This is a genomic window from Providencia sp. PROV024 (assembly GCF_032709665.1).
Taxonomy (GTDB): domain Bacteria; phylum Pseudomonadota; class Gammaproteobacteria; order Enterobacterales; family Enterobacteriaceae; genus Providencia; species Providencia huashanensis.
Window position 1 is genome coordinate 1,557,130 of record NZ_CP120545.1, and the last position, 57,671, is coordinate 1,614,800.

General features: G+C 41.4%; 47 protein-coding genes, 1 tRNA gene and 1 pseudogene (1 of these 49 running past the window's edge). 19 read left to right on the forward strand and 30 right to left on the reverse strand.

What is annotated here, in order from left to right:
- Window positions 1–141: 141 nt before the first annotated feature.
- Window positions 142–1,230, reverse strand: a complete 1,089-nt coding sequence (ompA, locus tag P3L56_RS07125; RefSeq protein ID WP_042846438.1) for a porin OmpA — start codon at window positions 1,228–1,230, stop codon at window positions 142–144.
- Window positions 1,231–1,583: 353 nt separating this feature from the next.
- Window positions 1,584–2,105, reverse strand: coding sequence for an SOS-induced cell division inhibitor SulA (gene sulA, locus P3L56_RS07130; protein WP_042846437.1), 522 nt, complete (start codon window positions 2,103–2,105; stop codon window positions 1,584–1,586).
- 236 nt (window positions 2,106–2,341) lie between these two features.
- Here sulA and P3L56_RS07135 point away from each other — a divergent pair, with 236 nt between their 5' ends.
- Complete coding sequence (locus P3L56_RS07135) at window positions 2,342–2,956, forward strand: TfoX/Sxy family DNA transformation protein (protein ID WP_129466709.1); 615 nt, start codon at window positions 2,342–2,344, stop codon at window positions 2,954–2,956.
- A gap of 126 nt (window positions 2,957–3,082) precedes the next feature.
- Here P3L56_RS07135 and yccS read toward each other — a convergent pair whose 3' ends face one another.
- Window positions 3,083–5,230 (reverse strand): YccS family putative transporter, encoded by a 2,148-nt coding sequence (yccS, locus tag P3L56_RS07140; protein ID WP_210831818.1) that lies wholly within the window; start codon window positions 5,228–5,230, stop codon window positions 3,083–3,085.
- Between the two features lie 123 nt (window positions 5,231–5,353).
- On the opposite strand from yccS, the gene helD reads away from it, so the two are divergent.
- On the forward strand, window positions 5,354–7,405 hold the full coding sequence (gene helD, locus P3L56_RS07145) for a DNA helicase IV (RefSeq protein ID WP_131680706.1): 2,052 nt from the start codon (window positions 5,354–5,356) through the stop codon (window positions 7,403–7,405).
- A 30-nt stretch (window positions 7,406–7,435) separates the two neighbouring features.
- Here the strand turns inward: helD and P3L56_RS07150 are convergent, their stop codons facing one another.
- Complete coding sequence (locus P3L56_RS07150; RefSeq protein ID WP_042846434.1) at window positions 7,436–7,894, reverse strand: methylglyoxal synthase; 459 nt, start codon at window positions 7,892–7,894, stop codon at window positions 7,436–7,438.
- A 113-nt stretch (window positions 7,895–8,007) separates the two neighbouring features.
- On the opposite strand from P3L56_RS07150, the gene P3L56_RS07155 reads away from it, so the two are divergent.
- Window positions 8,008–8,421: a CoA-binding protein gene (locus tag P3L56_RS07155; RefSeq protein ID WP_129466706.1), complete on the forward strand. Its 414-nt coding sequence runs from the start codon at window positions 8,008–8,010 to the stop codon at window positions 8,419–8,421.
- 70 nt (window positions 8,422–8,491) lie between these two features.
- On the opposite strand, the gene hspQ is transcribed toward P3L56_RS07155, so the two are convergent.
- On the reverse strand, window positions 8,492–8,812 hold the full coding sequence (hspQ, locus tag P3L56_RS07160; RefSeq protein WP_173424817.1) for a heat shock protein HspQ: 321 nt from the start codon (window positions 8,810–8,812) through the stop codon (window positions 8,492–8,494).
- Window positions 8,813–9,030: 218 nt separating this feature from the next.
- On the opposite strand from hspQ, the gene P3L56_RS07165 reads away from it, so the two are divergent.
- Window positions 9,031–9,309, forward strand: coding sequence for an acylphosphatase (locus tag P3L56_RS07165; RefSeq protein WP_173424816.1), 279 nt, complete (start codon window positions 9,031–9,033; stop codon window positions 9,307–9,309).
- 7 nt (window positions 9,310–9,316) lie between these two features.
- Here the strand turns inward: P3L56_RS07165 and tusE are convergent, their stop codons facing one another.
- The gene (tusE, locus tag P3L56_RS07170) at window positions 9,317–9,646 is read right to left on the reverse strand and encodes a sulfurtransferase TusE (protein WP_042846636.1); all 330 of its coding nucleotides are present in this window, start codon (window positions 9,644–9,646) and stop codon (window positions 9,317–9,319) included.
- A gap of 183 nt (window positions 9,647–9,829) precedes the next feature.
- Here tusE and P3L56_RS07175 point away from each other — a divergent pair.
- Window positions 9,830–9,917 (forward strand) — tRNA-Ser (locus P3L56_RS07175).
- Between the two features lie 162 nt (window positions 9,918–10,079).
- Window positions 10,080–10,382: pseudogene (locus tag P3L56_RS07180) on the forward strand (Arm DNA-binding domain-containing protein); the annotation flags it as partial.
- Window positions 10,383–10,503: 121 nt separating this feature from the next.
- Here the strand turns inward: P3L56_RS07180 and P3L56_RS07185 are convergent.
- The 24 genes from P3L56_RS07185 to P3L56_RS07300 form a co-directional block, all read right to left on the reverse strand.
- Entirely contained in the window at window positions 10,504–11,847 is a 1,344-nt protein-coding gene (locus P3L56_RS07185; RefSeq protein WP_131680705.1) for a VasL domain-containing protein, read from the reverse strand.
- A gap of 23 nt (window positions 11,848–11,870) precedes the next feature.
- Window positions 11,871–12,299, reverse strand: coding sequence for a type VI secretion system baseplate subunit TssE (gene tssE, locus P3L56_RS07190; protein WP_042846429.1), 429 nt, complete (start codon window positions 12,297–12,299; stop codon window positions 11,871–11,873).
- A gap of 1 nt (window position 12,300) precedes the next feature.
- Window positions 12,301–12,840, reverse strand: a complete 540-nt coding sequence (gene tssJ / locus P3L56_RS07195; protein ID WP_042846428.1) for a type VI secretion system lipoprotein TssJ — start codon at window positions 12,838–12,840, stop codon at window positions 12,301–12,303.
- 15 nt (window positions 12,841–12,855) lie between these two features.
- Window positions 12,856–13,947: a type VI secretion system baseplate subunit TssG gene (tssG, locus tag P3L56_RS07200; RefSeq protein ID WP_048606625.1), complete on the reverse strand. Its 1,092-nt coding sequence runs from the start codon at window positions 13,945–13,947 to the stop codon at window positions 12,856–12,858.
- Entirely contained in the window at window positions 13,923–15,674 is a 1,752-nt protein-coding gene (tssF, locus tag P3L56_RS07205; protein WP_042846426.1) for a type VI secretion system baseplate subunit TssF, read from the reverse strand. The genes tssG and tssF overlap by 25 nt, the downstream gene beginning before the upstream one ends.
- Window positions 15,675–15,697: 23 nt before the next feature.
- Window positions 15,698–17,308: a type VI secretion system protein TssA gene (tssA, locus tag P3L56_RS07210; RefSeq protein WP_198861254.1), complete on the reverse strand. Its 1,611-nt coding sequence runs from the start codon at window positions 17,306–17,308 to the stop codon at window positions 15,698–15,700.
- Window positions 17,309–17,327: 19 nt separating this feature from the next.
- Window positions 17,328–20,705, reverse strand: a complete 3,378-nt coding sequence (locus P3L56_RS07215; RefSeq protein ID WP_272686111.1) for an ImcF-related family protein — start codon at window positions 20,703–20,705, stop codon at window positions 17,328–17,330.
- A 59-nt stretch (window positions 20,706–20,764) separates the two neighbouring features.
- The gene (locus P3L56_RS07220; protein ID WP_198861256.1) at window positions 20,765–21,967 is read right to left on the reverse strand and encodes a hypothetical protein; all 1,203 of its coding nucleotides are present in this window, start codon (window positions 21,965–21,967) and stop codon (window positions 20,765–20,767) included.
- A gap of 4 nt (window positions 21,968–21,971) precedes the next feature.
- The gene (locus P3L56_RS07225; RefSeq protein WP_129466700.1) at window positions 21,972–22,238 is read right to left on the reverse strand and encodes a PAAR domain-containing protein; all 267 of its coding nucleotides are present in this window, start codon (window positions 22,236–22,238) and stop codon (window positions 21,972–21,974) included.
- Window positions 22,239–22,399: 161 nt separating this feature from the next.
- Window positions 22,400–23,350 carry a DUF6708 domain-containing protein gene (locus P3L56_RS07230; RefSeq protein WP_198861257.1) on the reverse strand — a complete coding sequence of 317 codons (951 nt, stop codon included), beginning with the start codon at window positions 23,348–23,350 and terminating at the stop codon, window positions 22,400–22,402.
- Between the two features lie 192 nt (window positions 23,351–23,542).
- Window positions 23,543–24,511 (reverse strand): DUF6708 domain-containing protein, encoded by a 969-nt coding sequence (locus P3L56_RS07235; protein ID WP_233102496.1) that lies wholly within the window; start codon window positions 24,509–24,511, stop codon window positions 23,543–23,545.
- 4 nt (window positions 24,512–24,515) lie between these two features.
- Complete coding sequence (locus P3L56_RS07240; RefSeq protein WP_198861258.1) at window positions 24,516–27,137, reverse strand: T6SS effector BTH_I2691 family protein; 2,622 nt, start codon at window positions 27,135–27,137, stop codon at window positions 24,516–24,518.
- A 55-nt stretch (window positions 27,138–27,192) separates the two neighbouring features.
- Window positions 27,193–28,140: a DUF6708 domain-containing protein gene (locus P3L56_RS07245; RefSeq protein WP_198861259.1), complete on the reverse strand. Its 948-nt coding sequence runs from the start codon at window positions 28,138–28,140 to the stop codon at window positions 27,193–27,195.
- Between the two features lie 4 nt (window positions 28,141–28,144).
- Window positions 28,145–30,763 carry a T6SS effector BTH_I2691 family protein gene (locus P3L56_RS07250; protein WP_198861260.1) on the reverse strand — a complete coding sequence of 873 codons (2,619 nt, stop codon included), beginning with the start codon at window positions 30,761–30,763 and terminating at the stop codon, window positions 28,145–28,147.
- Window positions 30,760–31,629, reverse strand: coding sequence for a DUF4123 domain-containing protein (locus tag P3L56_RS07255; RefSeq protein WP_042848037.1), 870 nt, complete (start codon window positions 31,627–31,629; stop codon window positions 30,760–30,762). Before P3L56_RS07255 ends, P3L56_RS07250 begins: the two co-directional genes overlap by 4 nt.
- 8 nt (window positions 31,630–31,637) lie before the next feature.
- On the reverse strand, window positions 31,638–34,034 hold the full coding sequence (locus P3L56_RS07260) for a type VI secretion system Vgr family protein (RefSeq protein WP_198861261.1): 2,397 nt from the start codon (window positions 34,032–34,034) through the stop codon (window positions 31,638–31,640).
- Window positions 34,031–36,694: a type VI secretion system ATPase TssH gene (gene tssH, locus P3L56_RS07265; protein WP_210831638.1), complete on the reverse strand. Its 2,664-nt coding sequence runs from the start codon at window positions 36,692–36,694 to the stop codon at window positions 34,031–34,033. Before tssH ends, P3L56_RS07260 begins: the two co-directional genes overlap by 4 nt.
- 184 nt (window positions 36,695–36,878) lie before the next feature.
- Window positions 36,879–37,370 (reverse strand): Hcp family type VI secretion system effector, encoded by a 492-nt coding sequence (locus tag P3L56_RS07270; RefSeq protein WP_004912469.1) that lies wholly within the window; start codon window positions 37,368–37,370, stop codon window positions 36,879–36,881.
- Between the two features lie 2 nt (window positions 37,371–37,372).
- Window positions 37,373–39,109 carry an OmpA family protein gene (locus P3L56_RS07275; protein ID WP_198861263.1) on the reverse strand — a complete coding sequence of 579 codons (1,737 nt, stop codon included), beginning with the start codon at window positions 39,107–39,109 and terminating at the stop codon, window positions 37,373–37,375.
- A 2-nt stretch (window positions 39,110–39,111) separates the two neighbouring features.
- Entirely contained in the window at window positions 39,112–39,771 is a 660-nt protein-coding gene (tssL, locus tag P3L56_RS07280) for a type VI secretion system protein TssL, short form (RefSeq protein ID WP_048606636.1), read from the reverse strand.
- On the reverse strand, window positions 39,768–41,105 hold the full coding sequence (gene tssK / locus P3L56_RS07285; RefSeq protein ID WP_048606638.1) for a type VI secretion system baseplate subunit TssK: 1,338 nt from the start codon (window positions 41,103–41,105) through the stop codon (window positions 39,768–39,770). The genes tssL and tssK overlap by 4 nt, the downstream gene beginning before the upstream one ends.
- A 22-nt stretch (window positions 41,106–41,127) precedes the next feature.
- Window positions 41,128–42,672, reverse strand: coding sequence for a type VI secretion system contractile sheath large subunit (tssC, locus tag P3L56_RS07290; protein ID WP_198861264.1), 1,545 nt, complete (start codon window positions 42,670–42,672; stop codon window positions 41,128–41,130).
- Window positions 42,673–42,691: 19 nt separating this feature from the next.
- Complete coding sequence (gene tssB, locus P3L56_RS07295; protein WP_042848028.1) at window positions 42,692–43,189, reverse strand: type VI secretion system contractile sheath small subunit; 498 nt, start codon at window positions 43,187–43,189, stop codon at window positions 42,692–42,694.
- Window positions 43,190–44,123: 934 nt separating this feature from the next.
- A complete protein-coding gene (locus P3L56_RS07300; protein ID WP_166685827.1) occupies window positions 44,124–45,017 on the reverse strand; it encodes a hypothetical protein in 894 nt (297 codons plus the stop codon).
- 673 nt (window positions 45,018–45,690) lie between these two features.
- Here P3L56_RS07300 and P3L56_RS07305 point away from each other — a divergent pair.
- The 13 genes from P3L56_RS07305 to P3L56_RS07365 all read left to right on the forward strand — a co-directional run.
- The gene (locus tag P3L56_RS07305) at window positions 45,691–45,966 is read left to right on the forward strand and encodes a GNAT family N-acetyltransferase (RefSeq protein ID WP_272686110.1); all 276 of its coding nucleotides are present in this window, start codon (window positions 45,691–45,693) and stop codon (window positions 45,964–45,966) included.
- A gap of 27 nt (window positions 45,967–45,993) precedes the next feature.
- Entirely contained in the window at window positions 45,994–46,887 is an 894-nt protein-coding gene (locus P3L56_RS07310; RefSeq protein ID WP_210831985.1) for a pirin family protein, read from the forward strand.
- A 1,618-nt stretch (window positions 46,888–48,505) separates the two neighbouring features.
- Window positions 48,506–48,859: a helix-turn-helix domain-containing protein gene (locus P3L56_RS07315; protein ID WP_198861266.1), complete on the forward strand. Its 354-nt coding sequence runs from the start codon at window positions 48,506–48,508 to the stop codon at window positions 48,857–48,859.
- A 290-nt stretch (window positions 48,860–49,149) separates the two neighbouring features.
- Window positions 49,150–49,701, forward strand: coding sequence for a hypothetical protein (locus tag P3L56_RS07320; RefSeq protein WP_198861267.1), 552 nt, complete (start codon window positions 49,150–49,152; stop codon window positions 49,699–49,701).
- A 66-nt stretch (window positions 49,702–49,767) separates the two neighbouring features.
- The gene (locus P3L56_RS07325; RefSeq protein WP_198861268.1) at window positions 49,768–50,490 is read left to right on the forward strand and encodes a molecular chaperone; all 723 of its coding nucleotides are present in this window, start codon (window positions 49,768–49,770) and stop codon (window positions 50,488–50,490) included.
- Between the two features lie 107 nt (window positions 50,491–50,597).
- Entirely contained in the window at window positions 50,598–51,161 is a 564-nt protein-coding gene (locus tag P3L56_RS07330) for a hypothetical protein (RefSeq protein WP_198861269.1), read from the forward strand.
- Between the two features lie 77 nt (window positions 51,162–51,238).
- The gene (locus P3L56_RS07335; protein ID WP_198861270.1) at window positions 51,239–51,784 is read left to right on the forward strand and encodes a fimbrial protein; all 546 of its coding nucleotides are present in this window, start codon (window positions 51,239–51,241) and stop codon (window positions 51,782–51,784) included.
- 222 nt (window positions 51,785–52,006) lie between these two features.
- Entirely contained in the window at window positions 52,007–52,561 is a 555-nt protein-coding gene (locus tag P3L56_RS07340) for a fimbrial protein (protein WP_198861271.1), read from the forward strand.
- Between the two features lie 107 nt (window positions 52,562–52,668).
- Window positions 52,669–53,223, forward strand: a complete 555-nt coding sequence (locus P3L56_RS07345; protein WP_198861272.1) for a fimbrial protein — start codon at window positions 52,669–52,671, stop codon at window positions 53,221–53,223.
- Window positions 53,224–53,235: 12 nt separating this feature from the next.
- Window positions 53,236–53,820 carry a fimbrial protein gene (locus tag P3L56_RS07350; protein ID WP_198861273.1) on the forward strand — a complete coding sequence of 195 codons (585 nt, stop codon included), beginning with the start codon at window positions 53,236–53,238 and terminating at the stop codon, window positions 53,818–53,820.
- Window positions 53,821–53,827: 7 nt separating this feature from the next.
- Window positions 53,828–54,565 (forward strand): molecular chaperone, encoded by a 738-nt coding sequence (locus P3L56_RS07355; RefSeq protein WP_198861274.1) that lies wholly within the window; start codon window positions 53,828–53,830, stop codon window positions 54,563–54,565.
- Window position 54,566: 1 nt separating this feature from the next.
- Entirely contained in the window at window positions 54,567–55,397 is an 831-nt protein-coding gene (locus tag P3L56_RS07360; protein WP_198861275.1) for a molecular chaperone, read from the forward strand.
- 184 nt (window positions 55,398–55,581) lie between these two features.
- Window positions 55,582–57,671, forward strand: the 5' portion of a protein-coding gene (locus tag P3L56_RS07365) for a fimbria/pilus outer membrane usher protein (protein ID WP_198861276.1). It continues 478 nt past the right edge of the window; the window shows 2,090 of its 2,568 coding nt (coding positions 1–2,090); its start codon is at window positions 55,582–55,584; its stop codon lies beyond the right edge, outside the window.

Genomic DNA, 57,671 nt, shown 5'->3' on the forward strand with positions numbered 1-57,671 from the left:
TGTAATGGGAAGCGAAAAGTAGATTAAACACTAAATAACAAACGGTCTATATTCGTTATATTAGTTTTTATAAGAATAAAAAAAACCCCAATAATAATTGGGGTTTTTTGTTCAGTTCAAAATTCAAACTAGGGCTAAGAATTAAGCGCCCGGTTGAGTTACAACTTCAGTTGTACCTTGAATTTCGATTTCAACGCGACGGTCTGGCGCTAAGCACTCGATCAGAGCTGCACGGCCTTTAACTGCGTCACATTTGTTACCAGTTACTGGATCTTCTTTACCACGACCTTCAGCAGCGATTGCGCTTGCTGGAACGCCTTTAGATACTAAGTAGTCAACTACAGACTGAGCACGTTTTTGTGACAGTGGCAGGTTGTAGTTTTGTGAACCGATACGGTCAGTGAAACCAACTACCAGTACGCGACCTTGAGTTGGATCGATGCTGCTCAGTTCGTTATACAGTTCGTTCAGAGCTTGCTGACCTTCTGGTTTCAGGCTAGCTTTGTTGAAGTTAAACAGAACGTCTGAACGTAGTGTGAAACGTTTGTTTTCAACAACTGGAGCTGGCTCAACAACTGGAGCTGGAGCAACAACTGGAGTATCTTCTTGACCAAAGCGGTATGCAACACCAACGCTCAGCATGCCGTTGTCTGGACGAGTACCGATATTGTCTTTATCACCTAAGTTGCTAACCCATTGGTAGTCTAAACGAGTTGCCCACTCTGGAGTGATTGCATACTCAAGACCCAATGCGTATACAGGTGCAACACCAGTATCAGTTTCTTTGAAACGTTCGCCATTTTGGTGAGCTTTAGCTTCAGTACGGTAAACCATACCACCTAAGCGAGTGTAAACGTCTAAGTCATCCATGATTGGATAGCTTAATTTGGTAGTTAATGAAACACCCATAGATTTCAGGTCACCGCTGTTACCAGCGCCTTTGTATTTCATTTTACCGAACCAGTCATAACCCAGTTCAAAACCCATATATTGGTTGTATTGGTAACCAGCATATGCACCAGCACCAATAGTATCACGGTCAGTTGAATTACCAACTGTACCCCAACCTGCATAGTCTGTACCAGTTTTAGCTGGGTTTAGGCTAGTATCTTCATAGTGAGACCAACCTAATTTAGCACCGGTATACCAAGTGTTATCTTTTGGAGCTGCTTGTGCAACGGTTGCAAAAGCTGCTACTGCCACTGCTACTGCGATAGCTGTTTTTTTCATTTTACGCCTCGTTATCATCCAATATTGGCTTGGCTTCGCTGAGCCTTATTATGTGCCATTGGTTCAATTTACTTGCTAGGTTTCGCTGACATTATCTACAAAAAAATAATAAAAGTAAAAAATAATGCCATAAGCTTAACAAGCTAAAGTCTACAACGAACTTAAAAAGATACAAGTAGAGTGAGCAATAAACGTTAAAAAAAGTATTTTTTTAGTGTATAAATCAGGGAGATATGTATATTTTGTATTATGATTGTTTTTTGTCTATCTAATTGATCTGCAATACTTTTCATTTCACTTTAGAGATAAATATTTCTAAAGGTTAAATTTAGTAAGAAAATTCTTAATCTTGGCTAGTGATAATGATTTGAGTGAATTTTTAGGTGGTTTGACTGTCCTGATTGCATACTTACCATATTATATGTTTTTTGTGGGCGCATAATAAAGCCAATAGAATGACCTTCTTGAGCCGCATATTGTAAACGAACAAAATCTTGTTCGTTCAGTTCAGGCAACCAGCCTAAAACGACACTATAGTTACCACTTTTTAAGGCTTTTTCCATTGCATCTATGGTTGTTATGGTTTCCATGTGACTTAGTTGCATGACCTTATTCGTAGGGATGCCTGCTTGTTCTAACCAGTGTTTACTCAGTTTTTTATTTGGGCTTAGCCAGAGCAACCAACGTGATTGAGCCCCAAACTGGCGGAGCATTGGAAGCAAAATATAGTCCATGATTGGATGTTTTTCATCGTAAACGAGTTCGCTCACCATACCTTGTTGTGTAGAGTTACTCGCAAGCTCAATGGATGGGATGGACTGTGCGTAATTATTAAGAGAATGTTCTGTTGTGTTGTTCCAAGAATAGATGCTCATAATTATTAACCTCGTTACAATGCTGTATGAACATACAGTAACTGTATATTTATCCAATATCAAGCCTATTTTTTCAAAGCGCTTCGCAACTTTGTTGTTTTCCGCTGCATTCTTCTTGGCATTTTTTATTGAAACTCTCAAAATTGGCTAGGTGTAATTGTTTGTAAAGCAAGAAATTATAAAATTGATTCTCTCAAGGATAAAAATGAAACATACCCAAAAAGGAGTTAAGGTATATGTTATTAGAAGAAGAAAAATTTTTTAATTTATCTCGTTTGTTAGGTCAATTCGGAGAGTTAAAGCGTAAAAATCACTTCGGCGGTTTTTGCCTATTAGTTGATAATGCCATTGTAGGGTTAGTGCTGGATGGGAAATATTATTTACGAGGGTGTCTAGTAGCTAGAAGCCATTTTGAGGCTTCAGGGCTTAATCGGCTTGTTTATAGTAAGAAAGGCATACCTTTGGAAATGCGATATTACCAACTTTCTGAACAAATTTGGGGCGATGAAGTCTTGTGTCTCCAATATATTGAACTCGCTTATCGTTCTGCAATTGAAGAATTAAAACAAAAACAGTCCATCACAATGCGTATCAAAGATTTGCCAAATATGAATATGTCAGTTGAGAGGGCATTGGGGAAAATTGGAATTTCTCATGTAGATGATTTACGTACGATGGGCGCAAAAGCGTGTTTTATCAAACTTAAGCAACATGGGCGGCATGACCCGAGTATTAAATTATTAATTGGCCTAGCAGCGGCAATAGAAGGCTGTCATAGTGCTGTATTGCCAAAGAATACTAAGCAAGAATTGATTACTTGGTATAACAGTTTTGAACTCGCATCGAGGTGATTGCCTAATATAAATCAAAGGAAACTTATAGCAGGCTACCTCAAAACCAGACAATACTAATATGAGAAGAATAAGCGGGTAGAAAGGATATTTATATATTTTAATACCCGCTCATCGGTATGTTTATTATGCACTGATTTTTCGGATCATTTGCTTTATTTCAGGTACAAGTTCAAGTAAAAGCTTAGTTTGTTCCATGATGAGTAATGTTTTTTCATCGTCACTTTTTGCAATGTTATCGATTCGCTGTAATAAGTTTTGGCGCAGCCTATCAGATTTTTCATCGATAATTTGAGAGTTTAGTATGTTGGTTTGCAAGGCAGATTCAACATAGCAAATTGCATCATTTAACAGTGCCAAGTTATCCTCATTATGGATTTTTTCACGGTGCGCACCTAACGCGGAAATATAGCTAAGTAGTGTATGGTTTAAACATAAAAGTCTGAAAGCTTGTTCTTGGGTGATCCGGTAAGATTTGGGGTCTGATGCCATATTGGAGACAATAGAAGCAAATTCTGCATCATTATTATGTGCATCACGGCGTGCAACACGGTATTCAAGGCTATTATCTTTACCTTGGTAGTATTGCAGTAAAATGGCATCAAGGTACCTACAATTACTGTCCATTGTTTTTTGAATGACCTGAGGAAGTTGGCGAAATTTCCAATCAGGCCAAATAAAACTTACAGCAAGTAGTGCGATAAAACAGCCGATAAGGGTGTCAATAATCCGAGGTAATGCGACATCAAACCCTTCTCCTAATAAGTTAAAGCAAAAAAGCACTAACAAAGTGATAAAAAGGGTAGCTTGTGCATATTGGCTACTACGGAACATAAAGAACAGTAAGCCAGAGATCACAATAAGGGTAAGCTGGCCTTCAATTGATGGGATTAAATTAAGTAATGGTAACCCGATTAGGATACCAACGATAGTCCCGATGATACGCAGTGCTAAACGGCGTTTAGTGGCGCTGTAGTTAGGTTGGCAGACAAATAAACTAGTGAGTAATATCCAATACCCTCTTTCCATATCAAATAGTTGGATAATCGCGTAACCAGTACAAAGAAGTATTGACATCCTAACTGCATGGCGAAACAACGATGATTTTGGGGTTAAATGATGCTTAACCCGTGTAATAATATCATTAAAGCCTGATAATGATTCGTCAGACAATTGTTCTACTTGTTTATTATTTTGTTGCCATGAGCTTTGCTCAAGGCTTAGCCCTTTAAGTTGAACATCAATTCCCTTTAAATTTTTGAGTAAATTATGCAGTGCTTTTATTGCATGTAATTCAGGGGATTGCTGCTTAAGTAATAATAGTGAGTTTTCAAGGTAGCTGAAAGTTCGTTCAAAGCGTGGATTATGTTGATATTGTTTACGTAGCAATACGGATTGAGCAACTTGCTGGCAGGCTCTTGCTTGCATGGTTAGTAAGCGTTGAAAACGAAATAAGATATCATAATGGCGTAAGGTGCGACTAAGTTGTTGATACTGAATGTGAGACGAGCTAGCACGTTCATGGATATCTTGTGCAACAAAATAGTAATGCAGCGTATTACGAGTCCCTTTTTGGCCTCTATCACCTTTAAGTCGGCTCAATAAAGCAATTTTCGCTTGGTTCATTGTGTTGACTAAATTACTGTTTACTAAAGCTAAATCATAAACTGATTGTTGATAATCATCTTCAAGATCAGGGTCAAATAAGTTAGCTTTTGCGTCTAGGTAGGCGGAAAGTTGCTGGTAGCATTGAGTGATGGCATCTTGTAATGGCCTGACGGGAAACAAAATATGGCCAATTAATGTTAGAATATTATACCAAATGGCCCCTGTAAGTAATAACACAGGTTGTTGATACCAAGTATCAAAAATGGGTACACCTAGCATGGTATAAATGGCTATCAGTAAGGCGCCAAATGCAATGGTGGCATAACGTTGCCCTAAAGCACCAAGTAAGATGAACCCACAAGTCGAAAAAGCGAGGCCAAAAAAGAAAAATAGTGGGTATGGGAAGAGTAACTCAATTGAAACTGAGGCAACAAAAAAACAAAAAAGGGTAATAATTAAATTTTTTATTCTGCCAGTTAGCCTATCATCTAAGTCAGTCAAGGCTGCGGCAACCACGCCTAATGTCAGTGGGATAGTCACTTTAGGGTCTTGCCCTAAAAGCCACGGCACTAATGTTGCGCCTGTCAGGGCTATAAAGATTCGGATATAATATAAAATATGGCTGTTATATAGCACGCGGCGATAACTGGTAAGCAGTGTTAACACAAAGTACCTCAGAGGTAAGACAAGCTCTAGTTTATATAGGATAGCGTGTTTGCAGGGAATAAAAAACCGTTTGGAATCAAGCCAACCGTATTTTGTCATTGATTTTTTTCAGGTGCAGGACGTATGGAACTGAAATCAACACAGATTGGACAGCGTCTGGCTCAGCATCCCTACAATCGGGTTCGCTTACTCAACGCAGGTATCGAAGTCAGTGGTGAAAACCACCAATATCTTATCCCATTCAATGAACTTATTGACCTTCGTTGTAAGAGGGGCATTGTTTGGGGGGAATTAGAATTTGAAATTGTGAACGAACAAGTTGTGCGTTTACACGGTACAGAGTGGAAACAAACTCAACGTTTTTACCATTATTTGTATGAAAAATGGCAACAATGGAGTGCCGAAATGAGCCAAGTCAGTGCGCAAGTATTGACTGAATTGGTGAAAACCATTGAACAACTGATAAAACAAGATCATTGGCTTGGTTTACGTCAAGTTAGCAGCATCAAAGACAAAATTACTCAGAACTTTTCATCACTTCCTTTACCGTTAGTACGTATTCCATCGTTTGAAAATTGTGCATCTCAGTATCAATTTTGCCTTAAGTGGTTGAATGACAGTGAAAAATGTCGCAAGCAAATTAATGAAAAGTGGTGCGAGTCTGTTTTGGTGCGTTATCACGATTTTTTCCAACAAGTTGAATCTTCACCATTAAATTACTCACAATCACTATCTGTCATTAACGGCGAAGATAATGTGTTAGTGCTGGCAGGTGCTGGTAGTGGGAAAACGTCGGTTTTAGTCGCCAGAGCAGGCTGGCTAATACTAAGAGGGCTGGCAGAACCAAAGCAAATTTTATTGCTGGCATTTGGTCGCAAAGCTGCTGATGAAATGAATCAGCGCATTCAGCTACATTTACAGCAGGATATCGAAGCGAAAACATTTCATGCGCTTGCTCTGCATATTATTCGTGAAGGTAGTAAAAAATCACCGGTTATCAGTGAACTCGAAACCAACAGTCAAAAACGTCAAACATTGTTATTAACAGAATGGCGAGAGCAATGTTCAACGAAAAAGGCTCAAGCGAAAGGTTGGCGAGAGTGGCTGACTGAAGAGCTGCAATGGGAAATTCCCGATGGTGAGTTTTGGAATGATGACAAAATAAGCCATAAAGTTGCTGCGCGTTTAGAACGTTGGTTAAGCTTAATGCGTATGCATGGTGGTAGTCAAAAGGATATGGTAGATAAGGTCAATGATGAAATTAAAGATCTTTTCCAAAAACGCATTCGTTTGATGGCACCATTATTAAAAGCATGGAAAAGTGCGCTAAAAGAGGAAGGTGCGGTTGACTTTTCTGGGTTAATTCATCAGGCGGTGAATATTTTAGAAAAAGGGCGCTTTATTAGCCCATGGAAACATATTTTAGTTGATGAATTCCAAGATATTTCACCTCTTAGAGCCAAATTGCTTCAAGCGTTACGTCAACAAAATAAGCAAACAACGTTGTTTGCAGTGGGCGATGATTGGCAAGCTATTTACCGTTTTAGTGGCGCTGAATTAGACCTGACCACCTCATTTGAAAATAATTTTGGGGAAGGGGAGCTTTGTGCTTTGGATACAACCTATCGCTTCAATGAACGTATTGGCGATATTGCGAATCGGTTTATTTTACAAAATCCAATTCAGCTTCATAAGCCATTAAATAGCTTAACTAAAGGTAGTAAAAAATCAGTTGTTCTTCTATATGAACAAGCATTGGAACGGTTATTGGATAAAATGAGCGGCTATGTACTTGATGATGAAAGGATATTAGTACTGGCACGTTATCATTATTTAAAACCTGAAATTTTGAATAAAGCGCATACCCGTTGGCCAAAATTGACGATTGAATTTATGACGGTACATGCATCAAAAGGGCAGCAAGCAGATTATGTGATTATTTGTGGCTTAAACAGTGGTAAGGATGGTTTCCCTGCGCCGGCAAGGGAGTCAATTATTGAGCAAGCACTGTTGCCACAACCTGAAGATTTTGAGCATGCAGAAGAAAGGCGGTTACTGTATGTGGCCTTAACAAGGGCTAAACAGCAAGTTTGGTTATTATATAACCCCGAATTACCATCAGAATTTGTTGAAGAACTTAAACAATTAGGTGTCCCAAAACAGAAAAAGCCTTAGGGGGATGGGCATGCGAACATGCCCAGTAAACTAGTTAGTGCGTTTTGTTAGGTAGTTTTGGTAGTCAGGGATCACGATTTCTATATTGTCATCAAAATAAGGTGATGTGATTAAAAAATCAGCGGTTGCTGGGTTGGTGGCTACGGGAATATTCCATACGGTAGCTAAACGTAATAATGCTTTAACATCAGGATCATGCGGTACAGCATTAAGTGGGTCCCAGAAAAAAATCAATAGGTCGATTTTTTTTTCCGCAATCATCGCGCCAATTTGTTGGTCTCCGCCCATTGGGCCACTCATCATACTGGTGACGGGTAACCCTGTATGTTGGCTAATTAATGAACCAGTAGTCCCTGTGGCATATAATTTATGCGCTTTAAGTCGCTCATTATTCTTTTTTGTCCAAGATAATAACGAGGGTTTGCAGTGGTCATGGGCAACCAAGGCGATATTTTTTGATGCAGCAATTTTACGGGTTGTTGATTCCATGAGGTTCCCTTAAATAAGATGTGAGATAGGCATCTTTAAAACTGTGTGAGCAAAGAAGTACAACATATACCATAATGCTAATGAATAGTTTACTGATTTTAGGAGATATTTTGATGAGAGATCAAGAAATTGCTGAAATTTTAAAGAGTGTCAATACCATCGCTTTAGTTGGGGCTAGTGATAAAGCCAATAGGCCAAGTTATGAAGTCATGGAATATCTCTTACATCAAGGTTATACCGTTATTCCTGTTAGCCCTAAATTGGCTGGCCAACAGTTATTAGGTCAGTTAGTGTATGAAAAGCTTAGTGATATACCTCAACCCATTGATATGGTTGATGTGTTCCGCAATGCAGAAGCCGCTGTTGGTGTCGCTAAAGAAGCAGTGCAAGTTAAAGCGAAAGTATTATGGTTGCAACAAGGGGTTATTAGCGAAGAAGCTAAAAGTATTGCGTTGCAGGCAGGGTTACAATTTGTTATGGATAAATGCCCAAAACAGGAAATACCCGCTTTAGGGCTTGAAAAGTAGCCTTTCATTGATGATAAAAGTAAAGCAGCATGTGAGCTGCTTTACGGAGCGTTCATGAATGATAAAGCCGTTAGTTACGCAGACGTGGCGCTAATAACTGAGACCTTATTGATTCTGCCAGTTCATCCATAGAAGGTTGTTCTGGGTGGTCATCAGCAGTCTCGTAAGTGATTTGAGCTTCAGCCAAATAGGTATGAACAGCATCCCCGTTGTCATCTTCCATTACAACATGATACCAAGGCAGATCGCGTAGTGTGCTGTTTGCGGCAATATCATCATCATGTGGTTGTTCGAGCGAATATTCAGCATCTACATCAACAACGACACCTAGGTAGCCGAGAAGCTTGTGCCTGACTTGTTGCCCGATTCCATATTTACTGGTGATCATCATAGCGACCTCCTAAAAGCCTTGCTTGTACTTCAATTTATATATGGGCAGTGTTGTGCGTTTTCAAGCGAAGTATGGACAATTATCAATAACGCAATACACTGTCTTTATACGCAACTATGAAAAGCAGTGCCTCATTTAGCAGATTATCTGTTCAATGAATAAAAAACAACTGCTAAAAAAAGGTATCTATATATTATGCTCTGACAATGGAGGCTTATATGACTGCATCAGGTCGCAATTTTTACATTTATGGGCGTGTTCAAGGCGTTGGGTTTCGTTATCAAACCTATCATTGGGCTAACCAAAATGGCATAAAAGGTTTTGTGTGTAATCGAGATGACGGCAGTGTTAGGCTGGCCATTTATGGTTCAGAGCAAGATATTGAATTTGTAGATGAATGGCTTAAAGCAGGTGGGCCTCCGGGGGCTAATATCGACCATTTCTTTACTGAAAGTTGGCAAACTGAGCCAATAGCGGACTTTTCCGTCCGCTATTAGGAAGAAATTAAATGCACTTTACTGGCTTTGGTAGGCCTGCGAGTTTTGTCGCTTGCTTTGCGGGCCCTTTAGGAAATAACCGATATAAATAGCGGCTATTGCCTTTTTCTTCGCCAAATTGCTGAGAAACCGCTTTCACCAACATACGAATGGCCGGTGAGGTATTGAATTCCAAGTAGAAATTTCTCACAAAACGGATAATTTCTAAATGCTCATTGGTGAGTTCAATGCCTTCCTGCTGCGCAAGTAGAGGGATGAGGTCTTCACTCCATTGTTGGCTATCAAGCAGGTAGCCCTGCGGGTCTGTTTTAATTTCTTGATTGTTAAAAACCAACATACTCATTTTTAATCCAAATAAAATTAGAGTATGAATTTAACAAAAATAGAGAAATAACCCAAGTAAAGTCGTTAGAATGTTGATATTTTCGCCCAACAGTATGAAATGCGTATATTTTTAAAGCGAATGATTAAATTAGGGGTTTACATCCAATCAGAGGATGTTTATAGTGCTCGTCATTGCGGAGGGGTGGCCGAGCGGCTGAAGGCAGCGGTCTTGAAAACCGCCGATGGGCAACCATCCGAGAGTTCGAATCTCTCCTCCTCCGCCATCTTCACTTCTAGCAACGTCTCCCCTCCCAAGTAAATCAAGCATTCCAGCGAAATCTCACACTATCGAAGCCTACTATCATCTTTCTAAATCCTTACAATTTGTTGCCTAGTTTTTGTATAGAAATTCCCTCTACAATTTTCCTATACAATATTGGTGATTTATAAAGCTAACAGATATGGCAATCAAGCGTGCCAAGCTAAAAGAAAAAACCGACACGCTGGCGGATGGTAACGGGCTAGCTTTATTAGCTGAAACTAACGGTTCCAAAGGCTGGCGTTATCGGTATCAATTCGCTGGCAAAACCAAAATGATATCGTTAGGTATTTATCCTGTTGTCACTCTCAATGAAGCAAGAGCGAAAAGAGATGAGGCACGAAAACAGGTTGCCAATGGTATTAATCCAAGTGAAGCCAGAAAAGCAGAGAAAGCGGGCGCAATTAACCAAACTGAAACATATTTTAAAACATGTCTTTCTTTATCCATCCCTTATTTAAAGCTCAAACCATGCCACTTACTTTCAAAAAGTCAATGTAATCCCTTTCTTTTTTCTTTAACTAAGAGCGAGAATTTCGGGGCTGGTGGTGTTATTTATTTTGTTGAATCAATGCATATCGATTCAGTAGTTGCTTAAAGTGGGTATCGATACGTTGATATTCTGATTCAGGTACGGTGCCTTGCGCCTGTAATTGCTCTAGCTGGCGTAGTTCTTCCTCAAGTGGCATACCTTGATTAAAATGTTGACGTGCATTAAAAATAATCGTTTTTAGCTCAGAGCCTGTTATATAGCTGCGGGGTTTCCCATCAAGGCTATCTAAGCGCGTACTTAGGTTATTTAATAACGTCATACCTTCAGACCATTGTTGTAGTTTATCGTTAGATGACGCATTAATTTGCATATTTTGCTGCCATTTATCGTTAAACGCTGTTATTTCTTGTCGTTCCCCATAATGTTTGGTGAGGTAATTCGCCATACTAATCCCATATTGCTGAGCCCAAATAGGGGATATAGACTCTAATTCCACAAGGTAGTTATCAATCACATTGAGTTTTTCAGCAGAAATACGGCTAGATTGAGTTGGGTTCGGTTGTAATTGCTGCTCAATTATTGCTGCAATATTTGGTGTAAATTCAGGTAATTGTGGGAGTACCTGTGCTAAAGCATGATTATTGATTTGTGGGTGTAATGCATACAAGGTTCCTGCACATATCGCTCCTGTGAGTACAATACCTAAAGCTAGACCGACACAAATGCCTTTGCGGTAAGAAGGTTGAGTAGGTGCTGGAGTGCTGATGGTGGCATTGGCTTTGATGGAAATTGGGGGGACTGCAGTACGAGCTTGAAATGTCGATGGCGAAGTTTTCGGAAGTTGCGGTGGTGTAGGCGGAATAAAACCGCTATCTGGAGCATCTGTACTCTCTAATTGCCTTGCCTGAGATGCAAGTAAATTTTGTAAGCGCTCTAGCTGAGTCAGGTGTTTGAGCTCTAATGTTTGTAACTGTTGTGCAATTTGACTAAGCTTGGTTTCAGTTTGGTAAAGGGCAGGAAGATCGGCATAAATGGGAGCATGTGCACGTAATCCTGTCACCAATTGTTGGCTTAATGTGGCGATAATTTCGACGCGAGCATGGGTCTGTTGGGGCCAAAGCCCTTGCCAGTGGTGACTGAGTAAATGCTGGAGCAACGATAACCCTTCATTTAATCCCGCTATGCCATTTTGATGCTGGCGGATCAGGGTAAACCATGCACAAGTTTGTAGGTCTGCACCATTTTGATTAAATAAGGATAAACATAAGCCATGGGCTCGAGCCCAGTCAACATCAGGGCGTGCAGGGTGGAAGCGTTTGTTTAATTCGTCTTTAAGGGCTGCAAAATCAGCCAGTGTGCGAGGGTCGCCGCCAAGGCGTAATGTATTTAAATCTGGGTTCATAATTGTCTCAAGCAATTGTCGGTTTAAATCGTATCGAATTGTTTTTTTAGATGATGCAATAAAATGCGACCATCAGGCATAAATTCAGTGCCATAGCGGATCAAACCTTGTTCGTGTAATTCAACCTCAAGGGCATAATGGAGTGTCCCAAAGCTATTTTGCGGTAATAACACTAAAGAGAGGGATTTGATGCGGGGCTCATACTTGAGCAATGTTGCCGATAAAATGGTCATCATATTGTGAGCAGTGCCGGGGAGGCCTTGGATCATTTTACTCATATCGGGAAGCCCATAATCCGGAATATGTTCGATGCTCCCCGCTCTGGCGCTGAGAATACGGCGGATATTGTCCATGACGGAAACTATCACTTGGTCATGTTCTGGAATATCATCAATATTTAATCCTCCAGCAAAATACCCCGTCAACATTTCATATAACGAAGGCTGGGACATGTTATTTTTCTCCCAGTGGTTTTAGTGTCATAGCGTTATCCGTGAGAGTTAATAAACGTGGGTCATCAGGTAATAAGCGTTTTTTGGGGATCACCACACGCCAATTATCGGTGATAAGGTCTGGGTCGTGAAACATCACGGCGATAGCAACAAATTCAGCCCCTTCTTCGAGAGGCATATCAAGCGAAATTGATTCTCCTGGGCGAATTCGTAGGTCTTTTTGTGCGACTAACGAGGATTTGAGTACTTGGCTATCTTTAGCGAAAAGAGTGGCATAGTCGCTTTCTACAAAGCTTTCAAAGTTTTTTAGTTGGTAAACACGGATAATTGTTGATAACGATGCGCCAGTATCATCGGTATTTAATGCTTCACGTGCGACAAAATCTAAGTGTACGACTTTCACTTGTTTATAAAAGATGGAGCTTGCAACATTGCGAGTACCATCACCGACCATCTGAGTAAGGCCACAGCCCGATAGATTTAGTGCGCAGAGGAGCACTAACGTTTTGCCACAAAATGGTAATAAAGGTAGTTGTTTCATAAATGATTCTCAAAATTAAAATCGATAATTAGCATAATGTTGGGGAGACGTATTCTGTGATGACGTCGTTAATCGTTGGTAACGCCCTAAATTTAACGTGATAATATGTTCTTGGCGCACAGTTTGTGGGCTGAGTGTTCCCATTGCTGCGGTACGACCCAATTGAACACCTTGATGTGATTGGGTGCTTAACGCTGCATTGGGTAGTAACTTTCTTGGTAACTTTAAGTTAAGGCGAGCATTGACGCGTGATCCGAGATAAACATGCAATAGCGCCATTAAATCTTGATACAGCAACCCATCAGGCAACCAGTTCCGAGCTTCTTCAAGGTTATTGGTTTGTAAGATAATCAAAATTTGGCTATTAACATCAGTGGCGTACTGACCTAATACGGGTTTGTTGGCTAATGTCATCGGTGTTCTGCAGGATAACCCTGTTTGAGTGACTTGCTCGATGCGTCTTGGGTCATGGGACTTGATTTTAACTTGCGTATCAGGCGCCAGTAATTTGACTAAAGATATAACCCCTTCGGCGGTACGAGTCGGAAAACGTAGCGTACCTAGTAATGCGAGAAATCGGGATAACGGCGCTTGTATATGTTGCGCCGTGCCAGGTATACCTAAGCCAATTAATCCATATAAATATTGTGACGTTTCGTCTTTCCCCCCTGCTGAAAATGTTGCGGGGTAAGAGTATTTTCGCCAAATACGATAAAACTGCGTCGTCAGTCGGTGGTTAAAAATATCTAAAAAATCGGTAAGAGACTCGGTTCCTTCTCGTCGCTGTGCAATATCATCAAGGTAGGTTGTCGGTAGTGGAGAAGTGACACCATATAACCCTAAAAAAGTGGTTCTAATGCTAGGGGTTGTGCTATCACGGTATCTATCGTCAATATCCAACCCTTTAATTTCGGTGACGGGAAAGCCCATTCCACGGTGGGGGCGAAAACGAATAGCGTCTGTTTTGGGGTCTTGGGTACTACCGAGCGGCGGGCTCTGTGCATTACTTTGTTCTAGCAGCTGGCAAAACCGATAGAAGTTTACCAGCGGAAGACGCTCCCCAAGCGCATCAAAAAGCGGATTTACTGAGGATGATTTTCGGTCCATGTAAGGCTATTTCCTGTCGGTAAAATATGTAAAGTCAATTGGTTAAACAGATGTACATCGGTATAGAGGGCAAAAAAACGGTTGAGCATTTCGCCAAATAGATGAATGTCGCCCTCACCGTTAAAGCCGTGGCTATCGAGGGTAATGTCGATGGCAATACCTCGCTGTAAAAAGCCTTTTTCAAAGCGTTCGATAAGGTGTTGCTCAACGTGGATCATGGCATCGAGTTTGCGGCTGTTCAGGTCATCTTCCCGCCAGTCATAAAGTGCTAGCGTTCCTCGTAATACCTCTACGTTATCCATCATATTCAGGAAGCTGGCACCAAGGTGGCTGAGTACGCGCCAATGAAATCTATCTTCAGCAGGGGGGTAGCAAGGTAGCGTAGGTTTGCATAAGTTACGAACCCGTAACTGTGTCTGCAAGGTCTCTTCAGTTCTGTCCAGCAATGTACTTTGTAACGCTTTGCGAGGGAGCTGCCCGTTAGTCCCGGTTAATTGTAGAGATAGCGTTTCACTTTCAAGAGATGCGGTTGGTTGCTCGTGCTCTCCCCCTAAAATTAGCCATGTATCATGTAGGCCGCTGACACCACGTTTAATTCGTGTGTGATAGTAATGTTCAGGGGCATTGTGGCGGAGCATTCCGCCTCGGTGGCGAAAACTACTGAATGGCACATAGTGAATTTGTTCATCGCGTCGCGTACCATGAACTGTATCGACCGCATAAATTTCGGTGTGTCCATCTTGTAAGCGCCGAGGGCGCAGTAAATATTCACTTTCTAATCCATTAACAGTAAGTGGGTCAGCTTCAATGTTGAATAAGTTGATCACTGGGACACTGTGTAGTTTTAGGTTATCAGTAGTTAATGGAATATCGCTGTCCCAGAGCGTATCAAGCACAATTTCTAGCTCAAAATGACTTAATCCTTCGGGTAATTGAATCTCATCAAGTCCGTTTAAGTTGACGAAGAAAAACTTTTCACGAAAAGAAAAATACTCCAGTAATAGTTGGTAGCCGCTGAAGGTGCTATCTCCTTTAGGCCACAGTTGGTCTTCTTCAGCAAATCCACCAGGGGAAAACCAAAGTGGTAAACGAATACGGTCAGGGGACGATGGCAGCCGAATATAGGTGGCTGCAACTTGCTTAGTCAGCGCTAAATGTAGTGCATAGGTAGTTGGAACATCACCAGCCAGATAAAAGGAGAGAGCATTAAGTGAGATTTGTTTCCAGTCAGCAAGCTTCGCACAATCGAACTGCAAGCGAATTACGGAACGGCCATCAGGCTCTGTGGTTAAATTAACCGTTGATAGCACAATGGGGTTGAGTGTTAAGTCTCGAGTTGTGCGATAGCGGCAGACGGTCTTTTTAGGTCCAATAGGGCGTGAAAGTACTTCAAAGTTAGCGGGGATCACTGATGAGATTTTCATATCATGAATATCCGGCGCGAGTTCAACCACAGAAAGTGAGGGAATGGTTTGTAGGTAATGAGGCCAAAGTAGGCTGACTAATCCTTCTGTTAACTCGGGTAAATCATCATCAATTTTTTGGCGCAATTGCCCCATGGAGAAGGCAAAACCTTCAAAAAGCCGTTCTACAAAAGGGTCAGGAATGCCCGCTTTGTCTAAATCTAATAATGCTGCTCGATCGGGGTGAGCTTGAGCGAACTCTTTGGCTGCCTCACGCAGATATCGCATCTCCGCATCATAATAGCGAAGGGTTAAATCATCCATTAGTATGGTTCTCGTTGATTAATTTAGGGATAGAGCACTAACGCTCGCACAGGGTCTAATCGAGTTAGCTGAGCCAATAACTCAGACATTTGATGGTGCAGTTCAGTTTTGTCTGGCGTATTACGCTGCGTTTTACCTCGTAACAATTGCAACTGGCGGGCTTTAACTTCAAACAGCGAATGAGGTTCCCAATCCGCGAGGCGCATCTGTTCAGCACTACGGTCTAATTCACGAAGTAAATTCAGTGCCAAATCATGACGAGCAAATTGTTCAGCCACTCTTGCCATCACTAATTGCAGTAACCATTTTTGACGGGAAGTTTGGATATTCGGGCGTGACATTAGCCATGCTAATGCGGCTTCAACGCCTTCGGTGTCAGCTTGAGTTAACGCTTCTTGTTCTAACGCGAATATTGAGTCGTTATCATCGTCACTTGCGCCTTGAACAGGCATGTGATTGAGAGACTGAATATTCTCTTCCAGAATATGCTGTTTGATCCACGCTAAGGTGACTTCATCTGCGAAAGGTGTGCCATCTTCCCAAGCGAGATTTTCTAAACCCGGTAAGCGAAGTAAGAACTGCTTTAAATCAGAGGCAATCACTTCTGCCCAGCCATCCCATGGCGCAGAGGATTTACTCAATGCTTGGTGCAAGTACCATTGCACATCTAACCAAAAATGGTTAACCCCTTCTGCAAACAATCGATCTGCTTGTTCAGTGAGTTCGAGCCAATTTTGTTGCAGATATAAACGTTTTAGCTGGGCTTTGGCATCTGAGCGTGGTGGGGCTAATCGAGTACAACCTTGCTGATTTTGTGGGGGAGCTTGGTGTAGCGTATCCCAACGTACGGATTTCATCAGCCGATGACCCGATAACCAACCATTAGGCTGATTACGCAGATAATTGGCGAGCACTTTGGCTTGGTCAAGTAATTCTCGACCAGACTGAATAGGGGCGATAGGGCTGATACCGGTTGATGTTTGCTTCGTTGATATACTTTCTGTTGATTTAATATTTTGTGGAACAACACTATTCGCACCGCCAGATTGCGCAAGTCGATTTTCTAGTGCGCGTAGTAGTGGTGCAAGATTAGGGCGGTTTGCCTCATCCCATGTACTAAACTCATCCACAATCGAACTCAGTAGCGCCACAATACGTGCAAATTCGTTGCTATCAACTTCAGGATAAAGGGATAAACTGTCGATAACTCGCTGACCTGCCAACCATTCAATGGCTGATTTTCGGCTATTTGGGCGATTTGGTAGTAGGTCATCGTGGTAACGATTGAGTAATCCTGCCAGTAATCCTAATCCATCAGCTAAGCCCGTTTCACCTTCTCGATGTAAGCGCGCCCAAACATAGTAAGTGATCACGCGTGCGTCTTTACATACATGGGTTAAGAGATTTTCGGCGAGCGTACAGATTAACTCCGTATCTGAGCCTGATAACTTGTTGACTTCTTCTTTCATTCGTTCGAAGTCATCGTCATAGCTGGGGTCTTCCCCAACCGGATTTTCAGCCGTAATTGGCAATAGCCAGCGTTCCCATAACACGACTTGTTGTTCTACTAATTGATTAGCAGCAAGCGGGTTTCCGGTAAAACAGGCTGTGCGTAAGGCAGTTAATAAAGGCATAGGTGATGTCCTATTGGGTCTAATCCAAGAAGATTTTTTCAGGTAGCACAAAGTTGCGTAGTTTTAACAGCGCCAGTGGGCCTTGGCCCATTTCGGTGCGCAGCTGGTAATTGAGTGTATTGCCATCGGAGGTGGTCCACGACACGGTATAGCTACTGGTGCTTCCTGCATAAGGGGTAACTTGAGCCGCTTCAAGTAAGCGGATTAACCCCCAAACACCTCGATGATCTCGATAGAGGCGGGTGCCGGTGGAGGTGGTCATCCAAGTCAATGAGGCGCCTGAAGCGATAGTGTCGGCAGGCCACACAAAACGTTGCCACTCAGGGAATTGGTTATCGTAAGTGAGATTTTGCTTATCGACCACCAGTACCGTCTGCATCACCTGTTTACTGGTTCCCGGGCGCATTTCGAAGTACAGGCGAGCCTCTCCATTGGCGAAGGCCACATCGCCCAGCTCACTTAAGGTATTCATCGCCTGAATAAACTCAGGGTTAAAGCGTAATCCTTGCGCATTAGCACTATTCGGTACCCAGTGATGACCTTCTTTGCGTAAAACCCCTTGCAGACGGGTTTCTAAGAAACGTTGAATACGTCCGTTATCAGGGCGAAGATACTGCGCCATCAGAGGCAAAGAAATATCACTTTGCGTGTCTTTCAAGGGGTAGCGGCCGCCAAAGGCGTTGTTCCATTCATTGACAATGGCATTTTGCCATTCGCTATTGATCCCCTGAGCGGTTGGGGTGAGCAATTGTTGCCACGCCTGCGTCATCGGCTCCACTAACAGTGCATCGCCAAAAGGTTGCCACTCTTGCCCAAAACTGGCGGCAATTAAACTGCCCATGTCACGCGTTTGGGCAAAATCGACATTTTTACCGTCTAAAATACTTTGGGCGAAGGTTTGGGACATGGCTTGCGGGTCGGGGGCATTGACCACTTGCTGAAGTTTTAAGCGCACACGAGTAATACGGGTTAAATAGGCTTGTAAACTCAGATTATCGCCAGTTTGTGAGGCGGCTTGAGGGTCAACAAAGTTCAGGACCGGGCCAAAAGTGTCTTCCAATGGTCCCGTAAAATCGGCTTTTTGGCTAATCACGGGTTTTTGTTCTTTGTTGAGCAGTTCTTTCGCCGAGTTAACAAACGAGTCGGCCAGTTTTTCTGCCTGACGCCCGGTTTTCCCTTGGTAGGCGAGGGTATTTAGCAGTGCAATGACGGGGGACTGGCGCACATCGCTCATTAAGGATAATTGGTCGATAGTATCGGATAAGCTTTCAGTATGGCGCCATTGCAGGCTATTGAGGAAGTTTAACCAGCTATTAGCAAAGTCAGCAAAATAGCGTTCAGTAAGCTGCTGTTTGAGCGCATCAGGCGAAATATCTTGGCTAAGTTCATGCTGGCTATCACTCAATACCCAGTCAATTTCATGACGGCGCGATTCAACCACTTTTTTGATGGCGGGTTGGATCGATTCTTCCCACGCTTTGCGGGTAAAAATACCCGGTACAAACTCTTCTGTCGTCAATAAAAAGTGGGCATCGGTATCGCCCGTCATATCATCTAAGGTCATATCGGGGAACTGATGTTGCGCTTGTCGTAACACTTCTTGATACAGTGTGGCACTTTCGCTGCGTTGACCAATTTGCCGCGTGAGTAAGGTACGGCTTTGATTAATAAGGTTATTGTTGGCGTTTAATTGCCATTCAGGGTGCGTCGGTAGCTGTTGGGCATAGAACATGAGTAACTCTTTGCCGAGAGTGTGCCATTCGCCTTCGTTCATTCCTTGCGGGACAGAAAGGGCAGTCAGAACGTGATTGGTGAAAAAAGCAGGCTCCATACGCTCTGGCGTACTCATCATGAGGTAAGTTTTTAAATCTTGATACGCACTTTGGGTGGCTTGGCGGCGTTCATCACTATTTGGCGATAATTGTGCATAAGCTTGTAACCGTTGCTCAAGTTGCTGACGGAGATTATCTTGCAGAGGAGGGAGTACCGTTTGTTGATACAGCGGCCATAAATGGGCTAATAATGGCTGATTGCTATTCAAGCCAAAATGCAGCCAAACAGGGACGGAGCTCTGTTCGCGATGCGTTAACAGCCCCAGAGTTTGCTGAAAGTCGTATTGGGCTTGAAGGCGTTCCGTTTCCGGTAATTGGTGGTTAGCGGCGACACTCGCACTTTGGTAGCTGTCTTCGATGAGTTGGCGATTGGCGAAGTAAGAGACAATCATACCGGCTCCCCACAAGGTCATGGCGGTGGCTGCGCCGTATTGAACGAGACGTTTTTTATCAAAGCCTAAAGCGGCCGGCTGTAAACCGGATGCCAGTTCAGATTGTACGTTTAACCAGCTTTGCCAGCGGGTATCGGGGAGCCAACTATTTGGCAAACGTTGCTGATTTAACGGATTGATAGACGGGCTAAATGCGATGCCAGAAAAAGGCAGCGTACGTGATGGGGTATTGAGTGGGGCTAATGCGGTCGTGAGCTGTTGGCTGCCACCGTTTTGTAAAAATTGGGCTAAAGCAAGCAGATAGGTGTGTTTCTGTTCACGCAGTAACGCTTGGGTTCCGTTGATCACAAGTGCGGGGATCAGGCTTAATAAGCTAGGCGATAGCGCCTCGGCAGGCATATTTTGCTCAGTCATGCAGAGGATAGCGGGCGTTTCAACCGCACTGAGGGAGGGTTGGTCACTGACACTCCATACCCAAACAGGCGCACGCCAGCCGAGTTCTTGAAAGAGGTTTTGGATTGCACGCCCTGCATTGTGGGCAGTGGCCGCATTCAGGTTGGTAAAGTGAATGTTGCTGTCTAAAAGCTGGGATGAAATGCTGTTTTCCGTCACCCAAATCACACCATCGAGCGGACGACGTCGGCGCAGGTGTTTGAGGGTTTCTAGTCGCTCTGAATCGATAGAACTCCCGATATCGCCACCGTAGATAAGCAGGGTGCCATCACATTCTTGCCAGATTTCTTGGGTAAGATTTGGGGCAAGTTTTTCGACGGCGGAGTGGGAGCCGAGGAGGAGTTGAATAGAGACCTTGGAATGCCAGAAAGTGCCGTATTGGGATTTTAGGGTGTTTTGGATTTCTAGTAGTAATACATTTTCCGTATCATTATGATTTTTAATGATGTTATTTATTTTTTCTTTTGTTCCACTATAAGCATGTTTACCTATCCAGCGACTAACAGTAAAAACAACAATAGAAGCCAAGCCAATAAAACCAGTAACCCATACGAGGGTATTCAAAGCATTATATTGTTTTTCCGAATTAGGCTGAATTTCTAATATTTCTGGTGATAAATAAAGAATGAAGCCAAGGGTTATAGCTATGCTGAATAACACTAATAGAATAACCCATGGTTTTTCTAAATTTTTTAGTATGGAGAGTAAATAAGATTTCATATCGTGGCTCCAGATACGATGAAAATAAAGTAATTAATGTGTTTCAATGTAATGAAGCATTAAATTCCGATTGGCGGGGTAACTGTCCAAACAAATATTTCATTATTTTGATGTGTAATCGCAAGTTGGGCGGCTTCGGTTTTTATTAAACATGAAGTGCTAATGTAAAGGTTAACCCAAGGGGCGGCATGCTGAGTACAGCCAATAATATTATCAATACTATATAAAGGAATTTTCCCTCCGCTTTCGGTAAATAGAACTTCTGTTCTAGTATTATCCAGATTGCTGATTGAAAAAGCATTAATAAAAATAGACTTTACTTTGGTTAGCCCGATATTCCCCCAAAGGAGAGCATTATCAATAGATTTACTTAACTCCAGCGTATTGTGCTTATGCTGGGGTATAGATTCAGGTCGGTGAATAAAAGCGATATATTTGTTAAGCATTTTTTTAGGCGATGATAATAAATGAGCTACACTAACCTCTGTATATTTATCAATAGGTTGTTTAATTAGATGAATGTTTATAGTGAGTAGGTATTCAAAATCATCAATTTTATCTAACCAGTTATCTACAATGCTAATTGGGATATGTTCTTTATAATTAATACTGAATGGCCTTTCGAGTAATTGAGAAATTTCTTGATTAATTTGTTTAGTATCATTTTCATTTAGAATGATACTTTCACCAATCGAAACTAAAATATTTAATGATACATTGTTAGATATACATTTGATTGCGGTTAGCATTGATGGCTCACTAATTAACGTTTTAATTCTATTGATAACTCTTTCTACATCTGATGTGTTGCTATCAATGAACTGAGCACAATAACTTGCTTTACCGTTGATTAGGTTAGGAGGCAAAAGAGATGTTTTACTGGTAATTATTTGTGTTGATAAATCTTTGCAGTTTGTTATGTGAGGAAGAATCATGGCTTGTGCTAAAAGTGTAACTTTTCTTTGGCCTATCGATATTCTTTTATCTTTGTCTATTTGTCTTTGTGTATCCCATCCATCAGCTGCCCATTTATTAAAAAGAAAAAATATGTATCTAACAGAATATAAACCTAGCCAAATTATGATGGTGAAAATGAGTAAATTAAACTCTGGTATTTTTTCTATTAACGACTGGGAAACTAAAAATCGATGTGAAATATAAATGACTACTGATAGTAAAACAAAAAAAATGCTCCATCGTTTAATTGATGGGAAATCTTGACGTTTTGCTTTTGGCGGTAGTGATAATAAATCAACAGGCATCAGTTTAGAGGCTCGCTTTGGCATTAGGAAGAGAGGATATCAAGGTGCAGCCACAGCTACATTTATGACCATCAAATGCAACAGGGATCCCATTATCTAAAAATGTGGGATGGCCTTGTGCAATAACCACATTATTGTGTCCTTTTTTAGGGCAATAAACGGGATCACCTAAGCGAGCCACACCAATACCATTAAATACCATGAGTGATGAGCCGGAGAGAACTTGACCACCGCCTGTAGTTTTATCGCCAGTTCGAATAATACCTTTCATGATGAGGAGCCTTTAGATTGTGATTGATAGAGTGTAAAATTGGATTGATGAGGAATGCATTCAATGTTTTTATGGCGTGCAAAATGAATCTGTGACGGTAAGGTAAAAGACAATCACAGACTCAGGGAGTTAAAATCCCCAATATTGTTAGTATTTTTTTGCTATTTAAAAAAAGTTTTCCACAAATTTTTAGGGTTGGTGGAGGCATCCAAATAGTAAGGGTCATTTTCATCTACTATCGCTTGCTTTTGAATATTATCAGGCCAAACAGGGCGACGGCTGGTTAAAATTGCAATATAGCAAGGTATTGCGTATAAAAAAGCTAAAGGGACTGTGATAGGGAACAGTATCACGGGTGTACCATTATGTTGCGTCATGGAGTAGAAGAAGGTAAATCCAAAACTTTCTTTTTTATTGGCGATTGGTAAACAAAAAGGAATACGTTCTTTCATACCTTGTGGGCCTTCTTCCATATAACGACGCACAAATTCCCAGTGGGCTCTCAGCTCTTCAAGATTGCCATGTGAGGCAGGTAGACAAAAGGTATCGATAATCGTGATGCCATCTTCAGCCAAAACATGCCCACTAATATAGTAATCCTTGCCAATTTCTTTGCGATGGTTTAATCCGGTTGTGAAAAATATGTCTTGCCAAGGGACAGTAAAGACCGAGCCATCAATGCGAGTTGCGTGGACCAACTGATTTTTACGATCAAATCGGATAGGGTAATGAGTCCATGCGAACCACTCTTTTTTTAATAAGAATAGCATCCAGAATGCCATCGGAAATATTATTAGCAAACCAACTAGAATAGCCAGTAAATACCCTACTTCATAGAATGACCGAGTAATAACATCAATAGCTAGCCAAGCAAATGTACCTATAAAAAATAAGCAACCAAAGGAAGCGGCAAGTGATAATAATCCCTTGGAAGAATAAAATTTATCCACCATTTCTAAGTAATTAGAGTTTATAGTAATAACTTTTAAATCCGGCATGAGTTGTTTTGTATCGATATTTACTCGTATTTTTTGCTCTAATTTTCGAGAAAACTCACTTTCATTTAATGGTCTATTGATTTTAAATTGTGGAAATAACCCGTAATAATCCATATTTATTGTCCTATTGCGCGTTTAAACTCAGCCATTTCCATCCACATAGAGGGGTAGATTTCTGGCCATTTATCTACAGGGATATGTTTGGGGATGCGTCGCCACCAGCATTGCTCTAACCATTTTTGAATATTGTCCTGTCCTTCATACGCAATGAAAATACAGAGAAAACCAACACATTATCGTGTTGCTTCATGTGTGGGGGGAGGGACTTTTTTTTGTCTTTCCGAAAAAAGTGCCCCACAAACTTTTAGGGTTCATGGAGGCATCCAAATGGTAGGGATCATCCTCCTCCACACGACATTGCACTTGAATCTCTGACGACCAAACTGGACGCCGACTAGTTAAAATCGCCACATAACGCGGGAGACTGAATAAAAACGCCAACGGAGCAAGAAAGGGCAGTAAGACAATGGGCGCCCCATTGTAGATGGTCATTAAATAAAAAAAGGTAAACCCATAACTTTCTTTTTTTTCTGCTATTGGCAGGCAAAAAGAGATACGCGATGTCAATCCTTCCGGCCCTTCTTCCATGTATCGCCGTACAAATTCCCAATGAGCTTTTAAGGCGGGAATATTGTTATGGGAGGCCGGTAAACAAAAAGTATCGACAATGGTCTCACCATCCTCGGCAAGAACATGCCCGCTAATGTAGCAATCACTGCCATGCATTGCGGCGGTGGTAAAAAAAACATCATCCCATCGCGCACTAAATACGGAACCATCATGACGATGCGCATGGACAAGTTGGTTTTTACGATCAAATCGGATTGGGTAGTGTGTCCAAGCAAACCACTCTTTTTTTAAGAGAAACAACATCCCGAATCCCGTAGGGAGAAAAATAGCTCCTACAAATAAAAGTGCTAGCCATTCCTCTAATGAATATTGCTGATAGACAATAGTTGTTACTATCATTGAAAAATAACCAATAATCGTCATAAAAGCCCCAGCAGAGGCAATAAAGCTCAAATAGCCTTTTGACGAATAGTATTTATCCACCATTTCTAAATAGTGCGAGTTTATCTCAATCACTTTCAAGTCAGGCATTAATTGGTCGGTCTCAAAATCCAGTCGTACTTTTTGTTCTAACTGTGTGGTACGTTCGCGCGCATTCAGTGGGCGATTGAGCTTAAATTGGGGAAATAATCCGTAAATATCCATATTCTTATCCTAATGCACGTTCAAAGGCATCCATTTCCATGACCATGGTTGGGTACATGTCGGGCCATTCACTTTGAGGGATATGCGCGGGCACTTGACGCCACAGGCATTGCTCTAACCATTTTTGGATCTTATTTTGTCCTTCGATGGCAATGTAAATTGCAGCACCGATAACCACCAGTACCGCCACTAACGTCAAAACTGCAAACGCCGCAAGCACCTTCGAAAAAATAATGACAGTTAACCATATTCCTGATGCTCCAGATAAACTATAAGCAATAAAAAGACCGATATTTTTTTTCTTTCTTTCTTCATTTGCATGATAAATATCAAATGCCGAGGAGACAACCCCAGCAGCAATACCCACGCCTTTGCCAATCCCGATAAACAGGTTCTTGAACGCTGTTGAGTTTCTAAACAGCATTTTTTGCGCCAAATTTTCAAACGACGCAAAACGTTTCATTCCTTCTTCAACTAGCCCAAACGACGCACTGACAACCCCTGCAACCCCAGCATAAAATCGACTGTGCGCTTCAAACACCTCTTCCGGTAAGGTTTTCTTATTTTCCAAATCCGCCGAGTGGAACAGCGCGACGCTTTGAAGAATGCCTGACACTATTCCTGCTCCAATGACCATCCCGGATTTTCCTTTTCCGGATGTCATGCTGGTGCGCATCCGCGCAATGCTGGCAGACTCTGTTTCTGAATGTAATTGTAACAACTGACTGAGGGCTTTTTCTTGTTCTTTAGGGGTAAGTAATTTAATTCGGTCTAATTCACTGGTATCAATGTCAATCCAATATTTTAATATTCGATTTTGCTTCATCGGTAATCCAGCGACCTTCAATCGTTTGAGTTTGTTGTACACATGCTTTCTGATTTCATTCTCATTCAAATCATGGTTATGATCACTGAGTCTAACCAACGTATTCACGACATCTTTAACAAAATGGCGATACGAGCCTGCTTTACGCACAGGGATAATGGCTTTATTACTGAAAGCCCCGAGCGCTGCCACAAAGCCATACATTTTTTCTGAACTCATGGCTTTATCGACCGTGTTCATGACCACGGTGGCAAGATTACCGAGATACACCGCCATGATATTTTGAGAGGTAATTTGGTGGGGTTCTATTAAATTAGCGAACGCATCCGCTAATCCTGCCCAATTGAGTGACAGCATATCCACAGAGGATTGGGTTGCCTCGTCTATTTTTTTGATTAAGGCATCTTGGTTGAAAACCAATGCTCGCCCTAAAATATTGGTGGGGTCAGACAAACTTTTTAACAGTGAGCTTGAGAAATAATCCAAACTGCCTTTTTTGTCCGACATTTTAATAATGCAATAGCTTACCGTGGCAGTATAGGCAATCCCACTGATCAAATCCCGCGTATCAAAATGTTGCTGAAAATAATGCATTAATGTTGGTGACTGAAACCAATCCAAGTAGAACTGCGTTCGAGGACTAACTACACGGGTATTGTATTCTTCTAAAATGCTCTGAAAACGAAGATTGAATGCATCATAGGCCTCAGTATTATAATACTGCTCATATTCAGCCCAATGCGCCTGCGTTTTTGCCATTATCATGGATCGGCGGTTTTGGATAAACGCGTTGTCCAATTCATCCTCTTCCAACTCGACAGTGATATCGCCATCGGGATAGGTATCAATACTTTTAATGTATGCGGCTTCACGTAATGTGGTGGTGATATAATTTTCTTGAAATTGGTCTCTGATGCTGTTTTTGACACCTGAAATCGCCCCCAGTAGCATGATTTGTCGCTTAATATCGGGGCGCTGATAGACATACTTATCCAACTCATATTCAATCAGTGTAGGCAAGTCCTTCAAAATCCCCGTTGGGTCTTGCAAGACAAGAAGCGCCCCGTTGGGATGAAGATCTTGATGTGCCGTCGTTTCGACCTGTTGGCCGGTTGCAATGGGGCTGAACTTCGACGTGATGGGGTACACCAAGGACTTAAGCCCTTCAAGAAGATCGAGTTGCGCGATAAGCGCTGACCACTTCCACATTTGGCTTTTTTTGACGTGCTGAGAGTAATCCGCCACGATTTGTTCCAACTGCGATAATGGCAGGGTCTGTGCAGCGGATTGCGTATTGAGCCATGCATCCATGTCAAAGGGCTGCATGTACTGCTCCCGGTGGTGTTTATCTTCAAATTGTTTACGAATGGTCTCAGTCCATTTCACTTCCGACCAAGCAAACCAAAAGAGTCCATTTTTCATTCCGTCAGGCATCACCGGTAAAGTGACGAGGGAGGCTTTAGCTAACTCTTCAGGTTGGTCAATGCAGGGTTTGATTTTACCAGATGCGATCTCATCGGGCACATCGCCATTTTCAGGGAGGGGGTAGTAAAAACCGCTCTCGGTGACAAAGTAATTAATCCACCCCTTGCCAAATTCATCCCAAATATTGAGGTACCCCGAACGCATTAACCGTAAGGTGTAGGCGGTTTCCCCTTGTGGGGGAACGGACACGTGAATGTTATTGGGTAACAGGGGCAAGATATCGTGTTGCGACATAATAGCAGGGCGCACAGGTAAAATTGGGAGGCCTTTACGGGTACAAAATTTACAGCCTTGGCGTTTGTTCATTTGGCTCATAAATGCATCTCTATATTTAAAATAGTACTATTTTGTTTTTTATCTCTGATGAACGTTAAAAAAAGGTTCGCCACAAACTTTTGGGATTGGTGGTGGCATCTAAGCGATAGGGGTCATCTTTATCGACAGGAGATTGAGCTTGGATGGATTCAGGCCAAACAGGGCGGCGGCTGGTAAGAATGCCAATATATCTGGGTATACTAAAGATGAATGCCAACGGTATAAATAAAGGAAAAAGTAGAATTGGGGCTCCTTTATATAAAGACATTAAATAAAAAAAAGTAAAAGAATAGCTCTCTTTTCTTTTGTCAATCGGTAAACAAAAATCAATTTGTTGAATAAGATCTTGAGGTCCTTCTTCCATGTATCGACGAACAAATTCCCAGTGAGATATCACAGCATGTAATTTTGAATGGGATAAAGGCAGGCAGAATGTATCAATAATAGTGATACCATCATCCGCGAGAATATGACCGCTAATGTAATAATCATTTCGAATAGATTTTTGGTAATTTAATCCGGTTGTAAAAAAAATATCTTGCCATGGCACAGTGAACACTGAACCATCAGTTCTATGAACATGAACCAATTGGTTTTTACGATCAAATCTAATGGGATAGTGTGTCCAAGCAAACCATTCGGTTTTAAGTAAATAAGCCATGAATATAATCATCGGTGAAAATATAAATGCCAATAAAAAAAAACCAGTTAATTGATTTGAAGTAAAACTATCAGATATTGCCATTGATATTGCCATTGATAATAGAATACCTAAAAGAGCTATGCATGCAAACGATGAAAGAAAACTCATATAACCACGACCTGAGTAAAATTTATCAACCAACTCTAAATAATGTGAATTAATTTGAATCACAGTCAGGTCAGGTATCACTTCTTCGTGAGTTAACTCAAGTCGTATATTTTGGCCAAGGTGTCCTTCACGTTCTTTGTTGGTAAGAGGACGGTTAAGCTTAAACTTGGGGTGTAATCCATAAATATCCATGATGTTATCCTAGTCCTAAAGCGCGTTGCAATTCATCCAGCTCCATATCCATGGTTGGATATATATCAGGTAATGTATTTTTTGAATTTTCTGAAGGTTCAACGCGCCATAAGCATCGTTCTAACCATTTTTGGATATTATCCTGTCCTTCTATGGCAATATAAATTGCAGTACCTATTGCAGCAATAACTGCAAATAAGGTGATAACTAAGCCTACAGGCCCTAATGTGGCAGCAAAAATAACATAAATAAGCCATATATCAGCTAATGTTGATATTCCATAAGCGAGCATTAATCCAGTATGCCCCTTGCTCCATTCATCGAATGTATGATAAGCATCAAAAGCAACGGCAACCACTCCCCCAACAAGGCCAAATCCTTTTTTAGCGATATTCGAAAAGGCCTCAACACCTTTTAGCCCTTTAAATGCGGATGTGTTTACCGCATCATGTTGTTGTAAAAAAGCTTGCACACCGGTTTCAATAACGCCAAATGATCCGGATACTATACCTGCAACCCCGCCATAAAATCGGCCATTTTCTTCTAATTGTTCATCACTAAGTGTTTTTTTATTCCCAAAGTCAGCAGTCGTTAAAACGGCCGCTGATTGTAAAATAATTGACAATATTCCTCCGCCCATTAACGTGATGCTCTTACCTGTCCCGCTTGTTACTTGAGTTTGCCATTTTTCTAGGTTATGAACTTTGGCTTCTGGGCTAGATAACATTAGCTTAGAGAATTCCTTTGCTTTTTCTTCCTTGGATAATTTATTGATATTTTCAACCTGTTTCGGGTCTGCGTCGATAAAAAAAGCTAATGCTCGTTTTTCATAATCAGGAAAACCCAGATTTTTTCGACGCTCTATTATTTTTTTGACTTCTCTTTCAACGCTATCTTGATTAGGTTTCATTCGATTGTCATTTAGCGACATCAATACTTTCACAATCGCCTTTACGAAATGTCTTTCCTCTGCATATTGGGATATGGGTATTAATGCTCGGTTTTGGAAAATACCCAACGCAACAATAAAATCAAAGGTTTTTTTTGACGACAGGGTTTTATTGATGCTTCCTGTAATAGCCGCAGAAATATTGGCAAGGTAGAGTCCAATGACGGACTGTGTTGCTGGATTCGATTTTTCGATTATTTCATTAACAGCATCAATGAGTCCATTCCATGGTAACGAAATATAATCTGGGGATTGGTTTGTCGCTGCATTAATTTTCGTTATTAATTTTTCATTATTAATAGCGAGTGCACGTCCTAAAATATTGCTTGTATTTGTTAAAGGTTGGAATAAGGATTCATTGAAAAAATCTAGTGTGCCTTTCTTATTTAGCATATTAGTAATGCAATAATTTATGGTTGAAGTATATGCAAGGCAACTGATTAAATCATCAGGATCAAAATTATTGGTAAAATAATGAGTTAGGATGGATGCTTTAAACCAATTAAGATAAAACTCTGTACGTGGTGAAATAACTCGGGAATCATATTCTTTTAGAATGCTATTGAATTTATTTTTAAAAGCTTCAAGCTTATTTGTGTCATAGTACTTTTGATAATCAGCCCAAAATTCTTGTGTTTTATTATCAAGCTGATCTTCACGTAATTCACTATACCATGTTCTTGGCGCAGGCTTATTTAAAGTGAAAAGCAATGTTCTTGGATCATTTTGTATATATTTTTCACCTAGCTGAGTGTTAGTATTATAGCTTAGTTTAAATTGCCTTTTCATTCCCTTTTCTAAACTGCTAATTGATGCATAGAGCATCACTTCACGCTTAATATCAGGGCGCTGATAGACATCCCTGTTGAGTTCGAATTCTATTAATGTTGATATATCACTTAAAATTCCCGTCGAGTCTTGTAAAACAAGGATCGCTCCATTGGGATGAAGGTCTTGATGTGCCGTCGTTTCGACCTGTTGGCCGGTTGCAATGGGGCTGAACTTCGACGTGATGGGGTACACCAAGGACTTAAGCCCTTCAAGAAGATCGAGTTGCGCGATAAGCGCTGACCACTTCCACATTTGGCTTTTTCTGGCATGTTGATGGTATTCTGCCACCGTATACTCAAGTTGTTCTAAGGGTAACGATTGGTCAGCTTGTTGGCTCTTGAGCCACGAGTCCATGTCAAAGGGCTGCATGTACTGCTCCCGGTGGTGTTTATCTTCAAACTGTTCACGAATGGTCTCGGTCCATTTCACTTCCGACCAAGCAAACCAAAAGAGTCCGTTTTTCATTCCGTCGGGCATCACCGGTAAGGTGACGAGAGAGGCTTTAGCTAATTCTTCAGGTTGGTCAATACAGGGTTTGATTTTCCCTGAGATTACATTGTCAGGTACATCCCCATCAGGTGGTAAGGGGTAATAAAATCCCCCCTCAGTAATATAGTAATTAATCCATTCATTGCCGATTTCATCCCAAATGTTTAAGTAGCCAGAGCGCAATAATCGCAAGGTATACGCTGTTTCCCCTTGGGCTTCAACGGGAACGTGTATGCTTTGTGGCATGACAGGGAGAATATCCTGTTTAGACATGATGGCTGGGCGAGCAAGTAAGATGGGCAATCCCTGTCGAATACAGAAATTGCACCCTTGCGATTGATTTTGTTCGGTCATCGTAAGAGTCCTTTAGAAAAAGCCAATATGGGAGTGTGGGATTTAATTTCTTGCCAATGAGAGTCATGCCAGCCGGATGTTATGCGGCGGTAATAGTTGGGGTTGTGGGCTGAGATTTTTAATAACGCTTGAACATCATGATGTAGCCAAAAAGCACATTGCAAAGAACAGCCTTGTTTGACAAAAGTCATAATATCTTCGTTTGTGTTTAGACCATATTCAGTAGCTCTTAATAACAATGAATCAATCTGTTGACTAAGGATATTCCTTTCGTCTAAAGAGACGAACGGTGAATACTTGCTCAGAATTTGATTAATAAGACCGATACGGTGTAATTGGGCTAGTGGCAAATCAATAGGGGTATTTTTATGATAATTGATTTTTTCTGAAAAATTTAATGTATGCCATTGTTTATCTAGCCAAAATGTCCATGAAGGAACCACTTGAGTTTTTAAATAAATTTGTAATTGCCAAGGGGTGAGCATCCATGATAATTGAAATAACACGCGTGGATCGTAGTAGCGTAGCAGATAATTTTGGTGTTTTTCATCGCTAATTAATAGGGCATTAGCTAATTCATTACATAAGGATTCAGCGGATAATAGACTCTCTAAAAACAAACATACTTTTGGTGCCGATGAATCGACAGACTGCTGTTTTATTTCTGTCAGCAGCATTTGCCAGTCAGATGCGGGCAATTCATGTAGTGATATTAAAGCAGGGTACAAATGTGCTTGTGGTTTAAGGTGTGCAGAGACCATATCTAATGAGGGAAAACGTTCAACTAATTCGCTGGCGAACGCTTTGTCAACGATGGCAAATTGATGTTCACCAAGCGCTTTGGGGTGAGATAAATAATATTCCATATAAACTCCTAGCGCAGTGGAACTGTACCCGCTCCATTTTGGGCGGCTTCGGAGGCGATTGATTCACAAGCAGTGAATTGAGGGTAAGGCATATCTAATGTTGCGGCATCAGCGTACTGAAGGTTGGCACTCTTAACACTAAAATTACCACTGGTTCCATGTTCAATCTGCGTTCCCTCTATTGTGATGTAGGAGCCACCTGATTGTAGTGTGATTTTTTTCTTCGCACTGATGATAATTTCATCATCGGTGCTCGTAATATTCAGCCCTTTTTGTGCAATGATGTCGACTTCACCTGTTTGAGCTTGAATTTCTATCTTGCCTGCCGCACTCACTAACTTCATGCCTAACTCATGAGCGAATAACACCATCTTTTTCTTGGCAAATAAAACCATACGTTTGAGTGATGAAATTTCTGTGTTACCTGCAGCTGTATAGATTTGATTGCCATTGCTGCTGTGCTGAATGTGTTTTGGAGTGGAAGTTGCTATACCACCAGGTGCGCCGACAAGAATGACGGGCTCCTGTAGTTGTTCAATATTTTGTTGAAGAAAGCGTTCTTGCGTTTGGTTGTCTAAAGAGTCGATATCTGCCTGTTCTAATATTGATGATAAAGATTCAGCCATGGATAATGCATCAGAGAGCTGGCGTTTAATTTCATCTATATTGAGTTGTTGCTCGTTCGCTTTTTCTTGCTCTTGAGTACTTATCAACAACCCTTTACCCGCACGAATAGCGCCCCAGCTATCGGTGCGTAACTCAAAACCGTCGCCGCGTTGTTCGCGCTCGGCGTTGACCAAATGCCCCAAGTTTAACTGCGTTTTTCCGCCATACTCGGTGCTGAGCTTAATATGCTCTTGCCCGCGTTTATCCTCCATGCGCAGTTTGTTATTCGCAGGCGTGCGGATCACATTACGGGTGTTATTTTTATCCGTCACGTGGTCAGGGTGGCGAGAGTCATGGAGTGCATGAGCAATGTAAGGACGGTCTGGATCCCCCTCATGGAAGGCGATAGCGACTTCAGTCCCTTGAATTAGCGGGAAATGCATCCCATACGTATCGCCGGCGTAGGGTTTCGCCAAACGTACGGGCATACTTTCATAGCCCTTGGTTTTTTCATCACGATCTGCGTCGAATTTGACCCAATAAAAGCCGTGCTCATTTTGGTGGGCATAAATATCGTGGTCTTTTGCGCTGGTGACGCGAGCCATTAATGTTCCGGCAATGACAGGGCGCGGTTTGAGTGCAGGACGCCAGCACAGTGATTCCGTGTAAGGCACGGCGTCAAAGCGAACAGTCAGCGCTTTATCTCGGCTGGCGGTAAAGCGCAGGCGAGTAATTAGAACTGGCGATTTGAATACGCTGGGTAACGTCGAACTGAGCGGGTTATCTTGAATACTTAGCACTAATAATGGCGTCAGGTCTGCAGCGCTACTTTCTCCGCGTAGTAAAGTCTGACGAGCTAAAAAGCGTTCGTGGTCGAGTCTTGCCCAGAAGTTAGCGGTTTCAGTTTCAGGGCGAATTTTATCCCCGCGGGTGAGGTGGCGGCCTTTATAGTGGTAAACATCGCCGTAGTTGGTCTTTTCACCATCACCGTGAGTCATGTCCGCTACCGCAGAAATCAACGTATCTTCCGCCAGACGGTGGTTATAGTCTTTGGCAAACACAGAGCTTTCAACTACTTGATGACGTAACGATAATCCCCAAACACTGTCGACATGGTTATCGCTTAGCCCTGAGGGGCTATTTAATGGCAGCGTTTTGTCATACACATAACCGCGTTGGCTGTCAGTAAAATGCAGGACTTCTGTTTGTGTTTCATCTTGTAAACTAAAGCGATAAAAAATCCCCACTTCACTCAATAAACGCTCAATAAATTGGCGGTCGCTTTCATTAATTTGGTTGATTTGTTCGCGTTTTGGGTAGGCTTTTTCGAGATGAAATTCGAACTCCCAGCCTTTGAAATTATGTTCCCGCAAAATTTGTTCAACTACTTGCGGCACAGATTGGTTGATAAAGAAACGGTGGCTGCGAATTTGATGACGAAGTAGCGCAAAAAAAGGTTCGATAACTAACTGATAGCGCGCTTCATCCGCAGAGCCAGAGAGACGACGAAAATCTGTAACCACGCCATGAACGCGCTTGGCAACGCTCGGTTGAGTGGCGAGCCCCATTAAGTTATTTATCGGTGCACAAAAGGTCAGGCTGGCATTACGGCGTAATAATTGTTGAGCAGAAAGGTCTTGGGCGGAACAGGTAAACGTAATTTGGTAGCGATAGGTGTCGCTAGCCGCTTCACGCCCCGTAAAATGTTCAACGTCCAGTAAATCTGAGCAGCCTTGGACTTCTAGGCGATAGCGGTTTTGGCCTTGAAGTAAGTTTTTGGCTGTATCGAGTAGGCTCATGGATTTATCTCCTCAATATCACTGAAACTCAGGGTGATCCCATCTTCTTCGCTATAACCCAAAGTCAGGCTTTGCGCTTGCTGGTGGTTAGCTTGGCGCATGAGTAATTGTTGGCTCAGTACCGGTAAAATTTGTTGGTTAAGCAGGCTATCAATGTTGCGGGCACCGGTGTCGGGTAATAAACACGCGCTCACGAGGGTGTCGTACAGCGCTTCATCGACAATCCCTTCGAGTTTGTAATGGGTGTAGAGACGCTTAATCACGCTGCCCAGTTTCATTTCAACAATTTGGCGCAGTGCGACAGGGCCTAATGGGCGATAAATCAGGGTTTGGAAACGCGCTAATAATGCAGGTTGGAAGTGGTCGCGCAAGGTTGGGCGCAGCAATTCTTGCAGTTCGCCGTCGGTAGACTCAGGGAACGCTTCGAGTTGTTGCATCAGCAAGTCACTGCCCAAGTTTGCTGTCATTAAAATCACGGTATTGCGAAAATCGATTTCACGGCCTTCGCCATCGCGCATAAAACCACGGTCAAACACTTGATAAAACAGGTTGAGCACATCGCGGTGCGCTTTTTCCACTTCATCAAGTAACACGACGCTGTAAGGGCGCTTGCGAACGGCTTCCGTTAAAATACCGCCTTGACCATAACCTACATAGCCTGGGGGAGAGCCTTTTAATTGGCTGACGGTGTGGGCTTCTTGATATTCGGACATGTTGATGGTGATTAAGGATTTTTCGCCACCAAACAGCACATCTGCCAAGGCCAAAGCCGTTTCCGTTTTCCCTACGCCACTTGGGCCAACCAGTAAAAATACCCCTTGCGGGCCATTTTCTGAGGCGAGACCCGTGCGAGCGGCGCGCAGTCGTTGTCCAAGCCCCAGTAATGGGCTTTCTTGACCCACGACACGTTTGCCAAGCGAATCTTCTAACTCAAGCAGCTCGGTTTGTTCGTCTTTTAATAGGCTGGATAATGGCACGCCTGTCCAATCTGCGATGACGGTGGCAACGGTTCTGATATCCACATCAGGGGTGATCAGTGGTTCACCTTGCTGTACGTGTTCTAATTGGGTTTGAATGTCACTCACATCTTGGGATTGACGGCGCTGTTCTAAGAGCTCGTTAATAAGGTTTTTTTCTTGCTCAAAACGTTGTTCTAACTCAGCCAGTTGTATCGCTATTTGCGCATCTTGAGTGACTAATTCGTTTAGAAGGGATTGATTGGTGGTGTTGCCAATCGCCAAGTCATCAAGAATGGCTTGCTGCTCAAGTTCTAAGGCATTGCGCTTGGCTTTTAAACGGGTTAGTTCTTCAGGGAGCGTGTCGAGGCTCATGCGGATACGGGCGCTGGCGGTATCGAGTAAATCCACGGCTTTGTCGGGGAGTTGGCGACCCGTTAAGTAACGGCGAGACAAAGTCACCGCTGCTTTCACTGCATCATCAGTGATATGAACACCGTGGTATTTGGCATAGCGTGGTTTTAGCCCCCGCAGCATTAAACAGGCTTTTTCGTCGTCTGGCTCATCGACTTTGACCACTTGGAAGCGGCGCTCTAAGGCGGCATCGCGTTCAAAATATTGTTTGTATTCAGACCATGTTGTCGCTGCAATGGTTCTCAATTCACCGCGAGCTAGCGCGGGTTTGAGTAAGTTCGCCGCATCGGCGCCACCGGCTTGGTTGCCTGCGCCAATGATGGTATGGGCTTCATCGATAAACAGTAAAATCGGGGTAGGGGATTGTTGTACGGCCTCAATCACGTTTTTTAGGCGCTGCTCAAATTCGCCTTTAACGCCAGCGCCCGCTTGCAGTAGCCCCAAATCTAAAGTGCGCAAGGCGGTGGTTTGCAGGCTAACGGGCACATTCCCTTCGACAATGCGTAAGGCCAAGCCTTCCACCAAGGCTGTTTTCCCGACACCCGGCTCGCCGACGAGAATTGGGTTGTTTTTACGACGGCGAGAAAGAATATCCACCATTTGGCGAATTTCGTCATCACGTCCAAAGACAGGGTCAATCGCGCCTTCGCGTGCTTTTTCAGTGACATCGACGGTGAATTTATTCAGTACGGCCAGTAGTGCTTCGTTCAGTGTATTGCCAATCACATTTGAGCTTTTCGCCGTTTCTACATCGATAGCATCAGATGGCGTTTCATGGGATAAGGATTGATTATGTGTGGCGAGTTGTTGTATTTCAGGGCGCTCATCGGATTGGGCATCAAGCATCGGTCTTAAGCGTTGAAGTTGGGTGGTACTTAATGTCATTAATGGCCACAAATTATCATTGGGCACCAGTGACGGTTGCTGAGCCATGGCAGATAATAAATGCACGCTGCGAATATGTTCGATATCTTCATCCAATGATGCAATCACCCAAGCTTGTTGAATGAGATTCAGCAGCGGTTTTGATAAAGACGGGCGCGTGTGAATGGAGCGTGGTAAGTTGTCGATATCTGTCAGTAAACTTTGCCAAAGGGCTGACATATCCCATTCATAGCGGCGAGCTAACACCGTGATATCGCTTTCCCCCATTTCCAATAATTTGAGCAACCAATGTTCAATGGTAATTTCCGCATGCGCTCGTGTTTGGCAAAGTGAAGCCGCCGCTTCTAATGCGTTGGCACAGTAAGGGTTTAGGCGGCGTAATAGCATCACGGATGAATTGTCCATATTCTTTCTCTCGTATTGGGGTAAAAATATATTGGGGTGAAAACGGTTAGAGACAGCAAGAAATGCTACCGCCCCTAACCGTTAACCGAGGTTCATTAGGTATCAAGATAAATTGTGTGTTGTGTGTCATCGGTGTACGAATACGTACAAAAAAAGCAGACGCCGAAACGCCTGCTTGTTTTAATTAAGCGGTTGCACGCTCATTCCAAGAATCGGAATGAATGATATTGCCGTCTTTATAGGTCCAAGTGATTTTTTCGTAGCGCAGTTCAATCTCTTCGAGATGGTTGTGCTTCTCTTTGTTAGGGTCTTTGATGTCGTGCATTTTTGGCGCGACTTTGACCACTTTGACGTTTTCAAGCTTGGTATTGAAATATTCCACTTCTTGCCCAGCATCATCAATGCGGTACCATTTGAATTCAGCTTCTTTCAAAGTTTGACCCGTGGTCACCGCTTTGTATAAATAAGGGCTTGATGCATCAATTTCTTTCACGAAAATAAATGGCGTATGGATACGTGTACCCGTTAATTTACCGGTATTGTTATCGGTTGGGATATACAGGTTATGGTCTTGTGCGACCACTTCAATACTGCCTTCACGGTCTTGTACATTGACAGAGCCCTTGATATCCGCGCCGCCGTCATCTTTTAGCCATAAATAAACAGGAATAGCCATGGTTACTTCTCCTTTTGTGTCGAATGTGTGTCATCGTCCATCGGTGACACGGTTTGATTATCTGCGCCCTGGCAAGCATCTGCTTGAGGGATGAGTCGTATTTCAACGCGTCGATTTTTTGCTCGGCCTTCAGCGATTTGATTATCAGCAACTGGGTTATTTTGCCCGTCCCCTCGAACAGCAAAACAAGCAGGGCTGATATCACTGGTTTCTATCATCCAATCTCTGACCGATTCGGCGCGTTTTAATGAGAGTGTTTGGTTTAATGCTGGGTTTCCGGTGTTATCGGTATAGCCGGAGACGACAATTAACCAACCGGGTTTGGCTTTAATATTGAGCAAGGCATCGACTAAAACTTTAGTTGCATCCGTTTTGAGGGTGTATTGCCCTACATCAAACAACGATAGGCTATCAAGGGTGACCATTTCAGGGGCACTTTGAACAATGATAGGCGTCGGTGGCGGTGGGGGAGCCCAACTACCTAATAGCGTGTGCAAGTAGGGTAATATTCTATTTCCCTGATATAACGCTAAAGAGTGAGAGGTTGGTATCCCTTCGCGTTCCCAACGTGCCAATTCAGTTGCATCATCTTGCAATTGCAGATAAGCGGTCTGTTTTGGTGCAAGAGGGGTATCCGAAAGTTGCGAAAAACGAGCAACATCTTCGCCAATGTGACGAATGAGTTGTTGGTTATGGTAGTAACTTCCGATTAATGCGCCTACCAAGAAGACCCCAAAAATAATTCCGATAGCCCCAAGGGTTTTCTCTGTGCGGCTTAAGCTAATATCATGGCGTAAGCGTCGTAACATCACATCGGGTAAAGGCAGCAAATCAGTGGTTTGAATTGATGAATATAGCGGCAGCATGGTTTTTTCTTGGATAAATTGCTGCCATAAGTTGTTAGGTTGGCTGGTGATATCTATCCATTGAATAGCCCATGCTGAAGGAGTTTGCTTTGGTGCTCCTGCTTGAGACACGGTGAACTGTGGGACTAAAACTTGGTTGAGCCAACTCTGTAAGGTATCTAACCACAGGGAAAATTGCAGGCTTTGCTCTGAGTGCCCAATATGGGCGGGCAACCAGACAGAGTAGGGGGCTGACATAGAACCTTCTTGTTCTACCTGAAACTCATTTTGGTGGCTGAGTAAAGTCATCCATGGAGTGTGTTCGCCATCCACGTGTAGGTCTGTACCTGTTTGGCGAGGCATAGTGAGATACACTGTGACCCAAAATGGCAGTTTTGACCCTATTTTTTGGTTGCTTTCACCAATGGCTCGACGCCAATTGAGCAATGCTTGAGTGAGTGTTTCTTGCTGAGTAAGTTGTTCCGGCAGGACGATATACAGTAATGATGTCTGCCCTGATAATGATGGGGCATGTTCCATCAATGCAGTCACTAATTTAACTAATTCAGTGGGGGCAGATACCCGAATATACCAACCTTGGCGAGTTTCTCGGTGTAATTGGTCACTCAAAAATAGGGCATCAGACTGACCACAAACGAGGATAACAGGACCCGAGTAGTTATCGGCAGGCAATGCACCCGCATAATCATGCTCAGTAGAAAGCATTTGGCGGCGCTGCTTATACTGCCAAAATAACATCCCACCGGTAAGAGCCAGCACTAAGACCGATACAAAAATAGTGACAGTTTGCCCTAGGGACCAAAACCCCCAGAGTAACCACAGAAAAAGGCCTGTCGCAAAAAGTGTCAGACACTGTTTGGTTGGGTTTTGCATGCCTATCCTTGTGTCATCCATTGTTGTAGTAAGTGTTCTAACGATGCACTGAAGCCCCACCACATTGCAGCGAGCACAAGAGCTCCACCAATCCAACCAAACCAGTAGAGTCGGCGGCGGCTAAAACGTAATTTAGGTTTTACGACAAGAGGTAAGTCTGATGAAATCAGATAATCAGGAAGTTGAACATTGAGTTGAGCAACGATACGCTCGCGTTCTGGCGCATTTTGCTGGCGAAATTTTCCAACAAACCCGAGGGTGAGCACGCGATGAAAACAGAGCAAAACATCTGGGTTAGGTGCCGTTTCATTTAAAATACTGCGTAGGCGATCCCACAGTTTATCTCCCGCTTCCAATGTATTGAAGTAACGGGCTTGCAACGGTGATTGTATCCAAGTGTTGTATCCATCATCTTGTTGATGCTGGCGATTCATCACGCTTTCATCAATTAATGCGCATTGGGCATATTGCATATGTTCAATGGCAGTTTCTGGATAACCATGTTCAAGTAATTTTTGACGCGTTTCATCAATCAGCTGACAAACTCGGTGGTAAAAATTATCACCCTGAGAGATGGCAGTGCCCTGATGAAGTTGACAAACCATTAACCAAGTTTGAGCAAAAATCATGTCAATAGTGTGGTGTGACATTGTATTTTTCATGAGCGAAGTACCGCAAACAGCTCTAATTGAATATCACCTAATGTACTCGGGACGTAAAAGGCACATTGCCCTGAAGAAAGCATGGCTTGACCCGCAGGTGTTTCAATATCTAGCGCAAAGTATTGATTTTCTAAACGAAGTGGAACCGCGGTTGGCACATGGCTGAGCGGTTTTAATGGGATACCATTGAGTGCCACATTGACCACATCAGCAACATCATCCCGACTACCTGCTTTACACAGCAAAGGAAATTGAGCAATGAGTAGGTGAGCGGGTAAAGATGAGCGTACGGATAAATAGAAATCCGCCTCTTCACGTAAGCGGCCATCATGAAGCTGCCCTGTCCAGAAAGGACCTTCTTTTACTAATTCAATACTGATAACACGTGAAGGTAAGCTGGCTTCAAGCAGGGTGTTTAATAGCGTAAAAAGAGGAGGGAAAACCTGCTCCGGTTGCTCATGTTTGTATTGCGGAATATCTTCCAATTTACTTTCTAAAGAGAAAGTTAATAAGCTCCCTGCTAAACGGGCGAGTTCTCGATAGAGTAATTCAGGATGACGATGTAATGCCGTGCTAAGTTCATTGAGTACAGGTTCGGCGCTGTTCAATGAATTTAATAGCCAAAATAATGAGACATCAGCAACCACGAAGTCTGCCATTTTCTCATTGCTTTCGCGGCGCAGAGCCATCAGTCGACGGCGTTTAGCGACTAAGCGGTGCATAAATTCAGAGAGTAACGTGCGTAGTTCAAGACTTCCCTGACAAGCGAGCAAGGGGGGAATAAAACGCTTATCAAATTCCCATGCCCCTTGTGCATTGCGGATCAGCCGTGCAACTGGGCAAGTCATATAGGCTTCATTCTCATCATGGGCAAAACGTAGCGTTGCCACATGACGTAATACTGCAATATCCGTTTGCTCATGCCCGAGTAGGTCTTGAACTTTAACCCATTCTTGGCTAAACCGACGAGGGCGATCTGTACCCGTTTCAGGGGCCAAGTTGCCGCCATTTGCTAGCATTAAAGGTAACGCTAGCACGATGTCTAATGACTGACGATCTGCGTAGTCATTAAGGGATAATACCGGAGGAAGAGCATCAGACAGAGTCGTGTCAATAAGTGTGCCATCGTGAAAACGCACAATCATCTTTTGTGCGCTAACTCGAGATAGGGTTAAAGCACTGTCATCAAATTCAGTACTAATCACACCCCACGTTGAGGCAATACCCATTTGAGCAACGACTTCAGCGACATGGCTGTCCCAACGAGCTTGTTGTTGAAATTGTTGAGGGGCCAAAAAGGCCCCGTCTGTCCATAAGGGACGGTAGATTTTCATCCTGAATGACCTTTACTAATCGTTAGGCTTTGGCTTTAGGCATCTGCGAAACCAACGATAAATCCACATCCATGCCTTCGACTTGGAAGTGTGGGACGGCATACAGTTTCACGCGGAAGAAGCCTGGGTTATCTTCAATGTCTTCAACAACCACTTTTGCATCGCGAAGTGGATGAGAAGCTTGTAAATCATCACCCGGGTCGGTCATTTCAGTGACTAAACCACGAACCCAGTTGTTGAGTTCAAGTTCAAGGAGGCGTCTATCTTTGGTGGTACCAATGTTTTCACGTTGGATCAGTTTCAGGTAATGGGCAATGCGAGAGAGTAGGAAAATATAGGGTAAACGCGCGTTGATTCGGCTGTTTGCTGTCGCATCGGCAGTGTCATACAGCGCAGGCTTTTGAGTGGAGTTAGCCGAGAAAAAGCACGAATAATCGCGGTTTTTGTAGTACGACAGTGGGATAAAGCCAAGATTAGCGAATTCAAATTCGCGCGTTTCAGGGATCATCACTTCTGATGGGATTTTCACCTGACTACCTGTACCTAAATCAAATAAATGAATAGGTAAATCTTTAACTGCTCCACCTGCTTGCGGACCACGAATTTGCACACACCAACCGTTGTTGATAAAGCTTTTAACCATGTTGGCAGCGAAAGCAAATGTGGCATTAGTCCACAAATATTTCTCATGATCTGGCCCTTTGACTTCTTCAACGTAATTGAAGCTTCGAACAGGCACAGTATCAGGGCCATAAGGTAAACGACCTAATACACGAGGCATGGTTAAACCAATATAACGGGCATCATCCGAATCACGGAAAGCTTTCCATTTAATGTATTCAGCACGGTCAAAGTAGTTACCAATATCTTTGATAGCAGCCACTTCTTCCATGGTCTCTTTGCCAAAGAATTTTGGTCCAACAGACCCAATAAATGGCATATGGGCAGACGCGGAGACTTTAGAGATGCTGCGTAATAAGGCGATATCTTGCGCGCTACGGTCAAACTCATAGTTAGAGATTATCGCTGCAATAGGCTCACCACCTGGGGTGTCATATTCTGCAATATAGGTATGGTGGTAAAGACCACTTTGGATAATTTCCGGGCTATCTTCGAAATCTTGGCGCAAGTCATCCTTGGCAATATCCAGTAGCTCAATTTTTACGTTTTGACGAAAATCAGTGCGATCAACAAGGAATTTTAAACCACGCCAAGTAGATTCAACTTTTTGGAAGTCTTGATGGTGCATCACTTCATCTAATTGCTGGCTGATTTGCTTATCGAGTTCAGCAATATGATGGTCAAGCAGGTTGCGGTCTAAACGCTCCACTTTTTGACCAGAAGATTTTAAACGGTCTAAAAATACTTGAACGGCAACCGTGACTCGTTCATCCGCAGTTGCATCAGCTAGCGCAGTATTATCTTGGAATGCGTTAATATCACTGATTGTAGCAACAGGGGTTAAATTGATTTTTTCAAATAAAGAAGCATAAACGCCTTGATTCGAGGTTTCATCAAGTACAGTCATTGCACCTTGGGTTGATTCATTTTTTACAGACATCAGCATAATCCTTTAATAATCCAAATTAATCTTTCTTCGGTGCAAGTTGTGCTAGCTCTTCACGTAGTTCATCACTGAGTGCTGGGTCCTTAAGGATATTTTCCAATTCACGGCGGAACGTAGCGTTATCGAGGAGGTTAGATTTCAGGTCGCGTAGCAGATTACGCATGGCTAACATGGCTCGAAGTTGGGGGATTTGACGAGCCACTTGCTCAGGTTCGAAGTCTTTCATATTTTTGAAAGAGAGGTTTACGCTTTCGTCACTTCCATCACCAGCAAGGGTATTTTTTACCGTTAAGTTAACTGTTGGTGTAAATTCACTAAGGACGCTATCAAAGTTATTTTTATTGATATTTACTTTTTCACGCTCAGACAACGCGCGGTTATCTTGTCCGTTACTGTAATCACCCATCGCTAATAACTTAAGTGGCAATTCCACTTTCTTCTGAGCGCCGCCCGTGTGCAGTTCTAATTTAATATTGACCCGTGCTTTGGGGACTTCATTTTGAAAGCTATCTGACATGAGTGAAATTTCCTTCAGTTTTAGTGAATATATTGAATTGTGTATTGTTAAATGGTTGCAATTGAATTCCATTCATTTAACTTATGTAATTATTTTCTTTATATCTTCACTGATTCAATAAATCAACTTTTCTTATCAATAAATGTGACGGGAAATCTACGTTTTTTTGGGGTTATCTTGGTTGTAAATTTAAAGGTCAATAATATCAACATCTAACGTGTGTTGTTTTTATGCTTATAATTAAAAAGTGTCATTTAAATCTTTTTGTAATATTTTTTTTCAAAGTATTACAAAGTGATTCATAAGAATATTTACTCGTTTAGTGTGTGGCTATCCTCTTTTTGATTAGAAATTATTTTATGAAAAGAAATAGATGAGTACTCAATAAAAATTACTGCTCTTTTTGGACCTTGAGGAAGTACGCTCTATAGAACAGCATTACAGTCATAGCAAAACATGGAGTATTAAAAACTAGGGTGAATAGCCACTGCTATTTGGTTACAAGTGCAAAACTGGGTTGTAATCTAAAAGGTCGTGTTGGAGTGAGGGTGAGGAGGAACAAGTTTTTACTTTATATAGTTAAAGGGTAAGCTTCACTTTTACTCTAGTTGGTGTTTTATTATCTGCGTTAAAATTAATAATAAATGCATATTTATGCGGTCTAAGCATCTCATTGAACCAAGAAAAAACAGGCATCAAAAATAGCCTAGTCATGTTCTTGGTTATATAGAAATTCGAATAGAATGAAAGTTAGGTTATTAAATGATCATTTAATAACAATATAATGAGTGCTATATATAGTGCTCTCCTTGCATAATTACATGGTTCCAACGTTTGCTATCGCCTATTGGAAAACGGTTGATAAATTAACGTTATGGTCAATAATGCCAAAACCTAACGTTTATCGATTTAAATCATCGTATTGAAATAACGCCTACCTTATTCCCAAGGTTAAGGCTATACCATGTGCGTTATCGCTTGATAGGTAGCCTATCCCAGCTTTTACTTTTACTTGGTTATCATAGATATTAATGGGGGTTTCTAATGCGACAGAGGTATTATTTATAAAACCAAATGACAATTCTCTATAGTCCTTTCCATAGAACCCGCCGATATCATTGGATAAGATTAGATTGAAGTTAATGTCATTTATACTGATGAGTTCCGTCATAACATATTCACCACCAATCGACCATGTTCCGGTACTGCTATTGACGTTTAGGCCTTTTGTCTTTCCAAAACCATTAGTAAACATATAGGATATATGGCCATATAGATTCAATTCATCATTATTGTCTAGGATATTTGTGTTTCTCAGGCCAAGTTTAGGTGTTATATGAAATGAATTTACGTTCCAATCTAATAACCCTTCATCGCGCAATACGTCTTTCATTTGTTGACTACCATGAAAGGTGGAATTATTGCTCATATTTGCATAACCTAATTCTAGCTCATTTTCTAGGCTGAACTTTTCGTTTATTTGGTAGGAAACTTTTGGTGATGCAGATAGACTAAAAATATCCCAACGGGCGCGTAGATTGCCTAAAGAGTCAATATTAACTAGTGACGATTTAACTTTAAGGTAATTACCTTTCAATTGCATAGAAAAAGAGTAATCATCTATTAGATAAAGGTCTTTGAATTCATATGGTAAAGAATATTTTTCGTAGTTAAACCCCTCAGCATGAAGTGTTGAAGCGCTAATGTCATCTGTCAATGAAAGTGCAAGTAGCTTAGCGTAACCAGCATTCAAATTTTCATCGCTATAAGAACTACATATATAAATTGTTGAAAGTGATAATAATATTTTTAAGCATGGTACTTTCATTACATATTCCTGTCAGTGAGTAGTCAAGTAGTACAATTAATAAGATAGATATTGTTATATTTCTCTGTTCTATATGTTTGTATTAGTTTAATTGATATATTGAAAAGTTAAAATACTAGCGGATAAATTAAACGGATAACGGGTAATTTACTCGAAGCTGTTATGATAGAAAGCACTTATGTACAGGGGGATTCAGTCAATAGACGTAATGATAGACTTATCATTGATTAGCGTTGATGAATAGTAATGGTAAGTAAAAATAACTATTTAATAACCACTGAATTTTCGCCGTTATGTACTGAGTTTGTTGATGTAGCGAAAAATAATACGGTAGTTACCATCGGCTAAAATAAGAATATTATCCATTAAAAAACATCTACAGCTACAGGTTGCATACTATCCTTAATTTATATACATAATAATACGAGTGGGCTTCCATTAGAATTTAGTCGTTAAACACAAAAATACCCTGTCATCCCTTACACATTAAATTATGGAGTCATAAAATATTCAGACAGTCATAGCCGACATCAGTTTTGCTATCGGTTATGTATTTTTTGACTCTGTTCACTTCAAAATATTTGGATCATATCAACAAAGGTGGGCAGTTGTCTTTTCAGGTTATGTCGCTTACTCTGGATTAACGTTAGGTTTTTAAGAAGAGCTATTTATGATGAATATCCAATCTGACCACAACAGATTTTTTATTTTATCTGATGATAAGCAAACTCGTCTCGCAGAGATAACCTTTGTATATACAGGAGACGAATTAGCGATTATTGATCACACATTGGTTGATGAAAGCTTAAAAGGACAGGGGATAGCCAAATTGCTTGTTGCTAAAGTCGTAGAGCGTATGAGAAAAGAAAGGCGCAAAGTTATCCCGCTGTGCCCGTTTGCGAAAGCGATATTTGATAGAACTCCTGAATATAATGATATTCGACAATAATATTCTTTAATGACCGATGAGGTAGTCATGACTATTGAATCCAATGATAAGAAAACAGAATTGCAGTTGATTACAGCACGTTCCAAAGATGTTGGGGGCATCCCTGTCGCTCGAGTTTTACCTACAAGAGAACGTAGGTTAATTGGCGCATGGTGTTTTCTTGATCATGCAGGTCCTACTGTTTTTAAAGGGAATTCCGAAGGAATGAAGGTGGCTCCTCATCCTCATACTGGCTTACAAACTTTCACTTGGATGATAGAAGGGGAAGTATTACACCGCGATAGCTTAGGTTATGAGCAAGTTATTCGGCCGCGGCAAGTTAATTTAATGACAGCAGGATATGGGATCAGCCATTCAGAAGACACTTATGGAGCAAACCATAAACTCCATGCAGTGCAGTTATGGATAGCATTGCCGGAAGCCGTTAAAGATACAATACCTCGTTTTGATCATTATCCTATTTTACCGAATTGGCTTGAAGGGCAAACCCAATTCCACTTGTTAGTGGGTGAATACGGGGCTTATAAAGCGCCGACGTTGAGCTTTTCTCCTTTAGTTGGGGTCGATATTATTGCTCAAAAAAGTGTTGAACATAGCTTAACGTTACAGTCTGAATTTGAATACGGTATTTTTGTTATTGAAGGAGCTGTGATTGTTGATGGGCAACACGTAGGTACGAATCAATTAGTGTATTTAGGCAAAAACAATTCTGAAGTTGTTGTGCGGTTTGCTTCAAATAGCCACATCTTATTACTTGGGGGCGAACCTTTAAATGAAACTATATTAATGTGGTGGAATTTTATTGGGCGTACTAAAGCTGAAATTATCGAGGCTGTTGAGGCGTGGAACCAAGGTCATCCTCGTTTTGGCCAAGTATTTAATGATGGTCGCAGCCCAACACCGTCCCCATTAATGCCTTGAACGGTATTTATTTCGGTATATAAAGTTGTATAGGCGATTACACTACTGTTCCAGCTTTTTTAAGTCCCCTATAATTACCAACAAAATCAATTTTTAATAAGATATTAATGCCTTCTTTTAATAAGGTGTGATACACCCCCTCTGCGTAGTATAGACTTCTCTTTTAACAAATCATTGCAATACTTTTTTGGGGAAGGGGGGATACGAAGTCTTTTCACGACAGAAGGTATCTGAGATGGGATAAGGGGCATGAGTAAGAACTGTTCCCCTACCATTTTATGTATGCTTTATACTACAGTCTTTCTAAGAAACGCTGGTTACCGAGTAGTGATAAGGGCGCATATAGAATAGACAATTTAATATTTTTACTCGGGGATGAGCGGGTTAAGTCAATCAGGCCTATAGAAAAAGACCTTTACTCCTCTACTATCAATCATCGATTCAATGTGAAAGTGAGGGGTTCCGACAGGTATCTGCCCTATTTTTGAGCACACTCTGTTATTCATATTGGTGACGGGGTGAATACAGCACCGACTTGAAAGCCAATACCTGTCCTTATAAAACTTCTTCCTAAGAGTGTTCACTCCTCATTAGTGAATATGATTTTTGATAACCTAGATCTCGCGATAAACAGAAAAACACCAAGAAGCAACGCTCTCTACACTAATTACCTTTAAAATAGGTAATAAACGATAGGTAATTAGAAATAATGTAAATATAAGCTGTAGTTTTCGTAGGTTTTAACTAATTTCTTCTCAGTTATAGGGCGGATGTTAATTTTAGTTTTATTGTAATAATTATGTAATATTCGCCAATAATTTACCCACTGTATTATTTTTGATCATTAAATGAACAGGAAATATTACGATATGTTTCATTTTTTTTACTCCACATAGAATACAGCCAATTTAAATTAGTAAATATACTTACCTGCAAGGTAGGTTTAGTGAAATATTCTTTAAGATCTGGATTTTTATGTTTTTATCTATTTAATTAAGAATAATCTTAGATGGGATAATATGTGACTGTACACTCAGATACTTAATGAAATATACAATTTGTAATATATTTTTATTTTTAATAATAAAAATATATTTAATTAAAAATGCTTTTAATTCAATTGGTTATATTTTATTTTTTTGTTTTGACATCATGCCTATTATTAATGAATTAGTTAAAAAGGATAAAAATTAGAGTTTTAAAAATAAACTTATAATATATATTAAACTTTGAGCTATGAATACATATTGCCTTTAGATATACTCCTTTTATGAGTTTTTGGGTTCGTTTATCTTATTCCTATTGTATTACTCTATAAATCCTCTTTTATTTTCAACATTATAACTTATTGTTATTTAATATATTATTAAAATGTTTAACATATCGTGCCTTTATTGATTGTATGTAACGATCGGTTATCTTTATTTGATAGTTGCTAGCTATCAAATGGCAAGAACTAAATGATTTAAACAATTATCCCTGAATCAAATTAAACATTAATATTGTTTCATCGAAAGGAAGTACTACCTAATGAGTAAAAACTAAACTCAATCTAAATTAGATGAACGTGTGAAGGGAATATAATAAATTAATCCGCGTTACTAAAAAGGTACTATATATGATAATCACCTCTAATAAAATAAATGTAGCAGCTTCAGGAAATGATATTGTAGCCAAATTTATTCGAAAAATAAGATTAGAACACTCGATGACGGGAAGCGAATTAGCCAAGCTACTGAAGATTAGTCAACAGCAAATATCACGTTATGAACGTGGTATAAATAAAATGTCCCTTGGGCAGGTGTTGGAATTGCTCATTGTACTAGATATCCCGTTAGGTAAATTTTATAAGTATTTAAATGCGGAATTACATCAGCGTTATCCTGACTCAGAGCTGATTAGTTTCGATAGTGACCTCGGTATTCACCATGCTCATCCTTCAGATGGCCATAGCTATGGGAAGGTCTGGTAACGTTAGGTAAAATATTTTTACTGTATTTAAAATATATTTTTAAAAATAGGCTCATTTTTCCAAATGAGTTTAAGAGACTCTGTGTCTATCGAAAAATAGAGTAATAAAAATTACGGTTTTATTATTTAAAAGTAAAATTGTAATAAAAAAGAATAACACTATTGGCCAACTAGTAAGGTATGCCCAAAACAACCCTTGTTATTGGTCGCTAGTGATATACCCAATCCGTTTCTATAAATAGACGGGTTTTTAATGGAAGTTTTATACAATTCAATAAATGAGAGATTAATATGAAATCTAAATTTTTAGCTACTGCTTTACTTGCTGCTATCGCTGGTGTTTCTATGGGTGCACAAGCTGCTAATAACGCTGATGTTACTTTACTGGCAACTATTTCTGACTCTACTTGTAATATCGAAGTGAATAATAACAAGGCGACTTTGGACGTTGGTACTTATTCTGTTGCTGATGTAAAAGCTGTTCCAGTTATGACTCCAGTACCAAATGGTGCGATTTTACCAGTTAAAGTTGATTGTGCAGGTTCAGCAGCTGATCAAACAGGTTCTTTAGTGATCACTGGCCAAACTTCAACACACGATGCAAACCAAACGTTATTCGTTGGCGCGGATGCTAATGCCTATACTGGTTTCTTAATTAAAGAAAAAACAGGCTTTACTGCACCAGCTATCGTTAAGAATGCTGCGCTTTCTTCACAAACATTCACTATCCCAGCAGCAACGCCATTATCAGTAGATTATGACGTTAACGTTGCAACTGCAGATTTAACTAAAGTTAAAGCTGAAGGTCTGTCAAGCCCAATCAAAGTTGCATTTGTTCAGTAAGTTTTATTGACCGTAATGGGATAGGGGTAACCTTATCCCATTTAATAATGTTTAAAGGGTGAGATGATGAGAAATAAATATATAGCCTATTTTTTGGCGCTATTGGTTTGCAGTTTTACTTCGGTGGCGAATGCCAGTATCTATTTAGAGAGAAACCGAATTATATTTTCAGCTGAAAATAAAAAAGCCAATATAGTGGTGGTCAATAAAGAAAATGCCTCATCACCTTATTTAGTTCAAGCTGTTGTCGAACCCGAAGTATTAAAAGAAGGCGGTAAAACCCCATTTGTGGTGACACCATCCTTATTTAGAATTGAAAAAAACAATAAACAGTCAATTGCTATTTTAGCCAATAACCCTAATTTACCGCAAGATAGGGAGTCGGTTTTCTATTTCAAAGCCACCTCAATTCCGGCAGGGAAAAAAGGTGAAGGTCTGAGTGATGAAGTGGTTGTTGAGGGACAAGTAAAAGTTGCCTCAGTTTTAATTATTAAATTATTTTATCGTCCAGCTAAACTCAATGTCTTACCACAAGTTGCGAAAGAGAATTTAGTTATTAAAAGTCAACCTAAGGGAATAAAAGTAATTAATAATAGCCCTTATTATATGTCTCTCTCAAAATTAAAAGTAAATAACACAGCTATTACGCTTGACCAAGCGAAACCCGAAAGTTTAATTCCCCCCTTTGGCGAGAGAGCTTATCCGTCAGTTCCTAACCATGGGGAAGCCGAGTTAGAGATATACAATGACTTAGGCGGCCGAGATAACTATAAGTTAACCATAAAATAGCCGAAATAAGTTATCAATTTAATTGTATTGATTATAACGATTAAGGCAGGGTGGTTTATTAAGAGCCCATAAATAAAAACTTTAAAACAAAACAATAGAGGTGTTGTATGAGTAAACATAATTTAATAAAGCCAGTTCTGGCTGCGGTTATTTGTATATTAGGAGCCACGGGGTCTGCATCAGCAGCCAGTGATGCAACGGCACAATTTAAAAGCTCTATCACGGTTGGTACCTGTGATATTTCATTTAAAGAAACTATGCCGATGTCTTTTTCATCTAAGTCTATTGATGCAACAGCTGAGGGAAAGGCGACTGAAATTAAACCGTTAACCACCGTGGTTAAATGTGCCACTGCAAATAAACCTGAAATTAAACTCTCAGGAACTGTGCTACCGACAAAAGGAATGATTTTCTTTGATGCTAAAGCCAATTCTGCCCAGGGATTTGGTTTTATGGTTAGGGAAGATAAAACTGGCCTAACAGCAGCGAATTTTTACAGTGAAACAGATGCAGTAAGCCCAGCGAGTACCACTGATTATGGTACTGTCGGTGTCGGTACAGAAACTGAGAAAAAATGGATGATAGGCCTGGTAAGAGCAGATGGTACGGCAGAATCCGCTAAAGCGGGTGATGTTGAGGCATCAGTTAAATTCTCCGTGGCATTTAAGTAATACATCCATTCAATGTTCAGGGTTTTAAATACGCTGCAAGAAAGCATTTTAAAAGAATACAAAAGTAGAGGGATAGAATGAATAAATTCAATATGGCATTAATCGGTGCCACGTGTGCATTAATCAGTAGTCAGGCGGCTTGGGGGGCTAATATTGTAAACCTTAACTTCAGTGGGGAAGTCACCGCGGGGACCTGCGATATTACTATTACAGAAGGAGAGACTTTTACATTTGCTAAAGTCTCTGTTGATAACCTTCCGGCAGGTAAAGCGTCTGAAATTAAAAACCTAACAACAAAAGTTAAATGCGCGACAGCGAATAAGCCTAATCTGGCTGTTTCGGGGAGTACCATTTCTGGAAAAAATATGATTTTTAGGGCTACGTCGTCAACGTCAGAGGGTTATGGTTTTATGATTAGGCCAAGGGGAACAGGGGTAACTGCTGCGACTTTTTATAATGAAAGTGATGCCCTTAAACACGCTGATAATGTGTCTCATTCTACGGCTGTAGGGACAGAGTCTACCAAAGAATGGACTGTGGGGATGGTAAGGTCAAATACGGCAACAACCACAACCATAGGCTCAGTTGAAGGTGTAGTTAGGTTGACTGCAACATTTAAGTAATTACCAAGGGGCACAGCGAAATTCGTTTTTTGCCCCGCTTTAGTCGTTTTATTGTTCGAGATGGATAAGTCATAAGATGCTGTATTGGGCTAATAAGGGGGGATACATGTTCATGCAAACACATGTAAAACAAACATTATTCGCTGTGGCTTGTATTGCTATCGGGCCATCGTTTGTTTATGCCGCTTATGATGGGAAACAAGAGAGAAGTAGAGGGATAGAATGAATAAATTGAATATGGCATTAATCGGTGCCACGTGTGCATTAATCAGTAGTCAGGCTGCTTGGGGGGCTGCTAGCCAAATTGTTAATTTTGGAGGGGAAGTCACAGAGGGGACCTGCGATATTTCTATTCCGCAAGGGGCGAGTTTTACATTTGCAAAAGTCTCTATTGATAACCTTGCGGCAGGTAAAGCATCCGAAATTCAAGATCTAACAACCAAAATTACCTGTGCGACAACGAATACGCCTGTCGTGAGAATATCAGGTGCCTTCCTTACTGGTAAAAATATGATTTTTAGGACTTCGTCGTCAACATCAAATCAATATGGTTTTATGATCAGGCCAAAGGTAGCAGGTGTAACCGCAGCGACTTTTTATGATGAAGACTCTGCGGTTTTAAACTATAGCAGTGTGTCTCATGGTTTGACAACAGGAGGGGCAGCGGCGGGGTCTACCAAAGAATGGACTGTTGGGATGGTTAGGGCAAGTGGGAATCTCACCCCAAGAATAGGTACAGTTGAGGCTTTAGTTACATTTTCTGCTGAATTTAAGTAATTATTCAGGGGCACACCGTAATTCGCTTTTTGCCCCGCTTTAATCGTTTTATTGTTCGAGATGGATAAGTCATAAGATGCAGTCATTGGGCTAATAAGAGGTGATAAATGGCCATACAAACATACATAAAACAAGCATTATTCGCCGTGGCTTGTATTGCTATCGGGTCGTCGTCTGTTTATGCCGTTGATAATATAAATCAAGAGTTTTCTGGGCTCATATTGCCCCCAAGTTGTGATTTTTCTATTGTTGAAGGGAATAATTTTACGTTTAAATCGGTCAGTATTGATAGCGTCAAACCTGGGTCAACCGCAGACTTAGTGAAATTTACCATTAAATCTGATTGTGAATCATCCTCAGTGAGCGGTGTCAGAATGAGACTATCAGCGACCCCAATAGCATCGGGGGAGAATAAAATATTTTCAGATACCGAAGCTAGCGCTACGGGTGCCAAAAATTTTGGTGTGATGCTCCGGCGAACTCATAGTTATAACCTAGACAATTTCTTTAATATAGCGGGTGCGTACCAGCCTAATGCGACTTATAACATAATGAAAGGAACAGACTTATATACCGCGGGTTTAGTTAGGTCAACCGCCTCTTCTGGTGCCTCTATGGGGAAAGTGAGTGCCACCATCGTTTTTCAATTTTCCACTAACTAGCAGGGAGCACTTATGATGCAAAAATACACTAAAAAAAATACAACCTGCTTTTTAACTACAGCATTATTGAGTTTGTGCTTAGGCTATAGCCCTTTCCCCCTCTTAGCGGGTTCACAGACTCTTCCATTAAATTTCAAATTAACCCTACAAAGGGGAACTTGCGATATTTCGATTTCAAAACCCTCAATTATTTTCGCAGATACAATATGGAAAGATATTGTAAAGGCAGCCGATAGTGGGGTCACTCCGCAAAAATTCTCTATTATGTTTTCAGGGAAAAGTTGTGCGGGGCCTGGGATAACCCCAAAATTGAGAGTGGTCGGCACGACGATTACACAGGGAACGACAACGCTATTTAGGAATAATGTCACAACAGGCTCAGTGGGGTTTGGTGTGCGACTAAAAGAAGATAAAGTGAACGGTGCTGTTTTAGCTAATGGTAGCGTGATCAGCCTTACCCCAGTTGCTGGGCAGCCAAATAAATTAACTGATTTAAAATTAGAAGCGGCACTTTCATGCGGCACATGTCAAGAAGGGACAGGGCTAAAAGCCGGCACGGTTAATGCCACTATCACTTACCAATTTCTATATGAGTAACTGTAATATGTTTATTTTATTAAAAAAAATCCGCGCAATACTGTTATTAACTTTATTTTCAACGGGCTTGGCAAATGCTGCCGGTGGAGTGCAAGTATTACAAACCCGCGTTATTTTTAACGAAGGTGATAAGAGTGCGTTAACAACGGTACGTAATAACGGGGATGCACCTTACCTCGTTAAATCTGATGTATTAACAACATTAGATGAGACCGCTTCGAATGCTAATAATTCACCTTTTATCTTGACCCCGCCAATTGCGCGTTTAGAGGCGAATAGTGAAAATGCGCTGCGTATTCTTCGCCAACCGGGTAAAACATTACCGAAAGATCGTGAGTCTGTGTATTACTTAAGCTTTTTGGCAATTCCGAGCTCAGGGAAAAATGAGCAGGACTCTGAAGGCATGGTGGCAGGGAAAATGACCGTCGGGCTGCAATTAATTATCAAATTATTTTATCGTCCAGAAGGGCTAACTGAGCTACCCGCAGAGGCTCCGAGCAAACTGACATTTCAACGTGTAGCTGGTGGCGTGAAAGTCAATAACCCTACTCCTTACCATGTCACGTTTTCTGAGTTAAAAGTGGGTAACAAAGTCGTTGAGGTGGACAATGTAGGGGCTATGGTTGCGCCATTTGAGCAAAAAACGTTTAAGCACGAAATTGGCACTGCAACCACAGTCACATGGCAAGGGATTACCGATCTTGGTGATGTGACCAAAGTCTTTACTAGTACGATAGGAAATTAATATGCTAGCTAAAAAGAGCCGTGGTGCTTCTAATGTAAGGAATAAAGCCGCTTTATGTGGTTATGGTCTGCAAAAAAACTATTTAGTTGGCTTTTTTTTATGCATCAACAGTATTTCCTTATTGATGGGTAGTGCCTATGCTGCACCAAATGCGGCAGAGGGCATTATCTTAAATAATACTCGGGCTTTTTATAACCAAGAGGGAAAAGGTGGTGCAGGTTATACGTTGACAAATAATATGGGTGAACCTTATTTGTTACAAAGCCAAATTGTTCAATTGGAGAAACAAAATACAACAGCGAGTGACGCACAACCAAGTAAGGTTCCTTTTATTGTTCTCCCACCGTTACAGTTATTTAAAGGGGGGGAAACGCTGACTGTACGTGTACGTTTAGTCGATAGCTCAAGCTTACCAACCGACAGAGAATCAGTTTTAGGGTTAAGCCTAAAAGCCATTCCGAGTAAAACGGTCAACAGTAAGGATGAAACAGAACAATCAAGCACACTTACTTTTGCATTAACCAATGTATTAAAACTGTATTATCGGCCAGCAGGAATAGAGAAATTAACTTACGAACAAATAAATGACAAGCTGCAATTCACCTTGCAAGGCAAAGATATCGTTGCGTCTAACCCAACACCGTATTACATCACTTTTAACTCGCTTTCTATGGGAGGGAATAAGGTCAAGGATGACATATTATATGAGATGATCCCTCCTTTTAGTCAAAAACGGTATCCAACAACCTTAACAAATAATATTGAGGTGACTTGGAGCTTAATTAATGAAATAGGTATGAGCACATCCCAAAAACAGCTGAAGCTAAATTAAAATTTCATTAATGGAAATGAAGGAATAAATAGAAATGAAGAAATAAAAATAATCGTTAATTAAATTACAAATGCAATATTAAATAACCGAATAAGTAATGCTTACATTAAGCGTTACGGGGCTATTGCATTCTAAATTTCTAAATTTCTAAATTAAAAAAATTGAATAAGGATATGGGGCAATCATGAACGCGATTCAACCAAAACAAAGTAGGGTCAAACAAAGTACGTTCCGGTTTAGCCCTATATTTCTTGCTTTAATAACGGCTTGTTTACCCGCCTATGGGGATGATTACTTTGAATCTGGCTTTTTAGGTGTTGATGCCGAAAATGTCGACCTTTCTGTATTTTCTAAAGAAGGGGGAGCAGTTGAAGGGGAATACTTGGTCACTGTGATTATTAATAACCAAGTTATTGGACAAAAGTCAGTATTATTTCGTCGCTTACCAGACGGTAACCTTTCGGCCGTACTGACCCCTGCGTATTTACAATCAATAGGGGTAAACATACCGCAAATTGAAAAATTTAAAGGTGTCGCAGAAGACGCAGAAATTGACGATATACGCGAATATATTCCCAATGCAAGCACTCGGTTAGACTTATCCCAATTAAAGGTCGATATCAGCGTTCCCCAAATCGCGATGACCCCGAATTTCCGTGGGTATATTTCCCCTGATCTGTGGGATGACGGTATCCCTGCATTAAGTAATAACTATAACATGAGCTATGGGACCACGAAAACTAGCGGAAATGCGGGCAACACGCGCAGCAAAAACTTTTATGCCTCAGTCCGTTCGGTATTATCGCTTGGTGCTTGGCGAGTCAAAACAAACTTTAATTATAGCCATAGCGAATCCGGTAACCAGAAATACACCAATACGGATTTTAATAATACTTATGTGACTCGCGATATTATTCCGTTGCTATCGACGATTTTTATTGGTGAGTACAGCACGGGGAATGATATTTTTGACGGCATCCCTTTTAAAGGGGCATCTATACGTACCAATGAGCAAATGCTACCGCAACAAATGCGTGGTTATGCCCCTGCTGTTAGTGGGGTCGCCAACAGTAATGCGCGGGTTACTATTCGGCAGAACGGTAACGTTGTGTATGAAACGTATGTTGCACCGGGGCCTTTTGATATCCGTGATATTCAACAGGCAGGTGTTTCCGGTGACTTAGATGTCACGGTGACGGAGTCCGACGGTAGCGAACGTAAATTTATTGTCCCGTATTCTTCTATTGCCGTTATGTTACGCCCTGGGCGTTGGAATTACGAAGTTGCCGCGGGTGAATATAATGGTGGCTCAACGGTAGGCTCCCGTAAAGATAAGTTTATTTTAGGGACCCTAGCGTATGGTTTTATGCAGAATTTCACCTTATTCGGTGGGGTCGTGGGGTCGCAAAACTACCAATCTGGTACGTTGGGAACTGGGGTTTCATTAGGGTCATTTGGTGCTATCTCTGCTGACGTTACCTTGTCAGAATCGAAATTCGATGATGTAGGCAGTAAGTCAGGGCAGTCGTATCGCTTACGCTATTCTAAGTCTGTGTTAGCCACAGGTACGGCTGTAGACCTTGTAGCACTGCGCTATTCAACCGAAAACTACTTTAGTTTCAGTGAATATAATACTCAGGGCTATCGCCTAAAAGACGATGTTAACCCATGGAGCATGCAAAAACGACGTAGTAGTATCCAAGGCATGTTAAGCCAAACGATAGGCACGTTAGGCAGTATTTATCTGCGTGCTAACCGAGATGAATTCTGGGGGACTAACCGAACGTTAATAGGGGGGTCGGTAGGCTTCAGTAGCTCCTATAAAGGGGTAGGTTATTCAATTAACTATAATATAGACCGGATGAAAGATGACCAAGGAAACTGGCCGGAAAACAAACAGTTAAGCTTAAATGTTAGCGTACCGTTCTCTATTTTTAGTTATGCGCCAGGCTACCAAAGCGTTTATTCCAACTATTCGATGACTCACGATAACAAAGGGCGAACCTCCCATAACGCGGGGGTGAGTGGCAGTTTATTGAACGGTGACGTTTCGTATAGTGCAATGCAAAGTTGGGGTAACCAACAACAAATTAGCAATACCAACCTAAACTTGGGTTACCAAGGGACCAAAGGGTATGTGAACACGGGTTATAACTACTCCAAAGATTCGCAATCATTTAATACCAGCCTAAGCGGTGGGGTACTACTGCATAGCCGTGGGGCTGTTTTTGCTAATACGTTAGGTGAAACCATGGCGTTAGTTGAAGCCCCTGA

What these genes read in the sequence shown, in the direction of transcription:
- P3L56_RS07215 (WP_272686111.1), bottom strand. Translation starts at nt 20,705, where the DNA reads ATGAAATCTTATTTACTCTCCATACTAAAAAATTTAGAAAAACCATGG.
- P3L56_RS07340 (WP_198861271.1), top strand. Translation starts at nt 52,007, where the DNA reads ATGAATAAATTGAATATGGCATTAATCGGTGCCACGTGTGCATTAATC.
- P3L56_RS07185 (WP_131680705.1), bottom strand. Translation starts at nt 11,847, where the DNA reads ATGAACCCAGATTTAAATACATTACGCCTTGGCGGCGACCCTCGCACA.
- P3L56_RS07325 (WP_198861268.1), top strand. Translation starts at nt 49,768, where the DNA reads ATGAGAAATAAATATATAGCCTATTTTTTGGCGCTATTGGTTTGCAGT.
- P3L56_RS07360 (WP_198861275.1), top strand. Translation starts at nt 54,567, where the DNA reads ATGCTAGCTAAAAAGAGCCGTGGTGCTTCTAATGTAAGGAATAAAGCC.
- sulA (WP_042846437.1), bottom strand. Translation starts at nt 2,105, where the DNA reads ATGAGCATCTATTCTTGGAACAACACAACAGAACATTCTCTTAATAAT.
- tssA (WP_198861254.1), bottom strand. Translation starts at nt 17,308, where the DNA reads ATGCCTTTATTAACTGCCTTACGCACAGCCTGTTTTACCGGAAACCCG.
- P3L56_RS07275 (WP_198861263.1), bottom strand. Translation starts at nt 39,109, where the DNA reads ATGCAAAACCCAACCAAACAGTGTCTGACACTTTTTGCGACAGGCCTT.
- hspQ (WP_173424817.1), bottom strand. Translation starts at nt 8,812, where the DNA reads ATGATGATCACCAGTAAATATGGAATCGGGCAACAAGTCAGGCACAAG.
- helD (WP_131680706.1), top strand. Translation starts at nt 5,354, where the DNA reads ATGGAACTGAAATCAACACAGATTGGACAGCGTCTGGCTCAGCATCCC.
- P3L56_RS07330 (WP_198861269.1), top strand. Translation starts at nt 50,598, where the DNA reads ATGAGTAAACATAATTTAATAAAGCCAGTTCTGGCTGCGGTTATTTGT.
- tssH (WP_210831638.1), bottom strand. Translation starts at nt 36,694, where the DNA reads ATGGACAATTCATCCGTGATGCTATTACGCCGCCTAAACCCTTACTGT.
- P3L56_RS07255 (WP_042848037.1), bottom strand. Translation starts at nt 31,629, where the DNA reads ATGGAATATTATTTATCTCACCCCAAAGCGCTTGGTGAACATCAATTT.
- P3L56_RS07225 (WP_129466700.1), bottom strand. Translation starts at nt 22,238, where the DNA reads ATGAAAGGTATTATTCGAACTGGCGATAAAACTACAGGCGGTGGTCAA.
- tssK (WP_048606638.1), bottom strand. Translation starts at nt 41,105, where the DNA reads ATGAAAATCTACCGTCCCTTATGGACAGACGGGGCCTTTTTGGCCCCT.
- P3L56_RS07350 (WP_198861273.1), top strand. Translation starts at nt 53,236, where the DNA reads ATGATGCAAAAATACACTAAAAAAAATACAACCTGCTTTTTAACTACA.
- tssE (WP_042846429.1), bottom strand. Translation starts at nt 12,299, where the DNA reads ATGTCCCAGCCTTCGTTATATGAAATGTTGACGGGGTATTTTGCTGGA.
- P3L56_RS07240 (WP_198861258.1), bottom strand. Translation starts at nt 27,137, where the DNA reads ATGAGCCAAATGAACAAACGCCAAGGCTGTAAATTTTGTACCCGTAAA.
- P3L56_RS07135 (WP_129466709.1), top strand. Translation starts at nt 2,342, where the DNA reads ATGTTATTAGAAGAAGAAAAATTTTTTAATTTATCTCGTTTGTTAGGT.
- ompA (WP_042846438.1), bottom strand. Translation starts at nt 1,230, where the DNA reads ATGAAAAAAACAGCTATCGCAGTAGCAGTGGCAGTAGCAGCTTTTGCA.
- P3L56_RS07345 (WP_198861272.1), top strand. Translation starts at nt 52,669, where the DNA reads ATGGCCATACAAACATACATAAAACAAGCATTATTCGCCGTGGCTTGT.
- P3L56_RS07150 (WP_042846434.1), bottom strand. Translation starts at nt 7,894, where the DNA reads ATGGAATCAACAACCCGTAAAATTGCTGCATCAAAAAATATCGCCTTG.
- P3L56_RS07245 (WP_198861259.1), bottom strand. Translation starts at nt 28,140, where the DNA reads ATGGATATTTATGGATTACACCCCAAGTTTAAGCTTAACCGTCCTCTT.
- P3L56_RS07310 (WP_210831985.1), top strand. Translation starts at nt 45,994, where the DNA reads ATGACTATTGAATCCAATGATAAGAAAACAGAATTGCAGTTGATTACA.
- tssJ (WP_042846428.1), bottom strand. Translation starts at nt 12,840, where the DNA reads ATGAAACAACTACCTTTATTACCATTTTGTGGCAAAACGTTAGTGCTC.
- P3L56_RS07260 (WP_198861261.1), bottom strand. Translation starts at nt 34,034, where the DNA reads ATGAGCCTACTCGATACAGCCAAAAACTTACTTCAAGGCCAAAACCGC.
- P3L56_RS07270 (WP_004912469.1), bottom strand. Translation starts at nt 37,370, where the DNA reads ATGGCTATTCCTGTTTATTTATGGCTAAAAGATGACGGCGGCGCGGAT.
- tssC (WP_198861264.1), bottom strand. Translation starts at nt 42,672, where the DNA reads ATGCTGATGTCTGTAAAAAATGAATCAACCCAAGGTGCAATGACTGTA.
- P3L56_RS07355 (WP_198861274.1), top strand. Translation starts at nt 53,828, where the DNA reads ATGTTTATTTTATTAAAAAAAATCCGCGCAATACTGTTATTAACTTTA.
- P3L56_RS07235 (WP_233102496.1), bottom strand. Translation starts at nt 24,511, where the DNA reads ATGGATATTTACGGATTATTTCCCCAATTTAAGCTCAATCGCCCACTG.
- tssL (WP_048606636.1), bottom strand. Translation starts at nt 39,771, where the DNA reads ATGAAAAATACAATGTCACACCACACTATTGACATGATTTTTGCTCAA.
- P3L56_RS07315 (WP_198861266.1), top strand. Translation starts at nt 48,506, where the DNA reads ATGATAATCACCTCTAATAAAATAAATGTAGCAGCTTCAGGAAATGAT.
- P3L56_RS07300 (WP_166685827.1), bottom strand. Translation starts at nt 45,017, where the DNA reads ATGAAAGTACCATGCTTAAAAATATTATTATCACTTTCAACAATTTAT.
- P3L56_RS07230 (WP_198861257.1), bottom strand. Translation starts at nt 23,350, where the DNA reads ATGGATTATTACGGGTTATTTCCACAATTTAAAATCAATAGACCATTA.
- P3L56_RS07165 (WP_173424816.1), top strand. Translation starts at nt 9,031, where the DNA reads ATGACTGCATCAGGTCGCAATTTTTACATTTATGGGCGTGTTCAAGGC.
- tssB (WP_042848028.1), bottom strand. Translation starts at nt 43,189, where the DNA reads ATGTCAGATAGCTTTCAAAATGAAGTCCCCAAAGCACGGGTCAATATT.
- P3L56_RS07305 (WP_272686110.1), top strand. Translation starts at nt 45,691, where the DNA reads ATGAATATCCAATCTGACCACAACAGATTTTTTATTTTATCTGATGAT.
- P3L56_RS07320 (WP_198861267.1), top strand. Translation starts at nt 49,150, where the DNA reads ATGAAATCTAAATTTTTAGCTACTGCTTTACTTGCTGCTATCGCTGGT.
- tssF (WP_042846426.1), bottom strand. Translation starts at nt 15,674, where the DNA reads ATGGATGATTTAACCCTTCGCTATTATGATGCGGAGATGCGATATCTG.
- P3L56_RS07220 (WP_198861256.1), bottom strand. Translation starts at nt 21,967, where the DNA reads ATGCCTGTTGATTTATTATCACTACCGCCAAAAGCAAAACGTCAAGAT.
- tssG (WP_048606625.1), bottom strand. Translation starts at nt 13,947, where the DNA reads ATGGACCGAAAATCATCCTCAGTAAATCCGCTTTTTGATGCGCTTGGG.
- P3L56_RS07155 (WP_129466706.1), top strand. Translation starts at nt 8,008, where the DNA reads ATGAGAGATCAAGAAATTGCTGAAATTTTAAAGAGTGTCAATACCATC.
- P3L56_RS07250 (WP_198861260.1), bottom strand. Translation starts at nt 30,763, where the DNA reads ATGACCGAACAAAATCAATCGCAAGGGTGCAATTTCTGTATTCGACAG.
- P3L56_RS07335 (WP_198861270.1), top strand. Translation starts at nt 51,239, where the DNA reads ATGAATAAATTCAATATGGCATTAATCGGTGCCACGTGTGCATTAATC.
- tusE (WP_042846636.1), bottom strand. Translation starts at nt 9,646, where the DNA reads ATGTTGGTTTTTAACAATCAAGAAATTAAAACAGACCCGCAGGGCTAC.